Annotated in this window: 44 protein-coding genes (1 of these 44 cut by a window edge); 19 read left to right on the top strand and 25 right to left on the bottom strand. The window is 66.0% G+C overall.

Annotated features, from left to right (window positions below; all coding sequences use genetic code 11):
- Together CFB52_RS33935 and CFB52_RS33930 are read right to left on the bottom strand one after the other, a co-directional pair.
- A protein-coding gene (locus tag CFB52_RS33935; protein WP_099318580.1) for a sensor histidine kinase crosses the window boundary here: on the bottom strand, nt 1–1,380 show its 5' portion. Its footprint begins 963 nt before the window's first position; the window shows 1,380 of its 2,343 coding nt (coding positions 1–1,380); its start codon is at nt 1,378–1,380; its stop codon lies off the left edge, out of view.
- A complete protein-coding gene (locus CFB52_RS33930; protein ID WP_059583794.1) occupies nt 1,373–2,206 on the bottom strand; it encodes a response regulator in 834 nt (277 codons plus the stop codon). The genes CFB52_RS33935 and CFB52_RS33930 overlap by 8 nt, the downstream gene beginning before the upstream one ends.
- A 1,476-nt stretch (nt 2,207–3,682) precedes the next feature.
- On the opposite strand from CFB52_RS33930, the gene CFB52_RS33920 reads away from it, so the two are divergent.
- Both CFB52_RS33920 and CFB52_RS33915 read left to right on the top strand, forming a co-directional pair.
- The gene (locus CFB52_RS33920) at nt 3,683–7,921 is read left to right on the top strand and encodes a YadA-like family protein (RefSeq protein WP_099318579.1); all 4,239 of its coding nucleotides are present in this window, start codon (nt 3,683–3,685) and stop codon (nt 7,919–7,921) included.
- 124 nt (nt 7,922–8,045) lie between these two features.
- Complete coding sequence (locus tag CFB52_RS33915; RefSeq protein WP_099318578.1) at nt 8,046–8,708, top strand: OmpA family protein; 663 nt, start codon at nt 8,046–8,048, stop codon at nt 8,706–8,708.
- Nucleotides 8,709–8,922: 214 nt separating this feature from the next.
- Here the strand turns inward: CFB52_RS33915 and CFB52_RS33910 are convergent, their stop codons facing one another.
- Nucleotides 8,923–9,111, bottom strand: a complete 189-nt coding sequence (locus CFB52_RS33910) for a hypothetical protein (RefSeq protein WP_059583815.1) — start codon at nt 9,109–9,111, stop codon at nt 8,923–8,925.
- Between the two features lie 212 nt (nt 9,112–9,323).
- Here CFB52_RS33910 and CFB52_RS33905 point away from each other — a divergent pair, with 212 nt between their 5' ends.
- Entirely contained in the window at nt 9,324–9,539 is a 216-nt protein-coding gene (locus tag CFB52_RS33905) for a DUF3820 family protein (RefSeq protein WP_059583788.1), read from the top strand.
- A 54-nt stretch (nt 9,540–9,593) separates the two neighbouring features.
- Here the strand turns inward: CFB52_RS33905 and CFB52_RS33900 are convergent, their stop codons facing one another.
- Together CFB52_RS33900 and CFB52_RS33895 are read right to left on the bottom strand one after the other, a co-directional pair.
- Complete coding sequence (locus CFB52_RS33900; protein ID WP_059583787.1) at nt 9,594–10,064, bottom strand: MaoC family dehydratase; 471 nt, start codon at nt 10,062–10,064, stop codon at nt 9,594–9,596.
- A gap of 60 nt (nt 10,065–10,124) precedes the next feature.
- Nucleotides 10,125–11,216, bottom strand: coding sequence for a carboxymuconolactone decarboxylase family protein (locus CFB52_RS33895; RefSeq protein WP_099318617.1), 1,092 nt, complete (start codon nt 11,214–11,216; stop codon nt 10,125–10,127).
- A 245-nt stretch (nt 11,217–11,461) separates the two neighbouring features.
- Between CFB52_RS33895 and CFB52_RS33890 the strand changes: the two genes are divergently transcribed.
- The 5 genes from CFB52_RS33890 to CFB52_RS33870 all read left to right on the top strand — a co-directional run bounded on the left by CFB52_RS33890 (nt 11,462) and on the right by CFB52_RS33870 (nt 18,923).
- Nucleotides 11,462–12,220: an SDR family NAD(P)-dependent oxidoreductase gene (locus CFB52_RS33890; RefSeq protein WP_060010714.1), complete on the top strand. Its 759-nt coding sequence runs from the start codon at nt 11,462–11,464 to the stop codon at nt 12,218–12,220.
- A gap of 45 nt (nt 12,221–12,265) precedes the next feature.
- Nucleotides 12,266–13,543 carry a crotonyl-CoA carboxylase/reductase gene (ccrA, locus tag CFB52_RS33885; RefSeq protein WP_099318577.1) on the top strand — a complete coding sequence of 426 codons (1,278 nt, stop codon included), beginning with the start codon at nt 12,266–12,268 and terminating at the stop codon, nt 13,541–13,543.
- Nucleotides 13,544–13,575: 32 nt separating this feature from the next.
- Nucleotides 13,576–17,454: a type I polyketide synthase gene (locus CFB52_RS33880; RefSeq protein WP_099318576.1), complete on the top strand. Its 3,879-nt coding sequence runs from the start codon at nt 13,576–13,578 to the stop codon at nt 17,452–17,454.
- Between the two features lie 80 nt (nt 17,455–17,534).
- Complete coding sequence (locus CFB52_RS33875; RefSeq protein ID WP_060010709.1) at nt 17,535–17,864, top strand: acyl carrier protein; 330 nt, start codon at nt 17,535–17,537, stop codon at nt 17,862–17,864.
- A 66-nt stretch (nt 17,865–17,930) separates the two neighbouring features.
- Complete coding sequence (locus CFB52_RS33870) at nt 17,931–18,923, top strand: beta-ketoacyl-ACP synthase III (RefSeq protein WP_089466225.1); 993 nt, start codon at nt 17,931–17,933, stop codon at nt 18,921–18,923.
- Nucleotides 18,924–19,232: 309 nt separating this feature from the next.
- On the opposite strand, the gene CFB52_RS33865 is transcribed toward CFB52_RS33870, so the two are convergent.
- Complete coding sequence (locus CFB52_RS33865) at nt 19,233–20,069, bottom strand: EAL domain-containing protein (protein WP_257220857.1); 837 nt, start codon at nt 20,067–20,069, stop codon at nt 19,233–19,235.
- A 678-nt stretch (nt 20,070–20,747) separates the two neighbouring features.
- Here CFB52_RS33865 and CFB52_RS33860 point away from each other — a divergent pair.
- A complete protein-coding gene (locus tag CFB52_RS33860) occupies nt 20,748–22,847 on the top strand; it encodes a sensor histidine kinase KdpD (RefSeq protein ID WP_099318575.1) in 2,100 nt (699 codons plus the stop codon).
- Between the two features lie 25 nt (nt 22,848–22,872).
- Here the strand turns inward: CFB52_RS33860 and CFB52_RS33855 are convergent, their stop codons facing one another.
- From CFB52_RS33855 to CFB52_RS33840, 4 genes are all read right to left on the bottom strand, one after another.
- A complete protein-coding gene (locus CFB52_RS33855; protein WP_179231830.1) occupies nt 22,873–23,682 on the bottom strand; it encodes an NYN domain-containing protein in 810 nt (269 codons plus the stop codon).
- Between the two features lie 279 nt (nt 23,683–23,961).
- A complete protein-coding gene (locus CFB52_RS33850; protein ID WP_099318574.1) occupies nt 23,962–24,756 on the bottom strand; it encodes an OmpA family protein in 795 nt (264 codons plus the stop codon).
- Nucleotides 24,757–24,862: 106 nt separating this feature from the next.
- Complete coding sequence (locus CFB52_RS33845; RefSeq protein WP_099318616.1) at nt 24,863–29,107, bottom strand: YadA-like family protein; 4,245 nt, start codon at nt 29,105–29,107, stop codon at nt 24,863–24,865.
- 1,081 nt (nt 29,108–30,188) lie between these two features.
- A complete protein-coding gene (locus CFB52_RS33840) occupies nt 30,189–31,070 on the bottom strand; it encodes a response regulator transcription factor (protein ID WP_230971896.1) in 882 nt (293 codons plus the stop codon).
- A gap of 317 nt (nt 31,071–31,387) precedes the next feature.
- Here CFB52_RS33840 and uvrA point away from each other — a divergent pair, with 317 nt between their 5' ends.
- A complete protein-coding gene (gene uvrA / locus CFB52_RS33835; protein ID WP_099318573.1) occupies nt 31,388–37,297 on the top strand; it encodes an excinuclease ABC subunit UvrA in 5,910 nt (1,969 codons plus the stop codon).
- Nucleotides 37,298–37,378: 81 nt separating this feature from the next.
- On the opposite strand, the gene CFB52_RS33830 is transcribed toward uvrA, so the two are convergent.
- The 8 genes from CFB52_RS33830 to CFB52_RS33785 form a co-directional block, all read right to left on the bottom strand.
- Nucleotides 37,379–38,320, bottom strand: a complete 942-nt coding sequence (locus CFB52_RS33830; protein WP_059577419.1) for an amino acid ABC transporter substrate-binding protein — start codon at nt 38,318–38,320, stop codon at nt 37,379–37,381.
- 13 nt (nt 38,321–38,333) lie between these two features.
- Complete coding sequence (locus CFB52_RS33825) at nt 38,334–39,641, bottom strand: dicarboxylate/amino acid:cation symporter (RefSeq protein ID WP_099318572.1); 1,308 nt, start codon at nt 39,639–39,641, stop codon at nt 38,334–38,336.
- Nucleotides 39,642–40,054: 413 nt separating this feature from the next.
- Nucleotides 40,055–40,789: an ABC transporter substrate-binding protein gene (locus tag CFB52_RS33810; RefSeq protein ID WP_099318615.1), complete on the bottom strand. Its 735-nt coding sequence runs from the start codon at nt 40,787–40,789 to the stop codon at nt 40,055–40,057.
- 267 nt (nt 40,790–41,056) lie between these two features.
- Nucleotides 41,057–41,398 carry a hypothetical protein gene (locus CFB52_RS33805; protein ID WP_059637813.1) on the bottom strand — a complete coding sequence of 114 codons (342 nt, stop codon included), beginning with the start codon at nt 41,396–41,398 and terminating at the stop codon, nt 41,057–41,059.
- Nucleotides 41,399–41,444: 46 nt separating this feature from the next.
- Entirely contained in the window at nt 41,445–41,651 is a 207-nt protein-coding gene (locus tag CFB52_RS33800) for a hypothetical protein (RefSeq protein WP_099318571.1), read from the bottom strand.
- Nucleotides 41,652–41,660: 9 nt separating this feature from the next.
- On the bottom strand, nt 41,661–41,873 hold the full coding sequence (gene rpsU / locus CFB52_RS33795; RefSeq protein WP_059577430.1) for a 30S ribosomal protein S21: 213 nt from the start codon (nt 41,871–41,873) through the stop codon (nt 41,661–41,663).
- A 33-nt stretch (nt 41,874–41,906) separates the two neighbouring features.
- Nucleotides 41,907–42,116, bottom strand: a complete 210-nt coding sequence (locus tag CFB52_RS33790) for a hypothetical protein (RefSeq protein ID WP_059577999.1) — start codon at nt 42,114–42,116, stop codon at nt 41,907–41,909.
- 48 nt (nt 42,117–42,164) lie between these two features.
- Complete coding sequence (locus CFB52_RS33785; RefSeq protein WP_059578002.1) at nt 42,165–42,449, bottom strand: hypothetical protein; 285 nt, start codon at nt 42,447–42,449, stop codon at nt 42,165–42,167.
- Between the two features lie 174 nt (nt 42,450–42,623).
- Here CFB52_RS33785 and CFB52_RS34915 point away from each other — a divergent pair, with 174 nt between their 5' ends.
- On the top strand, nt 42,624–43,064 hold the full coding sequence (locus CFB52_RS34915; protein ID WP_180278301.1) for a hypothetical protein: 441 nt from the start codon (nt 42,624–42,626) through the stop codon (nt 43,062–43,064).
- Between the two features lie 48 nt (nt 43,065–43,112).
- Here the strand turns inward: CFB52_RS34915 and CFB52_RS33775 are convergent, their stop codons facing one another.
- Both CFB52_RS33775 and CFB52_RS33770 read right to left on the bottom strand, forming a co-directional pair.
- A complete protein-coding gene (locus CFB52_RS33775) occupies nt 43,113–43,316 on the bottom strand; it encodes a cold-shock protein (RefSeq protein WP_059637809.1) in 204 nt (67 codons plus the stop codon).
- 267 nt (nt 43,317–43,583) lie between these two features.
- Nucleotides 43,584–43,868: a hypothetical protein gene (locus tag CFB52_RS33770; RefSeq protein ID WP_059637806.1), complete on the bottom strand. Its 285-nt coding sequence runs from the start codon at nt 43,866–43,868 to the stop codon at nt 43,584–43,586.
- A gap of 341 nt (nt 43,869–44,209) precedes the next feature.
- Between CFB52_RS33770 and CFB52_RS33765 the strand changes: the two genes are divergently transcribed.
- The 3 genes from CFB52_RS33765 to CFB52_RS33755 are packed head-to-tail and all read left to right on the top strand — an operon-like array spanning nt 44,210 to nt 46,840.
- Entirely contained in the window at nt 44,210–45,172 is a 963-nt protein-coding gene (locus CFB52_RS33765; RefSeq protein ID WP_099318569.1) for a chromate resistance protein ChrB domain-containing protein, read from the top strand.
- Between the two features lie 19 nt (nt 45,173–45,191).
- Nucleotides 45,192–46,364, top strand: coding sequence for a chromate transporter (locus CFB52_RS33760; protein WP_099318568.1), 1,173 nt, complete (start codon nt 45,192–45,194; stop codon nt 46,362–46,364).
- A 14-nt stretch (nt 46,365–46,378) separates the two neighbouring features.
- The gene (locus tag CFB52_RS33755; RefSeq protein ID WP_099318567.1) at nt 46,379–46,840 is read left to right on the top strand and encodes a chromate resistance protein ChrB domain-containing protein; all 462 of its coding nucleotides are present in this window, start codon (nt 46,379–46,381) and stop codon (nt 46,838–46,840) included.
- Between the two features lie 319 nt (nt 46,841–47,159).
- On the opposite strand, the gene CFB52_RS33745 is transcribed toward CFB52_RS33755, so the two are convergent.
- The 3 genes from CFB52_RS33745 to CFB52_RS33735 all read right to left on the bottom strand — a co-directional run bounded on the left by CFB52_RS33745 (nt 47,160) and on the right by CFB52_RS33735 (nt 50,679).
- Nucleotides 47,160–48,317, bottom strand: a complete 1,158-nt coding sequence (locus CFB52_RS33745) for a DUF4382 domain-containing protein (protein ID WP_059637798.1) — start codon at nt 48,315–48,317, stop codon at nt 47,160–47,162.
- Between the two features lie 248 nt (nt 48,318–48,565).
- The gene (locus CFB52_RS33740; protein WP_060010747.1) at nt 48,566–49,462 is read right to left on the bottom strand and encodes an oxidoreductase; all 897 of its coding nucleotides are present in this window, start codon (nt 49,460–49,462) and stop codon (nt 48,566–48,568) included.
- 5 nt (nt 49,463–49,467) lie between these two features.
- Nucleotides 49,468–50,679: an MFS transporter gene (locus tag CFB52_RS33735; RefSeq protein WP_099318614.1), complete on the bottom strand. Its 1,212-nt coding sequence runs from the start codon at nt 50,677–50,679 to the stop codon at nt 49,468–49,470.
- Between the two features lie 138 nt (nt 50,680–50,817).
- On the opposite strand from CFB52_RS33735, the gene gcvA reads away from it, so the two are divergent.
- A complete protein-coding gene (gene gcvA / locus CFB52_RS33730; protein WP_059637796.1) occupies nt 50,818–51,750 on the top strand; it encodes a transcriptional regulator GcvA in 933 nt (310 codons plus the stop codon).
- A gap of 71 nt (nt 51,751–51,821) precedes the next feature.
- Here gcvA and CFB52_RS33725 read toward each other — a convergent pair whose 3' ends face one another.
- Entirely contained in the window at nt 51,822–52,988 is a 1,167-nt protein-coding gene (locus tag CFB52_RS33725; RefSeq protein WP_059578008.1) for a porin, read from the bottom strand.
- A 701-nt stretch (nt 52,989–53,689) separates the two neighbouring features.
- Nucleotides 53,690–54,154, bottom strand: coding sequence for a GNAT family N-acetyltransferase (locus CFB52_RS33715; RefSeq protein WP_099318565.1), 465 nt, complete (start codon nt 54,152–54,154; stop codon nt 53,690–53,692).
- Nucleotides 54,155–54,303: 149 nt separating this feature from the next.
- Between CFB52_RS33715 and CFB52_RS33710 the strand changes: the two genes are divergently transcribed.
- From CFB52_RS33710 to CFB52_RS33695, 4 genes are all read left to right on the top strand, one after another.
- Nucleotides 54,304–54,966 (top strand): GntR family transcriptional regulator, encoded by a 663-nt coding sequence (locus CFB52_RS33710; protein WP_059577463.1) that lies wholly within the window; start codon nt 54,304–54,306, stop codon nt 54,964–54,966.
- Nucleotides 54,950–56,188 (top strand): dicarboxylate/amino acid:cation symporter, encoded by a 1,239-nt coding sequence (locus CFB52_RS33705; RefSeq protein WP_060010667.1) that lies wholly within the window; start codon nt 54,950–54,952, stop codon nt 56,186–56,188. Before CFB52_RS33710 ends, CFB52_RS33705 begins: the two co-directional genes overlap by 17 nt.
- Before the next feature lie 174 nt (nt 56,189–56,362).
- The gene (locus CFB52_RS33700; RefSeq protein ID WP_060010662.1) at nt 56,363–56,764 is read left to right on the top strand and encodes a hypothetical protein; all 402 of its coding nucleotides are present in this window, start codon (nt 56,363–56,365) and stop codon (nt 56,762–56,764) included.
- Nucleotides 56,765–57,213: 449 nt separating this feature from the next.
- The gene (locus CFB52_RS33695) at nt 57,214–57,663 is read left to right on the top strand and encodes a GNAT family N-acetyltransferase (RefSeq protein ID WP_180278300.1); all 450 of its coding nucleotides are present in this window, start codon (nt 57,214–57,216) and stop codon (nt 57,661–57,663) included.
- Nucleotides 57,664–57,671 lie beyond the last annotated feature (8 nt).

Raw genomic sequence — 57,671 nt, 5'->3', positions numbered from 1 at the left:
CGCGCGCAGGTCGTGGCTGACATAGCCGAGCGTCTCGATCTTCTGCTGCATGTGCGTCTGCGACTGCTGCAATGCATCGTTGAGCGCCACCGTGCGGCGCGCGACTTCGTCGCGCAGCCGGTCCTGCTCGGTGAGCTGCCAGTGCTCGAGCCGCTTGCGCGCCTCGGTGCGCTGCCGGCCCACGTGGTGGATCCACGCGGCCAGCACCAGCAGGTGCGTCGCGAGCCCGATGATCGCGATGACGGGGTTCGGAAAGACGTCGGACCGGATCCACGACAGCAGCGGCGGCAGCGCATCGCGGCCGTCGAGCATGCGGATCAGCATGTTGAACGTCGCGAACGCCACCGCGATCAACATCACGCGGGCCGTCGGCGTGCGCCGGATCACGAGCGTCAGCGCCAGGCTGATGTTCACGATCGCGAGCACGGTGTTCAGCCATAGGCAGAACCGGGCGAAGGTCGCCAGATCGCCGAACGCCGCGCCGGCGATCCCCGCGCATTCGAGCGCGAGAAACACCACGTACACCGCGCGCATCGGCATCCTCGCCTTCTCGCGATGCGCGACCATCAGGATGAACACGATGAAGCACGCGACCGACAGGTACACGAAGATCGTTTCGCCGCGCGTCGACCACTCGCGCGCGCCGGGCGACAGGGCCATCGCGAGATAGCCGCGATAAGCGGCCTCGAACAGCGCGGTGTTCAGCGTCAGCACGGCCAGCACGAGGAACACGCCGCTACGCGAGAAAAAGCCGATCAGCAGCGCACACCAGACGAGGGCGAGCAACCCGCCGAAGAAGCCGAAGTTCCACATCGACGCGTGCAATTCCTGCGCGGTCCACGCGTCGCGGGTGAACGCGACCGGCGCGAGCCGCATTTCCTTGCGCGACGTGATGCGGATCAGCACGGGGAGCCGTTCGCCCGCGCGCAGCGTGACGTCGAGGGTCGGGTAGCGCGACGGCGCGTCGCGCGCATCGCCGCGATCGGCCGGGAAGCTGCGCTCGAGCATCCATTGGCCGTGCGGCGCGACATAGAAGTCGGCCCGGTCGACGCGCGCATCGCGAATCGCGAGCACCAGCGGGCGCGTCTCGCTGTCGCGGTTGACCAGCGTCGCGCGCACCCACCATGCCGAGCGCGAAAACATCACGTTGAACGAGGGCGCGGTTGCCGTGGCCGCGTGGCGGCCCGGGTCGGCGAGCCGGGCGGCGACCGCGTCGACGGACAGCGCCGCGCCGGCGTCCTCGAAAACCGATACGGCTTCGAGTCCCGCGGCGTTCGGCGTCGTCGCGGCGCGGGCCGTCGCGCATGTGACGGCCAGCGCCGCAAGAAGCATGAGTACCGCGCGACATCCGGCCGTCCATGCCGCGTATTGCCTACGCATCGCCGTGGCGCCCCGCCGGTGCGGCCGGCGCGTCGACCGCGTGGCGCTGGCGCCGCCAGTCGGACGGCGTGATGCCGAAGCGCTCGCGGAACGCCGTCGCGAAATTGCCGGGCGTGGAAAAGCCGATTTCCTCGGCGATGTCGCCGATCCCCATCGACGTTTCCGCCAGGAAGTGCATCGCGGCGCGCAGGCGCGTGTCGCGCAGGTACTCGAATACGGTCTGGCCGAGATGGTCGCGGAATACGCGGGACAGCCGCTTCTCGTGCGTGCCCACCTGTTTCGCGAGATCCTCGAGCGCCGGCGGATGGCGCAGGTTGCGCAGCAGCACGTCGCTCGCCGCGCGCACGAGCGCCGCATCGGGGTTGTCGGGCAATTCGGGCAGGTGCGCGAACGGCTGGCTGCGTCGCACGCGCTTCAGGTGATTGCGAACCCGCGCGATTACTTCCGCCGGCTCGAACGGCTTGACGATGTAGTCGATCGCACCCGTTTCGAGCCCCGCGATCCGATCCTCGAGGTCGCCCGCGGCCGTCAGGATGATGACCGGAATGGATTGCGTGGACGGTGTGGACGCCAGCAGCCGGCTCGCGGCGAAACCGTCCATGCGCGGCATGCGCACGTCCATCAGAATCAGATCGGGCGCGATCGCTTGCGCGCGGTGATAGGCCTGCAGTCCGTCGAACGCGACGCTGATCCGGCACTGCGCGGTGCGCAGGATTTCGGTCAGGAGCCGCAGGTCGTTCGGCCGATCGTCGACGATGAGAATATGCGCGCCAGCGAGATCCGGCGTGATGCGAGGCGATGCCGGACTGGGCAGGCGGGATGGCATGGTTGCGAACGCGTGGGAAGGAGTGGCCTGTCAGGTCGGGGGGGCAGTGCTATCTGCACGATTGTTGCAAAAAATTATATGCCGACGGCAACCTCGATTGTGAGGATTCCGTGCGGCGCGTGTGGGCTTGTCGCACGGGCGTAGTGGCGGCAGCGCGGTGGTGTTGTCCGCCCTAGACAAAACGGAGCGGAAAAATGTGCCGAACCGATTTCGCCGGTTTCGGACTTTATTTCCGATTTAATGATTTGAAGAGCCGGGGTGGCCCGGACGATGAATTCGTGCGTGAGATATCGAAATTCGCTGTATCGGTGTAAATCGAATCCGCTCGTTTCTCGTCATCCCGGTTAAGTTTTCGTTGATATCGGGTCGATATTCCTGCTTCTGGAAAATCGCGTTTCCTGAAGATCTGTATGAATGTAAATGGCGTCCGCTCCGGAAAAGGGTTTTTCCGCTGCGGAAAAGGTTTGTTTGGACGAATGCCTGCACACTAGCCCCGGTGCGGCTGGAATCGGTTCTTTCGCCGCTTCGGGTCGCCGTGAGGATTGCTGTCGCCGTCGCTCTCGGGGCAGCCGACATTCGATGGCGAATTGAATGATGGCATTCCCGGATGTTGGGAAGCCGGTAACAAAAGAATAACGGGCACGAGGGTAATGAAACGTCATGATTCGCGAGATTTTTCGACATACAGGACGAATCGAGAAATGACGGGTTGGGCTGGGTGCAAGGCGTCGAGCGAGAAGAAAATCGTCAAGTAAATTCGATCGATTAATTCGATGCCGGGGCCGTGCGGTGAGTAGCCGGCTTTTCTGGATTTCCCGGAAAAGCCGGTCGCCCGCCGGACGGAAAAGGGGTGAGCGACTTCGTGCGAGCCGCCGGGCGCTGTATCGATCCCGGGGCCGCGCGCGGCGCTCTTCGAATCAGGCGGATACGAAAAACATGAATACGACAAGCATGGCAGGTCAGCGCGCCGGGTCGATCGATCCGGTGCGGGCTGTCAGCGTCGGCGATCCGGCGGCGCGTGCGTCAGATCCGGGGACTGCATGGCGCCTTTCACCGCCTGAATGACATATGACGGGCCGCCCGCGACGCGGGCCGGCATCCGTTCGTCCAGCGTCCGAGCGACGCTTTTCCAATGAGATTCGAAGTCGCCCTTCGGCGGGTGCGGCGGTGTGCGCGCGCGCGGATTCGCGGTGCGTCGTGCGCCGTGTCGCCGCCGGGCGGGCGATGTCGACTTCCGTGAATCGATAACCGGCGATCGCCATCGCGCATCGTGCCGAACGGGCATGCGCGGCGGTCGGTCGCGCACTCGCGATATGGGGCGAGCGTGTCAGGCAACGCTGTTCGTAGTTTTGATTAGTGATACGAAGTGAGAAGCGAGGCGTCGCGAGACAGGCGCAAGCGGAGCAGGTCCGCGCCGCGCCTGGCGCCGCGTTCGCTGTTGTGTCATCCAGCACATGAGAACCGAGGGAACACAAGATGAACAAGTCGTTCAAGTCGATCTGGAACGAAGCACTGGGCGCCTGGGTTGCGGCGTCGGAGCTCGATCGTGCGCGCGGCAAGCGGGTCGCGTCGTCGAGAAGCGCGTCCGTGCATGCGGCAGACGCGGGCATCGCGACGAAGCCGGCGCTCTCGCCCAGACGGCTCGTCGTGATGATGACGGCCGCGTATCTCGGGCTGTTCCAGGCCGGTGCGCATGCGCAATATTCGGCGGGTGGCGGCTCCGCGACCGGGGGCGCCAGTTCGACGGCGATCGGCAACGGTTCCGTGGCGTCGCAGGTGAATGCGACCTCTTACGGCAATCTGTCGACGGCGGCTGGCCTGTCGTCCACGGCGATCGGCCCCGGCGCGCATGCAATGGCCGATGGCGGGACGGCCATCGGCATCAATTCGCAGGTGACCGGCTTCAACGGCGTGGCGCTGGGCGTGCAGTCGATTGGCAGCGGCACTTTTTCAGTTGCCGTCGGCAATCTCTCGAGCGCGACCCAAAACGGCGCGGTGGCGATGGGCAGCGGCGCGGCTGCGACCGGCGCTTCGGCCATCGGGCTCGGCAACAACGCGCTGGCGTCCGGCCAGTATGCGGCCGCGCTCGGTCTCGGCGCGAGTGCGGTGGGCGCTCAAAGCGTCTCGCTCGGCTATGCGTCGAACGCAACCGATACGGGCTCGGTCGCGCTCGGCAATCAGTCGACGAGTTCGGGAGCGGCCGGCGTCGCGGTGGGCAGCGGCGCGCTGGCTTCCGGTAATTCCGGCGTCGCGATGGGCGTCAACAGCGGCGCGAAGGGCACGTCGTCGATCGCGATCGGCTGGGGCGGCACCGCGGGTGTGCCCGGCTCGGGCACGCAGTCGCTCGGCGCCAATTCGATCGCGATGGGCTCGAATACGACGGCCAGCGCCAACAATGCGCTTGCGTTCGGCGTGAACACAGTCGGATCGGGCGTCAGTTCGGTCGCGATCGGCATTCAATCGAGCGCGACGCAGCAGTTCGGCCTGGCGTTGGGCAATCTCGCGCTCGCCGCCGGCGCAGGGGGCACGGCCCTGGGCTCCAGCGCGACGGCATCGCAGACCAACGCGTTCGCGGCAGGCACCTCCAGCAAGGCGACCGCCACCAATGCGATCGCGCTGGGCACGCAGGCCACGTCCGCCGCCACGAACACGGTCGCCCTGGGGGCCGCGTCTTCGGCGATCGACGACGGCAGTGTTGCCATCGGCGCTTCGTCGATCGCCGGCAACAACACCGGCACGCCGACCTATCGTGCCACGGCGGTCGGTACCGGCAGCCAGGCGACAGGTCAGTTCTCGTCCGCATTCGGTGCGACCGCGGTCGCGACCGGTACTGCCGCCGTGGCGATCGGCGACGCCGCCAATGCGTCGGCCACCAACGCGATTGCCATGGGCAGCAGCGCCGCCGCCGATTCCGGCAACGCCGTCGCGATCGGCACGGGCGCCACCGCGACGGGCGGCACCGCGGTTTCCATCGGCGCGGGCAACACTGCGGTCGGCAACGGTGCGGTAGCGATCGGCGATCCGAGTTACGCCAGCGGCACCGGTGCTTTCACGGGTGGGGCGAACAACATCGCCAATAGCGACGGCACCGCATCTGCGACGGTCACCAATCAAGCCAATGGCGCGGTGGCGATCGGCAACAACAACAAGGCGATCGGTCAGGGCAGCGTCGCATTGGGCAACGGTTCGACGGCGGGTGCGGCGGGGATGGCCGGCAATATCGCGTTGGGTGACGGCGCGACGGCGGCGACCCGCGCCGGCGACGTCGCGCTCGGCTCCGGGTCGGTGACGGCCGCGCCGAATCCGACGTCGACCGGCACCATCGGCGGCGTCACGTACACGTTCAACGGCGTCAATCCGACCAGCGTCGTCAGCGTCGGCGCGGCGGGCAGCGAGCGCCAGATCACCAACGTCGCGGCCGGGCGAATCAGTTCGTCGAGCACGGACGCGATCAACGGATCGCAACTCGCCGCGACGAACACCGCGCTCGATTCGCTGTCGACGTCGACGGCGTCGAGCATCACGTCGCTGTCCACGTCTACGTCCACCGGCATCGGTTCGTTGTCCACCGGGTTGAGCTCGACCATTAGCTCGGTGGCGTCGCTGTCCACGTCGACGTCGACGGGCATCAGTTCGCTGTCCACCGGCCTGAGCTCGACCAACAGCACGATCACGTCGCTGTCGACTTCGACCTCGACCGTCGTCGGCTCGCTGTCCACGGGCCTGAGCTCGACGAACAGCAACCTGACGTCGCTGTCGACTTCGACGTCGACCGTCGCCGGCTCGCTGTCCACCGGCTTGAGCTCGACCAACAGCACGATCACGTCGCTGTCGACTTCGACCTCGACCGTCGTCGGTTCGCTGTCCACCGGCCTGAGCTCGACGAACAGCAGCCTGACGTCGCTGTCCACGGCCACGTCGACCGGCATCGGCTCGCTGTCCACCAGCCTGAGCTCGATCACGAACAACAACACGAACCTCGGCAACAGCACGGCCGGTGCGATCGGCGGCGGCGCCACCTACGATCCGACCACCGGCACGATCTCGGCGCCGTCGTACGTGACGTACAACAGCGACGGTTCCACGACGATCAACAACAACGTCGGCTCGGCGATCGACAACATCAACGCGAACGGCATCAAGTACTTCCACGCGAATTCGACCGCGCCGGACAGCCAGGCGCTCGGCGTCGACAGCGTCGCGATCGGCCCGAACGCGATCTCGCGCGTGGACGGCAGCATCGCGCTCGGCTCGGGCTCGGTCGCCGACCGTGCGACGGCGCCGTCGTCCGGCATCATCCGCAACGGCAGCGCGTCGATCCCGTTCGACACGACCGACCAGACGCTGCTCGGCGCGGTATCGGTCGGCGACGCGACGAACAGGACCTACCGCCAGATCACCAACGTCGCCGACGGCACCGGCCAGCAGGATGCGGTAACGGTGCGGCAGTTGACCGGCGCGCTGCAATCGTTCGCGGTGACGGGCCAGAAGTACTTCCACGCGAATTCGACGGCGGGCGATTCGCTGGCCGTCGGCGCGGAATCGATCGCGGTCGGGCCGACGACGGTCGTCAACGGCGACAACGGCGTGGGTATCGGCAACGGTGCGATCGTCGACCAGACCGCGCCGGGCGGGGTCGCGATCGGCCAGGCGGCGAGTTCCGCGCAGGCCGACGCGATCGCGCTGGGCAGCGGCGCGACGGCGACCGGCGCGCAGTCGGTCGCGCAGGGCGCGAATGCGGTGGCGGTCAGCGTGGGCAGCGTCGCGCTCGGCTCGGGTGCGCGCGGCAGCGCGACCGATGCGCTCGCGCTCGGCGCCGGCGCATCGGCGACGTTCGCGAACAGCGTCGCGCTCGGCGCCGGTTCGCTGACCACGGTCGGCGCGCTGACGAACTACGTCGCGTACGGGCTGAGCAGTCCGCAGTCGTCGGCCGGCGAAGTAAACATCGGCAATCGCCAGATCACCGGGCTCGCGGCCGGCAAGAACGGCACCGACGCGGTGAACGTGTCGCAGCTCGATTCGGTGGCGAACCAGTTGACGACGCTGATCGACCAGCGCACGTCCAACCTCGGCGGGCAGTACACGACGAACCCGACCGGCGGCAACGTGCCGCCGGGGGCGAGCGGCTCGAATTCGTCGGCGGGCGGCTCGGGCGCGGTCGCGTCGGGCTCCAACAGCACGGCGGTCGGCAACGGTTCGACGGCGTCGGGCAACGGCTCGACGGCGATCGGCGTCGGCTCGACCGCGTCGGGCAACAACTCGACGGCGATCGGCACGGGCAGCAACGACGGCGGGCGCTCGAACGTGGTCGCGGTCGGCTCGGCGGATTCGGCGCGGCAGGTCGTGAACGTCGCGGCGGGCACGCAGGGCACCGATGCGGTGAACGTGAACCAGTTGAACGCGGTATCGAACCAGTTCACGCAGTCGCTGAACACGGTCAACAACCAGCTCACGCAGATGCAGCAGCAGATCCAGCAGACCGATTCGATGGCCCGCGAGGGGATCGCCGCGACCGCCGCGATGGCGTCGATCCCGCACATGGACCGCGATTCGAACTTCGCGATGGGGGTCGGCACGGCGACGTTCCAGGGCCAGAAGGCCATGGCGGTCGGTGTGCAGGCGCGCGTCACGGAGAACCTGAAGGCGACGCTGAACGGCGGCTTCGCCGGCAGCCAGCGCGTGGTCGGCGCGGGCATGCTGTACCAGTGGAAGTGATCGCGCGCGGCGGTTCGTTCCGGCACGCGTTGCCGGAGCGGGCCGCGCCGAACGCAAACACGCGCGGATGCGTCGCGACATCGCGCCGCACGCGCCGTGCTCATCGCATTCTCGGAGTCATCAAGTGAAAAACATCCATCTTGCCCTGCTGGCGTCCGTCGTTTCCCTCGCGGCCTGTTCGAGTGCGTCGGGGCCGACGTACAACGCGTACGAACTGCAGCCGCGAAACGGCATCCGGACGTTCCAGGTCGACTGCCACGGCATCCTGTCGAGCGCGAAGACCTGCATGAAGGTCGCGACGCGCATGTGCGGCAACGAGGCCGTGCGCCTGGTCGACACCACCACGCCGTACCGCGACGGCGCCGATGCGCATTCGATCGTGTTCCAGTGCGGCGCGGCGCCCGCGTCGGCCGCCGCGGCCGTTACGCCGGCGCCCGTGCCGGCCGAAAAAGTGAGCCTGACTGGCGATGCATACTTCGCGACCGACTCGGCCGTGCTGACGCCTGCCGCCACCGCCGCGCTCGACACGCTGCTGAGCCGGCAGAGCGACAAGCATTTCGCGCGCGTGGAAGTGGACGGCTATACCGACGCGACCGGCTCGGATGCGCACAATCAGGCGCTGTCGAAGCGCCGGGCGGATGCCGTCGCCGGCTATCTGCGCGAGCACGGGCTGAAGGCCGATGCGTTTGCCGCGGTCGGCCACGGGGAGGCGAACCCGGCGGCATCGAACGATACCGCCGAAGGACGCGCGCGCAATCGTCGCGTGGAAATCTCGCTGCAGAAGTAGGACGCTGCAAGCCGGTTGCCGCAAGCGTGGCCGTCGAAGCCGGACGGCTCGCTTGCGGCAATGATGCTCGGCGTGGACGACGAGTGGCGCGAACCGCCCGTCCGCGGCGTGCGAACGCCGGGTCCGTCGCATCGACGCCGCCGACGCGCGGCGACGCGCGGCGACGGGCGTCCGGCACGCGGATCGCCCTGCGCACCGGGCCGCGGATCGGCGCTCAGTGCCTGATCATGCAGACGGCCACGATCTCGTACCCGGGGTCGGCATGCGCGCTCGCGGCTTTCTCCGCTTCGTCGTACGAACCGAAGGAGGCCGCGTCTTCGATGGCCGGCGCCATGCCGATATCGCCGTCCTCGGCGGTGCAGAGGAACTGCTCGCCGGTCTTCACGACATAGATGGACATCATGATTCCCTCCATGGTTTGCAGGGGGAAGTTCCAGTCTAGCAGGCGCGAAGCAAGCCGGCGGCCGACGTGAATCCCGATTGTCAATCGGGGCCGGTTGGTCGATTCATCCCGCCGCGAAGGGTCGGATTCGCGGCCGTGAGCCGGCTCGGCCCGGCGCGCGCGCAGCCGGGCCGTGACGCGCGCGGCTGCGCAAAGCCGTGCACAATACGCGCATGCGCACCCCAGATCTTGAATCCCTCGTCGCCGTCACCATGCCCTTCGGAAAATACAAAGGGCGACTCCTTGCCGACCTGCCCGGGCCTTACCTCAACTGGCTGGCGCGTGAAGGCTTCCCGCGCGGCGAAATCGGCCGGCAGCTCGCGCTGATGCACGAGATCGACCATAACGGCCTGAGGCACCTGCTCGAGCCGCTGCGCAAACCCGCGTAGCGCGACCGCGGGTCGCACGCCCGACAACGCCGGCAGTCGCGCTTCGGGCGGCCGTCAAACCGCCTGATCCTGCACGGTCGCCGCTTCTTTCCGGCGCGCCGCCGCATTCGTGGGCATCACCACCGCCGTGCCCTCCACGACGACGAGGCCGTCGACTTCGCAGCGCGTTTCCAGCACGACCCGACGCCGGCTCGCGAGAATCTCCTTGACCGTCACCGTCGCGCAGACCGTTTCGCCCAGCTTGACCGGGCGGCGGAATTGCAGATCCTGCGACAGATAGATCGAGCCGGGCCCTGGCAGATGCGTCGCGATCGCCGCCGATATCACGGAGGCAGACAACATGCCGTGCGCGATGCGGCCGCCGAAAAAAGTTCGCTGCGCATAGGCCTCGTCGAGATGCACGGGGTTCCGGTCGCCGGTCGCGTTCGCGAACAGCAGCACGTCGTGCTCGGAAAGGGTTTTCGAAAAGCACGCGTTCATGCCGGGCATGAGATCCTCGAGATCGTATCCGCCTTCGTCGTTCATCGTCGTTTCCTGTGTCGTTCGTGCCGCATGGTGTGGGAGAGAGGTGGAACGCGGTCGTCTTCATGCCTGCACGTCGTCGTGCTCGCGCGCCGCATGCGGAGCCGCCGAGGCGAACGAACGGCTCGCCTCGGCGAGCGCCCATTGCACGGCCAGCACGCCGGCATGAGGCAACGCGGCGACGATGGCCTCGACGATCTCGGGTCGCGATGCGCCCGACCGGCGTGCGTCGCGGATGTGCGCGGCGAGCGCGTCGGCGTCGGCATTGCGCGCGAGGCAGGTCAGGCACGCGATTGCCGTCAGGTGGCGTGCCTTCACGTGCTCGACCGGCTCATCGCCCGATGCCGCGCTGGCCAGCCGATCGATGCCACGCTCGATCGCGGACGACATGTCCACAAAGCCGCCTGCCGCGTCCGACCGATACAGGTCGCGTTGCAGCGCATGCCGCTCGGCCGGTGCATCGGCCTGGATTCCCGCCGAGTCGTCCGGCGCCCCATTGAGCGCACTGAACGCATCGAACGCGTCGAGCACGATGCGCGACACGGGCAGTACGAGCGGCCAGCCGATGTAGCCGGTCAGTTGAATCAATACCTCCGTCAGTTCGCCGCGCGTCCAGCCAGCGTGCAGGCAGTCGTTCACGTGTACGCGAACCGCATCGTGCCGGTTTTCGCGTGCGATGACGATGGCAAGCGCGGCGAGCCGGCGCTCTTTCGGCGTCAGCGCATCGAACGGCCGTTGCCGGCGCTCAAGCAACGTGGCGATCGTCGCTTCGGGATCCTCGAAAAAATCGACGTCGACGTCGATATCGATGGCACGTTCGCGCAACAACCCGGCGATGTGGCGTATCGCGGCCGCGGCCACCGGCACGCCTGCGTAATGGAGCGTCTCGAACGCCGTGTCGAGCACCGCGTGCGGCGTCCAGCCGGTATTCAACATGCCGCCCGCATGGTATTTCAGTGCGCCATCCGCATTGCCCATCGTCGCGAGTACCGCGACCGTCACGAGTTCCCGGTGCTTCAGCGAGAGGTTGGGGCGGGCGATGATGTCGGCATATGCGCCCTCGACGAGCAATCGCTTGAAATCGGGGTCGAGACGGTCGAGTGCCGCGCTCAGCCCGACGAAGCCTTCGTCGCCGATCGCGTGTATGACGGACATGCCGAGTTCATGCCGGGAGATCGTATTCGTACGCATGGAAGGCCGATGGTTGAACGCGGAGTGTCGTGACGTCAGCGATGATATTCGTCCGTTCGACAATCAAATTTGAACTTTTTTCACTTTTCATCGGCGCACGCTTTTCGCCGTCTAGAATCCATCCGGTCAAGAACCGACGATTCATTTTCGATCTGAAAAATCGGGATGGTGATGACGGGGCCTGCATATCAATGCGACTGGAGAATACGATGCTGAAGCTTCATGAAAAAGTCGCCCTCGTGACCGGGGGAAGTTCGGGTATCGGCCGGACCACGGCGTTGTTGTTTGCCAGGGAGGGCGCACGGGTCGCGATCGCGTCGCGCCGCATCGACGAAGGTCTGGCCGTTGTCGAGGAGATCCGCCGCGCGGGCGGCGAAGCGCTGTTCGTGAAGACCGATGTATCGAGCGCGGAGGATTGCGCGCGGATGGTCGCGCAGACCGTGCACGAATTCGGCAGGCTCGATATTGCGTTCAACAACGCCGGCGTGGAGGCATTCGGCAAAGCCGTGGCCGATACCGACGAGGCGAGCTGGGATTACGTGATGAATATCAATCTGAAAGGGATGTTCCTTTCGATGAAATACGAAATTCCCGAAATGCTGAAAGCGGGCAGCGGTGCGATCGTCAATATGTCGTCCACTTATGGCCTCGTGGCGTCTGCATTCGGCGGCTGCAGTTATCACGCGTCGAAGGCCGGGATTCTCGGGCTGACGAAAGCGGCCGCGCTCGAATACGCGAAGCAGAATATCCGTGTCAATGCGATCTGCCCGGCGTTCGTGGCGACGGCGATGGTGGAGAAGTTTCTCGATGAAACCGGCATGACCGACCAGATCAAGGCGTTTCATCCGGTCGGCCGGCTGGGCACCGAACAGGAAATCGCCGAGGCGGTCACGTTCCTCGCGAGCGACGCGTCTTCGTTCATGACCGGTACCGCACTGTCGGTGGACGGCGGGATGGCCGCGGCCTAGCACGAGTGCAACTTTTCCCGGATCAACTCTTTCACGAGTATTGTTATGGATACCAAAACGATCGATTTCGCTGTCGAAACGAGAAGGAACCCGCCGGAGCTGTTCGACATCGGCAGCGCGATTCCGCTGGGCGTCGTGCCGAGGAAAATGCACGCGTGGACGATTCGTCGCGAGAACCACGGGGAGCCGCAGCACGCGTTCACGAACGAAATCGTCGACGTGCCGTCGCTCGGCCCGGACGACGTGCTGATTCTCGTGATGGCGGCCGGCGTCAACTACAACGGCGTGTGGGCGGCGCTCGGCCAGCCGTTCTCGGTGCTGGACCTGCATGACGATCCGTATCACATCACGGGCTCGGATGCGGCCGGCATCGTATGGGCCGTCGGCTCGAACGTGAAGAAATGGAAGGTCGGCGACGAGGTGGTCGCACACTGCTCGCAGGTCGATGGCGACGACGAGGAATGCAACGGCGGCGATCCGATGCTGTCCCCGTCGCAGCGGATCTGGGGTTATGAAACGTCGCATGGCTCGTTCGCGCAGTTCGCGCGCGTGCAGTCGACGCAGTTGATGCCGCGCCCGAAGCACCTCACGTGGGCCGCCAGCGCCTGCTATACGCTCACGCTCGCGACCGCATACCGGATGCTGTTCGGCCACAAGCCGCACGTGCTTTCCGCCGGGCAATCGGTGCTCGTGTGGGGCGCGGCGGGCGGGCTCGGAACGATGGCGATCCAGCTCGCGGCGCTCGCGGGCGCGCGCCCCGTCGCCGTGGTCTCCGACGCGTCGAAGGCCGAATTCGTCAAACGGCTCGGCGCGGTGGGCGTGATCAACCGTTCGGATTTCTCGTGCTGGGGCGCGCCGCCGCCCGTCGATGCGAAGGTCGAGTACGCGGCCTACGTCGATGAAGTCAAGCGCTTCGGAAAGGCGATCTGGGGTGCGCTCGGCGAAAAGCGCGACGTCGACATGGTGTTCGAGCACCCGGGCCGCAATACGTTCGCCCCGTCCTGCTACGTCGTGAAGCGCGGCGGCATGGTCGTGTTCTGTGCGGCGACGAGCGGCTACGACCTGACCTGCGATGCGCGCTACGTGTGGATGCGCCAGAAACGCATTCAGGGCAGCCACTTCGCCAACCTCAAGGAAGCGTCGCAGGCGAACCGGCTCGTGATGAGCGGCAAGATCGACCCGTGCCTGTCGGAAGTGTTTCCGTGGAGCCGCCTGCCGGACGCGCACGCGAAGATCCGCGAGAACCGGCACCTGCCCGGCAACATGGCCGTGCTCGTCCAGGCGAGCAGCAGCGACGATCTCGCCGCGGCGAGCCGCCACTAGGCCGGATGAACGCTTTCCGCCGCGAGGACGGTATGAACCAGTCAAACACGCAAGCGCAGCGCGTCGCCATCATCGGCATGTCGTGCCGGTTCCCCGGCGGCGCGTCCTGTGCGTCGAGCTATTGGACGCTGCTGAATTCCGGGCGCACGGCGATCCGCGAAACGCCGCGCGAACGCTTCGATATCGACGCGTACTACTCGCCGGATACCGACGAGCCCGGCACCACGTATTCGCGCGTGGCCGGCTATGTCGACGATCCGTTCCGCTTCGACCGCAAGCTGTTCCGGACCTCGGCGGCCGAGGCGATGGAGATGGATCCGCAGCAGCGCTGGATGCTCGAACTCGCATGGGCGGCGCTCGAGAACGCGGGCATCGCGCCGGGCCGGCTGCGCGGCAGGAACGTCGGGGTCTTCATGACGATCGGCGAGGCGGACTATGGCCGGCGCACCGTCTGGTCCGGCGATCCGTCGCGCATCACCACCTATTCGAAGCTCGGCAACCTGCGCGCGATGGCCCCCGGGCGCGTCGCGCACATACTCGGTTTGAGCGGGCCCGCGATCTTCGTCGATACGACCTGTTCGTCGTCGCTGGTCGCGATCCATCTTGCCGCGCAGAGCCTGCAGGCCGGCGAGTGCGACGTCGCGATCGCCGGCGGCGTGAACCTGATCCTCGGGCCGGAGGAAACGATCGGCATCGCGCGGCTCCAGGCGATGTCCGCCTCCGGGCAATGCCGTCCTTTCGACGCGAGCGCCGACGGCTATATTCGCGGCGAAGGCGGCGGCGTGATCGTGATGAAGCGGCACGACGACGCGCTCGCGCACGGCGATCGCATCGATGCGGTGCTGATCGGGTCGGCCGTCAACAGCGACGGCGCGAGCAACGGTCTCACCGCGCCCAACGGCGCGGCGCAGGAAGCCGTCATTCGCCGGGCAATGATGCGCGCCGGCGTTCGGCCGGACGCAGTCGCCTACGTGGAAGCGCATGGCACGGGCACGGCGCTCGGCGATCCGATCGAGCTTTCCGCGTTGCGTAACGTCTATACACGCGCCGTCGCACGCGACAAGCCGATCCTCGTGGGCTCCGTGAAGTCCCAGCTCGGGCATCTGGAGGGCGCCGCGGGCATGGCCGGCTTCATCAAGGCGATGCTGATCCTGCGGCACCGCCACGTACCCGCGCAGGTGAACTTCGAGACGCCGAACCCGCGCTTTCACTGGGAAGGCGCGCAACTCGCCGTTCCACGCGAGGGTACGCCGCTCGACGAAGGCGAGACGCTGGTCGGCGTGAGCGGTTTCGGCATCACCGGGACCAACGTCCACCTGATTCTGTCCGCGCCGGCGCCCGTGCCGGACACCGGTGCGCCGATCGACCGCGAACGCGTATTGACGCTTTCCGGGCGCTCGCCGGACGCACGGCGGCGTGTCGCGTCGGCATGGCGGGCCTGGCTCGCGGGCACGTCCGTGCCGCTGCGCGATGCGTGTCATACGTCGAACGTGCGACGCGATCATTTCGATCATCGCGTCGCGCTGGTCGGCACGACGAAAGCGGATTTCATCGACGCGCTCGACGCGTTTCTCGCGGACAATCCGTCCGGCAACTGGCATGCGGGCGAGCCGCCGCGCAAGCCCCGCGTCGCGTTTCTCGTGCCAGGGCAAGGGGCGTGGCAGCCGGGCGTCGGCGGAAACCTCTACCACGGCAACGGCCTGTTCCGCAAACACGCGGACGCGTGTCTGCGCCTGCTGGGTAGCGAAACGGCCCGCGACGTGCTCGATGCGATCGTCGGCCGTGGCGCTCAAACCGTGCGCCATCATCCGGGGCAACTGGCTCACTTCGTCGTGTGCTACGCACTTTCACGTACCTGGATGGAGCTCGGCGTGCAGCCGGATCTGCTGATCGGGCATTCGCTCGGCGAGCACGTGGCCGCCGTGATCGGCGGCGTGATGTCGCTCGGCGACGGTCTCAAGGCGGTGGAGGCGCGCGGCCGACTGTTCGATACCGCGACGCCGGCCGGCGCGATGCTCGCGGTGGCCGCCGCGGCCGACGAACTCGCCGCGCGGTTCGCGTTCGGCGAGGATCTGTTCGTCGCCGGCATCAACGGGCCGGGGCAGACCGTCGTCAGCGGCACGCCGGAAGCGGTGGCGCGCGTGCACGACGCGATGGTCGCGGCGGGCAAGCGTGTGTCGCTGCTCAAGACCTACGGCACGCCGGGCCATTCGCCGATGTTACGTTCGATGCGCGAAGCGTTCCGGCGCGCGCTCGAACCGCTGACGTTCGCGCCGCCGTCGATTCCGATCGTCTCCACCCTCACGGGCGCCGTCGCGACCGATGCGATCGCCGGCGTCGAGCACTGGCTCGATCTCGTCGAGCAGCCGGTGCGTTTTCATGACGCGTTGCTGGCGGTGTCGGACGGCAAGACGCTCTTCGTCGAAGTGGGGCCCGGCGCGGCGCTCGCCAAGCTCGCGCGCGCCGCCGCCGGCGGCGACTGGACGTGCGCGATCGCGTCGCTCGCCGACGGCCCGGAAGGCGATGAGGAAACCGAATCGACAGGCTTCGCCCACGGCTGCGCACGCCTTTACGGCGAAGGGCAGAAGATCGCGTGGCACAAGCTGTACGGCAATGCGCCGCGGCCTGCCGAAGCGCCGGGCTACGCGTTCGACACCGAGCGTTTCGAGCTGCCGTTTCCCGATCTCGCCGAAGCGGCGCATGGTGCGGTGCGCCAACGAAGCGATGGCGCATCGAATGCGGAAGCCCGGCCGCCGCGCTCGATCGAGGTGGATCGCGCCGACGTGGCACCGGCGGGCGCGGCGCAGATGCTCGCGACGTTGCGCACGATCGCGGCAGCGGTCGCGCCGGATACCGTCGTGCTCGACGATGGGCTGTCGCTCGTCGGCCAGGGGCTCGACTCGCTGGCGTTGACGGAGCTGCGGGTGCGGTTGCATCAGCGGCTCGGCAAGATGCCGCCGATCGCCATGCTGGCGCGCGGCGCGTCGCTCCAGACGCTGGCCGCGTGGTTCGGCACGACGAACGGTGACGCGTCCGTTCGCGAAGTCGTGGCGGCCGATCCCCGGCAACCGGCCGAAACGGGCGGCGACGTCGGCCTGGTCGTGACGCTGCGCGACGGGGCCGGGCCGCTCGTTGCGCTCGTGCATCCGGTCGGCGGAAACGTGCTGTGTTATCAGGAACTGGCCGCGGCATGGCCGGGCGACCCGACGGTCGTCGCGATCCGTCATCCGTACGCGGATCAGGGCCACGCGCCCGCGTATCTTTCGATCGCGCAACTGGCGTCGCGCTACTGCGCGGCGCTGCTCGCGACGCACGGCAGGCAGCCCGACCTGCTCGGCGGCTGGTCGTTCGGCGGGATCGTCGCGCACGAAATGGCCGCGCAGTGGGAGTCGGAGGGCGGGAGCGCGCCGCCGTTGATGATCGTCGACAGCCCGCTCCACGACGGCGAATTCGCCACGCGGTTGCGCGCACTGGCCGCTGATCTCGCGCCGGATGACGGTATGCAGGCAGTCGAGCGATGGCTGGCCGACCCGCGTTTCGATGCGATGCTCGATCAGGACTTCTATCTCGCCGACGTGCGCCGCCGCGCCCAGCCTGAGATGTTCGACCACATCGCGCGGCTGCATGCCGCGAGCGCGGTGGCACTCGCCTGTCACCAGCCGCGGCAGGTGCAAACGCACATCGGATACGCGCTCGCCGCGCGCGACAAGCGCGGGATGTCGAGCGTGCTGGCGGAGCAGCAATTGCGCCGTTTCGGGCGCGGCGGCATCACGGTCGACGTGTTCGACGACGACCACAACTCCATCGTGCGTGCACCTTCCGTGCGGCGTCTCGCGCACTTTCTCGGCGGACGCGCTGCCGATGCACCGCACGCCGATCCGGAACCGCTGATGCGCGCGACACCCGCATAGGCGCTGCCTTTCCGTTTCCCGGGCGCGGCGTCGCCGCCGCGCCTTCACCGTCCTCAATCCGACTTCAAGGAATCGATGCCATGAACGATCAACTTCAAGCTGCAGCCGTCAACGGGCCGACGGTCACCGCGGAAACCATTCTTGCGTGGATCCAGGAGTGGACCGAAGCGAACAACCTGAAGGTGCCGACCGATCTCGAACAGACCTTCGCCGACGCCGGCTTCGACTCGATGCATTCCGTCGAACTCGCGTTCTTCCTCGAAGAGCGGCTCAACATCAAGATCGACGATACGGTCCTTTACGACTATCCGACCTTCAATGCGCTGGCCGAGCATCTCGTCTCGCTGCAACCGCAGGGCACGAGCGCCGCCGCGGAGCCGGGCCAGGACGCGGGCGTCGGAAGCTGGTAACGCCAGGGCGCCGGTTCGAGACATCGGGCGGCCGGCGCGTCATCGACTTTGATCGGAGTACCGAAGATGGTGGAAATCAATCGCGTGGACCACTGGATGTCGCGCGTCGTCGGCTGCGGTTCCGCGTTGCCCGAGCACCGCATGACGAATCATGACATCGCACTGAAGGTCGACACCACGGACGAGTGGATCACGCAGCGCACCGGCATCAAGGAGCGCAGGATCGCGGCGCCCGGCGAGAACACGTCCGATCTCGCGATCGGCGCGGCCCGGGCCGCGCTGAGTCACGCAGGGATCGCCGCGGCCGACGTCGATCTCATCGTGCTCGCGACCTGCACGCCCGATCGCACGATGCCCGCGACGGCCGTCCGCGTTCAGGAAGCGATCGGCATGCCGCGCGGCGCCGCGTTCGACGTGCAGGCCGTCTGTTCGGGCTTCGTGTTCGCGCTCTCGGTCGCCGACAACATGATCCGGCTCGGGCAGGCGCGCACCGCGCTGGTGATCGGCGCGGAAACGATGTCGCGTATCGTGGACTGGCAGGACCGCAATAGCTGCGTGCTGTTCGGCGACGGCGCGGGCGCGCTGGTGCTGCGCGGCGAACGGCGCGAAGGCGACAGGCCGCGCGGTGTGCTGTCCACGCATCTGCATTCGGATGGGCGGTACTGGGACAAGATTCACACGGACGGCGGGGTATCGTCGACGCAAAGCGCCGGCAAGATGCATCTGGAGGGCCGCGACGTATTTCTGCATGCGGTCGTCAATCTCGCCGACGCGTCGCAGGAAGCGCTCGATGCGCACGGGCTGACCCGGGACGACGTCGACTGGATCGTTCCGCATCAGGCAAACCAGCGCATCGTGCAAACCGTCGGCACGAAGTTGAATCTGCCGATGGAGAAGGTCGTGCTCACCGTCGGCAAACACGGCAACACGTCGGCGGCGTCGATTCCGCTCGCGCTCGGCGAAGCCGTATCCGACGGACGCATCAAGGAGAACGATCTCGTCCTGACGCCTGCAATGGGCTCGGGCTTCACGTGGGGCTCGGCGTTGATTCGCTGGTAATTCACGGGCGAGGCACCGGCGCACGTCGGTGCCCGACGGATCGGCATTTTCCCGGAATGTGGGAGCCCTGTGGAAATGCTCGTGAAAGTGACAAAAGTTCACTTTGAGCGCTCGGGCCGCCGTTCTATGCTGGCTGCACGTCGCACACGGCGGCGTGAACAAACAGCCCGATCGGAGCGTAGATGGCACCCGATATTCCGGATGAATCCTGGGATGCGGCGGCGTCCGGCATGCCGACCCGACGCATGAAGCACGCGGCCTCGCGCCTGAAGCACGGATGGCGCCTACTCGCCTACGGCGCGCGCGGGGCTACGACAGGATCCGCGCATGGCAATCGGCGATGAACGTCTGGACCGCCGCTTCGCGCAGCGGCTCGCCGAGATAGAAACCCTGGCCGTCGACGTCCGGCAGCGTGCTGGCCCATTCGAACTGCGCGGCGGTTTCGATGCCCGTCATCACGATGTGCTTGCCATGGCTTTGCGCGATGTGCACCAGGGTCTCAACGACCCGCATGGATTCGTTGTTTTGCAGGACATCGCGGATCAGCGAGCGATCGAACTTGACGATATCCACCGGCAACTGTTGCAACAGCGTCAGCGAATTGAAGCCTGCACCGAAGTCGTCCAATGCGACGCGCACGCCGATTGCCTGCGTCGCATGGATGGCCTCCACCAGCCAGTCGAGCCGGGCAGGCGGAACGACGTCGGTCAGCTCGATTTCGACGCGAGCCGGCTCGAGCCCGAGCGACGTCAGCAGTGCGGAAAGCTGCGCCGGAAAATCCGCGTGCCCCAGCTCCGACGGAGACAGATTGATCGCGAGAGACAGCTTGCCGTAACCGGCCGCCTTCCACTGCGCCAGCATGTGCGCCGCTCTTCGGGTGAGCAGTTCGGTGAAGCGCGTGGCCAGACATGAATCCTCGATCAGGCTGATGAACGACGCGGGCTCCAGGATGCCGCGCGCCGGATGGCGCCAGCGCATCAGACATTCGAAACCGGCCAGACGGATTCCCTGGAGCGCGAACTTGGGTTGCAGGAGGAAAAAGAACTCGCCCTGACGAAGTCCGCGTTCGGCATCGTCGAGCGGATCGTTTGATGCAAAGGGGAAATTCATGAATGTCCGGGTACGCCGATTAAATGTCGGCAGCATGTTGCTGATCGATCGATTCTATTGAGTGGAATGCAAAATTTCAACTCATGGAAAATAAACAAATGTAAATTTGTTTATTGTTTTGTATATTGTGGCTCGATTTTTGAGAATGAGATTCATGGGAATCGTATTGTGATATCTGGACTGCATATTGAAAGCTGAATTGATTTCGTTTTGTGTGATGATTCGGATTTTAATGCACCGATTTTTTTGGGTGGAGCGAGCGGTGCGCGTGCTTTGGATGAGGGATGATGTCGCCTGGAAGTGATGGTTTGTTATGGAAAGTATCGGGATTGATCTTGAATTAAATGTTAATTTAATTGCAATTAAATTGGATGGTTAATTCCGGTGAAAATTGAAGTATAATTGACGCATATTAAATTACGGATCGCTGCTTGGAGGTCGTTTGGCCGGGTACGTCCGAGCGCGTATGTACAGGGCGGGCGATCGGCACGTGAAGGGGGGTGACCGGCTGCTGCGTCTCCGGTCAATGCTGCTTGAAGTGGGGTGCGGTGTTTGACGCAGGCATGTCAGATGCCGATCAATGCGATATCGATGGAGCATCATCTGATCGACATGTTCGGAAGATTTTTGGGGCTGGGGCGGCGCCGTTCATGTGATGAAGGCAGGCAGATGGCCGGGAGCGTGTCCTCGTATTGCGCCACGGAGTGGATACGCGTGACGTTTGCGCTGGTGCTGGTCTGTGCGGTGCTCACGGCGACACATGCGCTGCAACGCGTCGACCGCGCGTGGTTCGGGTTCGTGTCACGGTCGGCCCACGGCGGGCCCGTCAAGCCGCTGGCGATGATCGTGGTCGACGAACGTACGACCGCGCGTCTGGGCAACTGGCCGTTCAGCATCGAAACCCGTGAGCGGATGATGGAGCGGCTTGCCGGAAGCGGCGTCGCAGTCGTCAGTATCGACCTGACCGGCTTGCGGGACGTCGCGCGCGCACGTGCCGGGCACCGCGGTGGCGAGGCGGCAAGTCGCGGCGGCGCACGAACGGAGGCCGGGAGCGGCAACCTCGGCAATTCCGGCAACGCCGATCAAGCCTGCGCGCGCGACGCTGCGTTTCACTGGAACGGACCTTGCGAGCGCTACTCGTACGTCAACGTGCTGGACGGCGCGGTGCCGTCGAACCGGCTGAGCGGCCGCGCGGTCCTGATTCGCGCGGCTGCCGACCTCGGGCATGGCCGGCCCGGCGTGTCGTCGGCCGGCGTGCGGCCGATCGGAGACGATGCCGCGGCAATCGTTGCATCGCCTGCGCCGGCCGCGGCGGCACCGCTTCAACAGGCCGGTCTTGCGTGGGCGCTGCTGTTCAACGAGGCCGTCGTGTGCGTGATCTGTGCGTTGCTCTACCGGTTCGGTCCTGGTGCCGGCCTCGTTGCATCGTTCGTCGTCGCAGGAGCGGTTGCTGCGATCGCGTATGCCGTGTTCATGGTCGGCGGCGAGGCGCTGCCGCCCGCCACCGGCATGCTGATGTGCGTGCTCGCCTGCGTGCTGGTGTTCTGGCGGCGTACCGAAGTGTTGCTGCGCTTCATCGGTCTCCTCGGCGACCGCATGGCGACCGACCCGTTGCTGCATGCGGAGTCGGCGAGCGTCGTGCGACACGTCGACCCGGTTCGGCGGCAACTGGACAGGACTGCGAATCTGGATGCGCGAGTACGTCGCTATCGTGCGCTCATCGACGCATGGGTCGACAGTCTGCCGGAAGCGACGCTGATTGCGTCGGCCGACGGTGTCGTGCTGCTGGCGAACCGGCGGATCGCCGCGTGGTGCGCGGAGCCCGACGAGCATCCGGATGCCGGGCGGGCGCCGGTGGGCCGGCCGGTTTCGGACGTGCTGTTTCAGATCACCGCATCGCATCGGGCGAATGAATTCGTCGCGCAGGCGTTGACGTCGCTCGATCACTGGCCTGACGGCGACGCGCTGTCGGCACAGACGAAATCGCAGCTCGACCAGGGAATCGAGATCGCCAATGCACGGTGCGGTCGTTCGCTGCTGATCAAGTGCGCACCGATCCGCCCGTCCGTCTATGGCGAGCGCGCGCTGGTCTTTCATGTCGCGGACGTCTCGTCCGTGCGGATGGCCGAGCGGCAGCGGGACATGGCGCTGCGATTCCTGTCGCACGACATGCGGTCGCCGCAGGCGTCGATTCTCGCGCTCGTTTCGCAGATCCGGCGGGATCCGTCGCGGTACACGCCGCAGCGCTTCGCCGAACTGGTATCACAGTATGCGACGCGCGCGCTGACCCTCTCCGACGATTTCCTCTTTCTTGCCAGGGCCGAGAATCTGCCGCCGAAGCTGGCCGCGGTCGATCCCGCACTGGTGCTCGGCGATGCCGTCGACGATCTGCTGCCGCAGGCGAGTGCGAAATCGACGATCGTCAACCTGACGGCGGAGCCCGGGCTCAGTACGATCGCCGATGTGCAATTGCTGCGGCGGGCATTCGTCAATCTGATCGGCAACGCGATCAAGTTCGGTCGCGAAGCCTCCACGGTCGACGTGGAGTTGTCGGCCACGGATCGGCACGTGAAGATCGCCGTGACCGATTACGGAACCGGCATATCCGAGCGCGACCAGGAAAAGCTGTTTCGCGAATTCACGCAACTGGACGGCGGCGCGTCGATGTCCGGGCATGGTTTGGGCCTGGCATTCGTCAAGACGGTCGTCGATTCGCTCGGCGGAAAGCTGCAGGTCCGCTCGAAGCTGGGGGAAGGGACGACCTTCCTCATGTTCCTGTCGAAGCACGATCACGACGCGGCGCTCGGGCGCTGATCGGGCTGCCGCGATGCCTTGATGGCTAGGCGCTGGAAACGACCTGAATCCGGCGCGCCTCAGGGGCGCCCGTGTGTTTCGCGGGCATCGCGAGGTCGAATTCGAGAATCGTGCTTCGAGACGGCAACCGCGCGACGATCGACGGATCCTGCAAACTGCTGCCGCGAAAGTAGGCGGGGCTCGTCTCGGCCGCCGCGAGCAGCGGCGTATCGGGCAACGCGGCCCAGAACGCGATGAAGCCATATCCGTCGTCCGGCTCGAACCGGTTGCACACGCCGCGCACGCGTGAGCCGACCTGGCCCCAGGCAGGCGAGCCGGAGGCCGCATCGCGAACCGGCAGCAGGCCCGGCACCAGATAGCCGCTGATGAACTGGTCGGCCGCATCGCGTAATTCGAGCGGCACGTTGTCGAACCCGAGGACTTCGACCCGGCATCCCTTCTTCTGCAACGCTCGTACGACTTCGACGAAATCACCGTCGCTGGTGGCGACGAGCACGGTGTCGAGCCGGTCCGATTCGGACAGCGCGTCGATGGCCATGCCCAGATCCGAATTCGATTTGACGGTTTCGGTGCCGTCCTCGTCGGCGATGTGTCTGAGCGGCTTGACCGTGACGCGGAATCCCTTGTCGCGCAGTGCCGCCTGATAGCCCTTGATCCGCGCGTCGTAATCGGCGGAGCGTGCCGCGCGGCGTGCGTCGAAACTCAGATACGCGTGCAGCCGCTGAATCGTGGCGCCGGCCCGACCGGCGAGCGCGCGCAGCACGTCGTATCGCATCAGATGGCCGCCATTCGCGTCGATGCTGCTGCCATCCACATACACCCCGACCCTTCTCATCGTCGTCATCCGGATTGCTGGTAGCTGGTCGCTCAGGCGTTCGAATCAAGCGCCGTCGTGCCGCGTCGCGCGCTTTCCGCACGGGTAGGGCGCAGCGCGGGCGCTCGGTCGTTCCGGCCCGGCGCCGATACGGCGGCAAACGCGATGCCGCCGGCGATGCCGGCAAGCCCGAGGCGCGCGTTACCGCCCACAGGGGCGCGATGCCGGTTTGCCGGTCGTTCGATGGTGGCGCCCGCCACGCGGGCGAAGCGTGAATGACGCCACCGGCGTCGCGGCCGGTCAGTCGCGGCCGCTGACCGCGATCGAGACCCGGCGATCGGGCTGCAGGCACGCGATCACGGCGCGGCTCTGGCCGGGCGGGCAATGCGCGACGGGCTCGCGCGATCCCACGCCGTCCGCCTCGATGACGTTTCCGTCCAGGCCATGCGCGATCAGATAGCGGCGGACCGTTTGCGCCCGCGCGCGCGACAGCGGGTCGTTCACCGCGGGGGTGCCGATCCGGTCGGTGTGCCCGACGACGACGATCCGCGTGATCGTCTTGTGGCGCTTGATTCGCTCGACCGCATCGTCGAGCTGCGCCTTGCCGCCCGGCTGCATCGATTCGAGGCTCGATTGGCCGAACGCGAACAGCGCGTCGCTTTGCAGCGTGAATTGCTCGATCGGTGCGGCCGGCGACTCTGCCGCGGCCGCCGGCGCGGCGGATTGCGTGCGCACGAAGTCCGCGCATGCGGGGTCGCGCCAGTACGTATTGCTCACCTTCATGTGCTCGTCGTAGCGCACCTGGTACTGGCACGAGACGACTTCGTTGCCGCGGCGGAAGTCGAACAGGTAGTTCCACACGTGGCTGCCGACGAACCACTCGTTGAAGTGAGGAGGACCGAGCAGGTCGAACATCTGGTCCTTGTTGAGGCCGGGCCCGACGTTACGCAGGTTGGCCACGTTCACGAACGTGCCGCCCTTCGGGCTGGCGGATTGCGGATCCGGGAAGCGGGGCGGCCCGTCGGCCGCACAGCCTGCCAGGGATGCAACGGAAAGCACACTGACGGACAGCGCAAGTGCCCATTGGATTTTCATGATCAGTCTCTCATCGTATAAGGAGCCGCGTATCCGGCGCCGCGGCAACGATCGATCGTTGCGCGCGGCCGCCGCGTGTCGCTGCAGGACAGCCGTTTTTCCGCCGTCACCACTGGTAACCCGCGCCGATCACGGCGCCGTAGTCGTTGCGCGTGTTGGTCGTGATGGCGGCCTTATAGATCCAGTGATTGTTCTCGGAGATCGTCGAGATGCCGATCGCCTGCCCCGACTGGCTGCGATAGACGCTGCCGGCGATCGCCACCATGCTCTTGCCGGGGCCGGACGGTTGCGGCAGGCCCGCGACGGCCATCGCACTGGCGGTGCCGCCGTCCGCGTCGCGTCGCAGCGACTGGATCTTCGCGTCGGTGTACGCGTTTGCGTTGCCCACTGCGGCATTCAGTTGCTGGACATTGACGCCATCGGTGGGCGCGGTGCCGGCGGCGACGTTCGTGAGTTGCCGCGTCGAAGTCGCCGTGCCGATCGACACGACGTTGTTGCGCCCGCCGTCGTTGCTGCCCGAGCCGATCGCCACGGAGCCGTTGCCGGACGACGTCGCGCCCGAGCCGATCGTCGTCGAGCCGGTGCCCGATGCGGTCGAGCCGTTGCCGACCGCCGTGCTGTTCGAGCCGGACGCCACCGCGCCGTTGCCGCCTGCCGACGAGTTCGAGCCCGTCGATGCGGGCGGCGTCGACGAGCCCGGTGTCGACGGGAAGCCGCCGTTACCGTTGGTACTGCTGATGTTCTGGATCAGCGTCGTCAGGTTCTGGTTGACGGCCTCGAGCTGGCTGACGTTGACCGCGTCGGTGCCGGCCGAGCCGGCGGCGAGACCGGTGATCTTGCGGTTGCCGACGTTGATTTCGCCGGCAGACGACTGCGGGCTGCTCAAGCCGTACGCAATGTAGTTCGACTGCGCGCCGACGGTCGTGACCGAGCCGGCGCCGAGCGCGATGCTGTTCGCGAAGCTCGCGCTGGCGCCCGAGCCCAACGCGATGGCGTCGGCTGCGCTGCTGTTCGCGCCGGAGCCGATCGCGATGCCGCCCGACGTGCCGGCAACGGCGTTCGCGCCTTGTGCGATCGATTGCGGCCCCGTCGCATTCGCGCCGCTGCCCAGCGCGATGGCATCGGCCTGCCCCGAGTTCGCGGCCTGACCGATGGCCACGCCGCCGGGCGCCGTCTGCTGCACGATCGCACCGTTGCCGATCCCGACGCCGTTGTCTCCATTGACGACGGTGGTCGGCCCCACCGCGATCGATTCGGCGCCTACCGCGAGCGAATCGGCGGCGGTCGAGTTGGCATGGAAGTACATCGTCGGCGTGACGGCGAACGATTGCAGGGCCCCGGTCAACTGCCGGACCGTGACCGCATCGTGCGCGTCGGTCCCGTCGGCGACGTTGATCAGTTGCCGGTACGTGTTGCCCGATGCACTGCCGAACGACACGGCGCCCAGCAGGGTTGCGTCGGACGTATTGAACGGTACGGTGTGGCTGCCGGCCGGGATCGTGCCGCTGCCGGCCGCGATGGCGCGATCCGATACGGCGCCCGAGCCGATCGCGGCCCCGCCGGCTATCGAAACGGCCGTCTGCGCACCGAGCGCCACGCCGCTCGCCGCGCTCGATTGCGCGCCGGTGCCGGCGGCCAGGCTGCCGGCCGCGCTCGCGACTGCCTGAGGGCCGACGGCAATGCTGTCCGTCCCGGTCGCCTGACTGTCGGCCAGCGTCGAGTTCGCGTGGAAGTATTTGATGCCGGCGCCATTGTTGATGTTCGAGATGGCCGTCGTGTTGGCCGTCACCTGCTCGTTGGTCGCGAACAATTGCGAACCGTTGACCGCATCGGTGCTGGTGCCGCTCAACTGGCCGGCCGCGACGTTCTGGATCTGGCGTTCCGCGCCAGGTGCGCCGACGCTCACGACGCCGGCGGGGGCCGCGCCCGCGAAGTTGTAGGTCACGCCGCCGATGACCGCGCTCGAGGTTGGGGTGGCCGCGGTGGTGGTCGCGTTCGCACCGAGCGCGACAGAATTCGCGACCGTCGCTTGCGCGTTTCCGCCGATCGCGACGGCATCGGCGCCGGTCGCCGACGAATCGGGCGCAGTCGAATTCGCGTGGAAGTACTTGATGCCCGCGCCGTTGTTGATGTTCGATATCGCGGTCGTGTTTGCCGTTACTTGCTGGTTGGTCGCGAACAACTGCGACCCGTTGACCGCGTCGGTGCTGGCGCCGCTCAACTGGCCGGCCGCAACGTTCTGGATCTGGCGCTCCGCGCCCGGCGCACCGACGCTCACGACGCCGGCCGGTGCCGCGCCCGCGAAGTTGTAGGTCACGCCGCCAATGACCGCGCTCGAAGTCGGCGTGGCGGCGACCGTCGCTGAATTCGCGCCGAGCGCGACGCTGTTGGCCACGCTCGCAGTCGCACCCGAGCCGAGCGCGACGCCACCGGTGGCAGCGGCCTGGACGTTGGCCGCATCGCCGATCGCGATCGCGCCCGCGACATTGGCCTGCGACGCGTTGCCGAGCGCGACGGAACCCTGCCCGGTCGCGACGTTCGTATTGCCCAGCGCGACCGCGCCATTGCCGTTCGCAGTGTTGTTGGCGCCCATGGCCACGGCGCCGTTGCCGGTAGCCGTGTTCGGATCGCCGATCGCCACCGCGCCGTTGCCGTTCGCGGTTTGGCCTTCGCCGAGTGCGATCGCACCGGTGCCGCCGGTCACCTGCGAGTTGTGACCGCCGGCGATCGAACCCGCGCCCGCGGCTGCGGCCACCGTGCTGGTGTCGCCGAATGCGACCGTCGAGCCGGCCAGCGCTTGCGAGCCGGTGCCGATCGCGACGCCGCCGTATGCCGATACCCCGGCATTCACGCCAAGCGCCACCGAGTTGTCGGCGCCTGCGGTAGCACCCGCGCCGAGCGCGACGCCGGAAATGCCGGATGCGGTCGCCAGGTTGCCGAGGGCGATGCCGAACAGGGTGGACGCCGTGGCGGTGTTGCCGATGGCGATCGAGCTCGTGCCGCTCGCCGTCGCCTGGCTGCCGAATGCCTGCGCGTAGGTATTGCTGGCGAGCGCGTTGTAGCCGATGGACACGGCCTGCGCGCCCGTCGCCTGCGTGCCGGAACCGGGGACGCCCGCCGTGCCGCCCGGGCCGAGCGCGACCGCGTTGACACCCGACGCCCCGCTGTTGACGCCGATCGCGACGCCGGACGCGCCGCTGACCGATGCGCCGGAACCCAGTGCGATGCCGGCGTCGGCGGTGTTGGTGGTGATCGACTTGAAGCCCGCGGCGATCGAGTAGCTGCCGGCCGCGGTCGCGAGCGTCGCCAGCGCGGTCGAGTGGTCGCCCGATGCGGTACCGCCGGCGCCGAGCGTCGTCGCGGAATTGTTGGAGGCAACCGACGCGTTGCCGAGGGAAATCGATGAAACGCCGGACGCCGCTGCATTCAATCCACCGGACAGCGCGTTGTCTGCGCTCGACCGTGCACCCGCACCCAACGCCGTGCTGCCGATTCCGGATGCCGTGGAGAAATCGCCGAGCGCACTGGCGTTCTCGGCGGTCGCGGCGGCAGAGGCGCCGAACGAGGAAGCGTTGGTGCCGGTCGCGAGTGCCTGATGGCCGATCGCGCTCGCACCGATTCCGCTGGCTGTCGTGTTGCCGCCGATGGCAGTCGAACTGCTACTGGAGGCTGTGGCGGCTTGCCCGAAAGCGCTGGCGCCGGTGTCGCTCGCGACGGCGCTCGAGCCGATCGCCGTCGCCGCGGTGTTGGTTGCAGACGCCAAGACGCCCAAGGCAACAGAGTTTGCAGCGGTTGCCAATGAATTGGGGCCGACCGCAGTTGACGTGATGCCCAACGCAAGGGCTGCGGGACCGAGAGCGGTGCTGGTTTGCCCGGACGCAGTCGCGTTCACGCCGATCGAGAGCGCATTCCCTCCGGTAGCGAGTGCATTTGCTCCCATCGAGATTGCGCCGGCGGCGGACGAATGGGCATTCGTGCCCAGCGCTACTGCATTCAGTCCGGAGGTAGATGCTTGGCTGCCGATGGCAATTCCAAGTCCACCGCTTGCGGTTGCGGCTACGCCGCCGGCGCCTGAGATCGCGACATCTCCGGTCCCCGTGGCACTGCCGTTGCCAGCGGAATACTGGGCGTGTGCGATCTGGTAAGACGCGCCGAGGCAAACCGGGATCGCCAAGCCGAGAAGGATTCGAATGGTCCGTTGCTGTCCGATCACCGAGTGTGATCCCGCCAGCCGGTCGTCGCACGAGACGTCCGAGCCGGAGTCGCCCTTGCCGCGCGCCTTGCCGAGCTCCGATGCTGCGACGAACGTGCCGCGAGACTTGCTCCATATGACCTTGTACACTCTATTCATCTTGATCACCCCTATGAAGGAATAAATCTTTATCGGATACGATTGGGTAGTGGTGCTAAATGCCTTGTGACAATAAAATTTGCGTCATGGGCGGTTGATCGAGATCTTGCGCTGTCCATGGAGGACGATGCGAGGTGTCGTCCATGGCGCTGCAAGCGGGTCTTGAGCGGGAGCGTCGCTCGGCGACTTCGACGGCGCACGGCCGTCGAAATATCGGAATGGAATGATCGGGTGCGACCACGACAGTGTGTCGGGTCTCGAATGGGATTGGGGCGGGGCGGGTAAGTCGATCGCGTGACAACGCCGCGCGGTCGCGGTGATCACCGATCGCTTCATGAGGTTTTCCATTTCTGTATCTCGGCATGAAAAAATCGTGCTCGACGGCAGGCCGCCGTTACTGTAAATGGGATAGTCGGAACAACTGCCAATTCAATATGCGATCTTGATTTTTGGACGAGTAAATTCGTCTTCGAGAATAGTTATGGTCGGGTACTTTGCGATGACTTTTATAGATTGGTGAATGCCGATTTCCGTGCGGAGAATCGATCATTTTAAAAATGATATAAACGTATTTAATTGCATGATCCTTGTGATGCTAGATATTAGGGGAGAACATTCGAATCAGAAAGCAAACATTTGTCACGCATTGAATGATTGTTAACGTGTGACGACGCTGCCATCATTGCGATGGATCGGATGGGGCGCACGTAGACGGTTCGGGCTGACTTGCGCCACGCGTCGGTGTCAAAACGTCGAGAGGCATCGGAGATCCGATGGTCAGGTGTTCCGAAATGAATAGGAGTTCAAAGCGAACGCGGGGCGGTCATTACGTCGGCGTGCGGCGCAAGGGAATCCGGCGCGTCGGCCGGCGCATATCAGGCGCCGTGCGGATGCGGTTCGTCGTGGTGCAGAATGCGACGATCAGTATCGGCAATGCCGTTGCGGCGCCCGCGCGAGATTCGAGATTGCCATTGCCGCGGAAGCCCGCCTTGTTGCGTGACGAAGCGCCGGCGCATGTCGTCGGCGCATGCCGGGAGCCGCGCCTGCTGCCCGAGACACGGCTACCTACCTGCAACGAAACTCACGCGCGGCTTTCCATCAGCATGCCTACGTCGCGACGAACGTCGGTGGAAGCTTCGGCGGCGGGCTTGATCTGATCGAGTCGATAACCGAGCGTATAGATGGCGGAAAGGCGCAAGCCGTTCTCGATCCCGAGTTTCAGTTTCTGCCGAATCCGGTAGATATGCGTATCGAGCGAACGCGACTCCGTTCCCAGTTCCCGCCCCCACGCCGTGGTCGCCAGCAACTCGCGCGACATGATCTTGCCGAGATTGTGAAACAGGCACGCGACGAGTTGAAATTCCTTCGTCGTCAATTCGATCTTGGTATCGCGAAGCCGGACCGCGCGCTCCACCGGGTCCAGCACGTACGCGCCCGCCCGGATCGGCTCGTCGCGCTTCACGTTGCGCGCAACGCGGCGCAACAGCGCGTTGACCCGCGCGGCGAGCTCCTCGGCGCGGAACGGCTTGCTCAGATAGTCGTCGGCGCCGGCCTCCAGCGCCCTGACGACATCGAGTTCCTCGACGCGGCTGGTGAGGAACAGCACGCCGTATTCGACATCCGCACGTGTCCGGATCCAGTTCAGGACTTCGATGCCGGTCAGGCTGGGCAAGTGCCAGTCGAGCACGACGGCGTCGACGGATTCGGACCGCAGGTAGCGCAGCGCCTGCTCTCCATCGACGACGACCTTGATCGTGTGGCAATAAGGGGAAAGTGCGCTTTGCACTTCCTCCGCCTGAACGGGATCGTCCTCCACAACCAATATGCGCATTCGTGCCCCCGGGTATCGTGATCGGCCTGCTCGACTGAAACGGAAAACATGGCTGTGCGAGCAGGCAAACGTTTGCTTTTTGATGCAATTGAAACAAACGGTTAAGGAATATAAATCATCGGTAATGAGCAAGATTGTGACATTTTGTGAATTCGTCGTATGAATGACGCGGCCAGTAAAAAGAGACGGAACCCATCTTTTTCGAAGGAATTTTTTACTTGCCCGGGGAGCGCGCCGATAAATGGAATCGCGATTTCGGGCCATCGGCGCGCGCGGTGTCGTGGCCAGGCGGCGGTCGTGCGGATGGCAGCAGCCGTCAATGGAAAACTGTATGAATGTACAGTATAGTATCCGTCGAACTCGACCGGCGCGGGCATCGCCCGTGCGACATCCGCCGCGGCGCGGCGGCACAGTGAATTCCGGCTAACTCATCCAGACGGGCAGGCAAATTGTCATCCAGCAATCTGATCCGCATTCGCGGAGCACGTCAGCACAACCTCAAGAATCTCGATCTCGACCTGCGCACCGGCGAAATGACGGTCGTCACCGGCCCGTCCGGCTCCGGCAAGTCGAGTCTCGTGTTCGACACGCTGTACGCGGAAGGCCAGCGGCGCTACGTCGAGACCTTCAGTGCCTACGCGCGGCAGTTCCTCGACCGGATGGATCGCCCGCAGGTCGAGCGCGTCGACGGCGTGCCGCCCGCGATCGCGATCGACCAGACCAACCCGGTCCGCAGTTCGCGCTCGACCGTCGGCACGATGACCGAGCTGAACGACCACCTGAAGCTGCTGTACGCGCGCGCGGCCGAGCTGTTCGACCGCAAGACCGCGCGGCAGGTGCGGCACGACACGCCGGAGACGATCTACGCGGAGCTCGTCGCGCGCACGCAGGCCGACGATCCGCGCGTGGTCGTCACGTTCCCGGTCGAATTGCCGGAAGCGGTGTCCGACGAGGAAATCGCGCAGTGGCTGTCGGCGAGCGGCTACACGCGCGTGCAGGCGCAGCGCGAAGTCGCGTCGCCCACCGGGCCGCGCAAGATGCTCGACGTGGTGGCCGACCGCTTCCGCGTGCAGCAGGCCGACAAGGTGCGGGTGGTCGAGGCGATCGAGGCGTCGCTGAAGCGCGGCGGCGGCCGCGTGAACGTGTACGTGCTGGCGGCGGACGCGGAAAACGCGACGGCCGAGCCGCAAGTATGGCGCTTCTCCACCGGGCTCCACGATCCCGATAGCGACCTGCGTTACGCGGAGCCGCAAGCGGCGCTGTTTTCGTTCAACTCGGCATACGGCGCGTGCGAAACCTGCCGCGGCTTCGGCCGCGTGATCGGCGTCGATCTCGGGCTCGTGATTCCCGATGCGCGCAAGACGTTGCGCGGCGGCGCGATCAAGCCGATGCAGACGCCCGCGTGGAAAGAGTGCCAGGACGACCTGATGCGCTATGCGGCGAAAGCCGGCATCCGGCGCGACGTGCCGTGGTCCGAGCTGACGGACGCCGAGCGCGACTGGGTCGTCAACGGCTCGCCGGACTGGAACGGCAAGTGGCAGAGCCAGTGGTACGGCGTGAAGCGCTTCTTCGGCTACCTCGAATCGAAAGCGTACAAGATGCACATCCGCGTGCTGCTGTCGAAATACCGCAGCTATACGCCGTGCGACGTGTGCGGCGGCGCGCGCCTGAAGACGGAATCGCTGCAATGGCGGCTCGGCTCGAAGGAGAATGCCGACGGCGTGCTCGCGCCGGCCGACCGCTTCATGCCGCGCGGCGTCGAATGGAGCCGCGCGCAGCTCGAAGCGCTGCCCGGCCTGACGGTGCACGATCTGATGCTGCTGCCGATCGAGCGCATCCGGCGCTTCTTCGACGAAATCGTGCTGCCGAGCGCGCTGCTCGACGACGCATTGAAGCTGCTGCTCGCCGAAGTGCGCACGCGCCTGAAATACCTGTGCGACGTCGGGCTCGGCTACCTGACGCTCGACCGGCAGAGCCGCACGCTGTCGGGCGGCGAGGTGCAGCGGATCAATCTGACCACCGCGCTCGGCACGTCGCTCACGAAAACCCTGTTCGTGCTCGACGAGCCGAGCATCGGGCTGCATCCGCGCGATCTCACGCGGATCGTCGAGGCGATGCAGCGGTTGCGCGACGCGGGCAACACGCTGGTCGTCGTCGAGCACGATCCGTCGGTGATGCTCGCGGCCGATCGATTGATCGACATGGGGCCGGGCCCGGGCGAGCGCGGCGGCACGATCGTGTACGACGGCACGCCGTCCGACATCCGTTCCGCGCACACGCTGACGGGCGAGTATCTCGGTGGCCGCAAGCAGGTCGCGCATGCGTCGAACTGGGCGCGCCGCGCGGTCGACGCGAACACGCCGCGCATCGTGCTCGAAGGCGCGACCGAGCACAACCTGCGCGACGTCACGGTCGAAATTCCGCTGCAGCGGCTCGTGTGCGTGACGGGTGTGTCCGGCTCCGGCAAATCCACGCTGCTGCAGGACGTGCTGTATCCGGCGATGGCGCGGCACCACGGCAAGGCGACCGAATCGCCGGGTGCGTACCGCAGCCTGACGGGCGCCGACCAGGTCGGCGACGTCGTGTTCGTCGACCAGTCGCCGATCGGCAAGACCACGCGCTCGAACCCGGCGAGCTACGTCGGCGCGTTCGACGAAATCCGCAAGCTGTTCGCGAAGGCGCCGCTCGCGTTGCAGCGCGGCTACGGCGCGGGCACGTTCAGCTTCAACTCGGGCGACGGCCGTTGCCCGACCTGCGGCGGCTCGGGTTTCGAGCACATCGAGATGCAGTTCCTGAGCGACGTCTACCTGCGCTGCCCGGATTGCGACGGCAGCCGCTACCGTGCCGAAATCCTCGAAGTGCGAATCGAGCGCGACGGCCGCGCGCTGAACATCGCCGACGTGCTCGACCTGACCGTCAGCGAAGCGGCCGCGTTCTTCGCGACCGATGCCGAGGTGCTGCGCGTGCTGCAGCCGATCGTCGACGTCGGCCTCGAATACGTGAAGCTCGGCCAGCCGGTGCCGACGCTGTCGGGCGGCGAGGCGCAGCGCCTGAAGCTCGCCGGCTTCCTCGCCGAGTCGGCGGCGGCGGCGGGCGGGCGGCGGGTCGCGACGGAAGAGGCGCGCATCGCACGCGCGAAACTGTTCATGTTCGACGAGCCGACCACCGGGCTGCACTTCGACGACATCGCGAAACTGATGCAGGCATTCGGCAAGCTGCTCGCGGCCGGCCATTCGCTGATCGTGATCGAGCACAACCTCGACGTGATCCGCGCGGCCGACTGGCTGATCGATCTCGGCCCGGAAGGCGGCGACGGCGGCGGCCTCGTGCTGTGCGCGGGCACGCCGGACGACGTGAAGGCCTGCGCCGAATCGCATACCGGCGTGGCGCTGCTGCAGTACGACCGCGCGATGGATGTCGGCGCGGTGCATACCGGCGCGGTGCATGCCGACGAAGGCAAGCCGTTGCAGGCCGTGCTGAACGCGGCGCGCGCGCGCCGGGCGATCGAAGGCGAGGACGTCGTGCGCATCGTCAATGCGCGCGAGCACAACCTGAAGGCGCTCGACGTCGACATCCCGCACGGCAAGTTCAACGTGATCACCGGCGTGTCGGGTTCCGGCAAGTCGACGCTCGCGTTCGACATCCTGTTCCACGAGGGCCAGCGTCGCTACCTCGAATCGCTGAACGCGTATGCGCGCTCGATCGTGCAGCCGGCCGGCCGCCCCGAGGTCGACGCCGTGTACGGCATTCCGCCGACCGTCGCGATCGAGCAGCGGCTGTCGCGCGGCGGGCGCAAGAGCACGGTCGCGACCACGTCCGAGGTGTGGCATTTCCTGCGGCTGCTGTACGTGAAGCTCGGGCTGCAGCACTGCATCCATGACGGCACGCCGGTCACGTCGCAATCCGTCGAATCGATCGCCGCGCAACTGCTGCGCGACCATCGCGGCGAACACGTCGGGTTGCTCGCGCCGCTCGTCGTCAATCGCAAGGGCGTGTATACGGATCTCGCGAAGTGGGCGAAGGCGCGCGGCAGCACGCATCTGCGCGTCGACGGCGAGTTCGTCACGGTCGACCCGTGGCCGAAGCTCGACCGCTTCCGCGAGCACACGATCGAATTGCCGGTGGCCGATATGGTCGTGTCGCCGGACAACGAAGCCGAGTTGCGGCGCAGGCTCGACGAGACGCTCGAGCTCGGCAAGGGCGTGATGCACCTGCTCGCGCCGCTCGACGGGCTGCACGATGCGATGCGCAACGATCGTTCGACCGCCCGGGTCGGCGCGGTCAAGGTGCTGTCGGTCAAGCGTGCGTGCCCGGTATGCGGCACGAGCTATCCGGAGCTCGACCCGCGGATGTTCTCGTACAACAGCAAGCACGGCTGGTGCACGACCTGCGTCGGCACCGGCGTCACGCTCACGCGCGAACAGCGCGCCGCATACGACGACACGGTGCTCGCCGGCGACGATCGCGGCCGCGAGCAAACCTTGCCGTCGGACGAGCAGGAACCGGAAGGCGTCGGCAACGAGCCGTGCCCCGATTGCCACGGCACGCGGCTGAATCCGTCCGCGCGCGCGGTCACGTTCGACGCGCATCCGATCGTCGAGGTCGCGCAATGGACGGTGTCGGACACGCGCCGCTGGATCGACGCGCTGGAACTCACGGGGCGCGATGCGCAGATCGCGCGCGACATCGTCAGCGAGATCGGCAGCCGCCTCGCGTTTCTCGAGGAAGTCGGGCTCGGCTACTTGAGCCTCGATCGGGCGGCGCCGAGCCTGTCGGGCGGCGAAGCGCAGCGCATCCGGCTCGCCGCGCAGCTCGGCAGCAACCTGCAGGGCGTCTGCTACGTGCTCGACGAGCCGACGATCGGCCTGCATCCGCGCGACAACCAGATCCTGCTCGACGCATTGCGCAAGCTCGGCGACAAGGGCAATACGCTGGTCGTCGTCGAGCATGACGAAGACACGATCCGCCGCGCGGATCACATCATCGACGTCGGCCCGGGCGCGGGCAAGCGCGGCGGCACGCTGGTCGCCGAGGGCGCGGTCGCCGATCTGGCCGCGCAGCCGGATTCGGTCACGGGCCGATTGCTCGCGCAGCCGATGACGCACCCGCTGCAGCCGCGCCGCGGCGTGAGCCTGCCGGGCAAGAAGGGCGGCGACGCCGTGCCGGAAGCCTGGCTGACCGTGCATGGCGCGACGCTGCACAACCTGCGCGACGTCACGGTCGGCATTCCGCTCGCGCGGCTCGTCGCAGTGACGGGCGTCAGCGGCTCGGGCAAGTCGACGCTCGCGCGCGACGTGCTGATGACGAACCTGCTGGACGCGGTCGGCCGCTCGGTGCTGTCGTCGCCGGCCACGCGGCGTGCGCGCAAGGCGGCGCAACAGGACGCACCGGCCACGAACCGCCGTTCGAGCGTGCTCGCGCGCAGCGCACCGCGGCCGTCGCTGAACGTCACGCATGCATGGCAGGGCTGCGAGTCGCTGAGCGGCTGGGAGCAGATCGATCGCGTGCTCGAGGTCGACCAGACGCCGATCGGCAAGACGCCGCGCTCGTGCCCGGCCACCTATATCGGCGTGTGGGACACGATCCGCAAGCTGTTCGCCGATACGCTCGAAGCGCGCGCACGCGGCTATACGGCGTCGCGTTTCTCGTTCAACACCGGCGACGGGCGCTGCCCGGCCTGCGAAGGGCAAGGCGTGCGCACGATCGGCATGAGCTTCCTGCCCGACGTGAAGGTGCCGTGCGACGTGTGCCACGGGCAGCGCTTCAATCCGGAAACGCTCGCCGTCACGTGGCGCGGCCGGAACATCGGCGACGTGTTGACGATGGAGATCGACGAGGCGGTCGAATTCTTCGCGCCGATCTCGAACATCGCGCATCCGCTGCAGTTGATGAAGGACGTCGGGCTCGGCTACCTGACGCTCGGTCAGCCGTCGCCGACGCTGTCCGGCGGCGAGGCGCAGCGCATCAAGCTCGTCACCGAGCTGACGAAGGTGCGCGACGACATCACGCGGCGCGGCCAGAAGGCGCCGCACACGCTGTACGTGCTCGACGAGCCGACGGTCGGCCTGCACATGGCCGACGTCGCGAAGCTGATTCGCGTGCTGCACCGGCTCGTCGATGCGGGGCATAGCGTCGTCGTGATCGAGCACGATCTCGACGTGATCGCGGAAGCCGACTGGATCATCGATCTCGGGCCGGAAGGCGGCGTGGGCGGCGGCACGATCGTCGCGGCGGCACCGCCGGAAGCGCTCGCGAAGGTGAGTGCGAGCCATACGGGGCGGGCATTGAAGCCCGTACTGGCGCGAACGGCATCGCCCGACGGCGAAACCGAGCGGCAGGGTGAAGCGCGCGTCGGTTGAATGCGGTGCTTGTCGCAAGCGGCCCCGGTGTCAGGCGAGACACCGGGGCCGCTTGCCCATGCGCCCGGCTCGCCGCCGCGCTCATTCGCCCTTGATGCCGATCGTCTCGATGATGGTTTCCAGTTGCGGGCTCATCGGCAGGTTGAGACTCAGGCCCGACGGAAGCGGGCGCAGGAACCAGCGCTTGTACTGGCGTGCGATCTCGCCGTCGGCGGCCAGTTCCACGAAGGTGTTCTTCACGACCTGCGCGAGCTGCGGATCGTCCTTGCGGAACATGATGCCGTACGGGTCGTACGACAGGTAATCGCCCACCACGTCGTACTGGCCGCCCTTGCCCGCATTCTCGGCAATCAGGCCGTACAGCAGCACGTCGTCCGTCGCGAACGCGTCGGCGCCGCCGTTCGCGACGAGCGCGAAGCCTTGCGCATGGTCCGGTACCACCTGCAGCTGGATCCCGAGCCTGAACCGCTGGTCCAGGTCGCGCAACGCTTTCTCGTTGGTCGTGCCGGCCGTCACCGCGACTTTCTTGCCCGCGAGATCGCGGAACGAGCGGATCGGCGCGCCGCGCTTCACCATCACCTTCGTGCCGGCCACGAAGATAATCGGCGAGAACGCCACGCGCTTCTGGCGCTCGAGGTTGCTCGTCGTGGAGCCGCATTCGAGATCGACCTGGCCGTTGACCACCGCGTCGATGCGGTTGTCCGACGTGACGGGCACCCAGCGGATCGTCAGGCTCTTGTTGACCGCATCCTCGATCGACGACACGAGCGCCTTGCACAGCTCGATCGAATAGCCGATCGGCTGGCGGCGCGCATTCAGGTACGAGAACGGTATCGACGCGTCGCGATAGCCGAGCGCGATCGTGCCGGTGCCGCGCACCTTCGCGAGCGTACCGGTCAGTTGCGCCGGCGCGAACGGCTCGACGCGCGGCGGCGGGGAGGGCAGATCGTCCGCGCGCGCGGACGCGCTGGCGGCGAGCAGGCTCGCGAGCGCGAGCGCAAGCCGGAATCGCTGCATCTTCATCGGCGGGCCTCCGTCAGACTTCCGTCGGATGTGCGATCGTCGCTTCCTGTTCCGCTTCGATGCGCGCCGCGTTGGCCTCGGCTTCCGCCTCCGACATCAGTTGTCCTTCCCATTTCGCGACTACCGCGCTCGCGATCGAGTTGCCGACCGCGTTCGTGGCCGAGCGGCCCATGTCGAGGAACGTGTCGACGCCGAGGATCAGCAGTAGCCCGGCTTCCGGCAGCCCGAACTGGTGCAGCGTCGCGGCGATCACGACGAGCGACGCGCGCGGCACGCCGGCCATTCCCTTCGACGTGAGCATCAGCACGAGCAGCATCGTGATCTGCGTGCCGAGCGACAGATGGACGTTGTACGCCTGCGCGATGAACAGCGACGCGAACGTGCAGTACATCATCGAGCCGTCGAGGTTGAACGAATAACCCATCGGCATCACGAAGCTCGAGATCTTGCGCTTCACGCCGAAGCGGTCGAGCGCATCGAGGATCTTCGGATACGCGGCTTCGGAGCTCGCCGTCGCGAACGACAGCATGAACGCTTCCTTGATCAGCACCAGCAGCTTGAACACGCGCGGGCCGAGAAACAGCAACCCGGCGCAGACGAGCAATGCCCAGAGCAGGAACAGGCTCAGATAGAAATCGCCCATGAACACCGCGAACTTCAGCAGCACCGACAGCCCGTTCACCGCGACGGTCGCGGCCATCGCGGCCAATACGGCGAGCGGCGCGAGCTTCATCACGTAGCCGGTGATTTTCAGCATCACGTGCGACAGTTGATCGATCGCGGCCACGAGGATCTTGCCGCGTTCGCCGAGCGCGGCGAGCGCCACGCCGAAGAACATCGAGAACACGACGATCTGCAGGATTTCGTTGTTCGCCATCGCCTCGGCGATCGACTTCGGCACCATGTGGCCGACGAAATCCTTCAACGTGAACTTGGAGGTCGCGAGGTTCGCCGATGCGCCGATGTCCGGCAGCGGCAGGCCGAGGTTGTCGCCGGGCCGCAGCAGGTTCGCCATCAGCAGCCCGAGCAGCAGCGAGACCAGCGACGCGGTGATGAACCAGCCGAACGCTTTCGCGAACACGCGCCCGACCGAGGCCGCGTCGCCCATGTGCGCGATGCCGACGACCAGCGTCGAGAACACCAGCGGCCCGATCACCATCTTGATCAGCCGCAGGAACACGTCGGAGACGAGCGAGATGTAGCCGGCGATTTCGGTCGCGGCCTTTTTGTCGGGAAAGCTCGTGAAGACCATGTAGCCGATTGCGATGCCTGCCAGCATCGCGATCAGGATCCAGACGGCTGCAGCATTCTTTTTTCGCATCGAGAGCCTCCCATGCACCGGTTTCGCAATCGGGGATGGAAGGACGATACAGGACCAGAATGACGATGAACAGTGCAACCGGGTCCGGGTTTGCGCTAGCGCGGGGACGAGGCCGATCGGGCTCGGCGATTGCGCCGGTGGCGCTTCGTGCCCGAAGCCGGCGCGATCCGCAACGGGTTGGTGCGGAGCAGCACATTGCCCCATTCGGCGGTCGCGGGGTCGCGACGTCCGGCGCCGCTTCGCCATTTGCGCGTGTCCTGTGCCCGGCGATGCTGCGTTGCCGCGATTCCGTACGCGTCATGCGCGCGAGGACCGAGCCGGCGCGTGCTGAAATCGCATGCCCGAGCCGCGAGCCGGACGGCCTCGGCGGTCAACGGGTGGGCGCGTTCGGCATGTCGCTGCGCGGCTGTCGATCAGCCAGCCGGCGCGACCGATGCGCCCGTGATGCCGTGCCGGCGCAGCGAATCGGCGACGAAGCCCGACGCCTTCATCTCCTCGACGAACGCGTTCAGCACCGCGGCCGCCGCGTCGCCGCGGCTCTTCGGCACGCCCATCGCCTGCCGGATCACCATGAAGCGCTCGTCGAGCAGGCGCAGGCCCGGCGTTTTCGCGGCGTCTGCTTCGAGCTGCTGCTTCACGCCGGCCGCCACTTCGAGCTTTTGCTCGACGAACGTCGACACGACCGCTTGCGACGTCGGCGCGCGCACGATCCGCGCGGCTTTCAGTTCGCGGGTGAGGAACAGGTCGTACGCGCTGCCGTTGCCGACGGCCACGCGGTTGTGCGGCTGGTCGACGTCCGCATGGGTGCGGATCGGCGACGCGTCGGGCACGAGATAGAAACCTTCGATCAGCACGTACGGTGCGGTGAACGCGACGGTTTCGCCGCGCAGCGGATCGATCGCGAAGAAGCCGAAATCGGCGCGCTCATCGGTCAGCGCCTGCACCGATTTGCCGGCGGCGTCGAACACCACGAGTTCCAGGTCGGCCGACAGGCGCTCGGCGAATGCACGGGCGAGGTCGATCGAGACGCCGAACGGTTCGCCCGTTGCCGGGTCGCGGTTCGCGAGGATCGGGTTGCCGAGGTTGATCGATGCGCGGAGCTTGCCGGTGGGAGTGAAGGCGGAGACGACAGCAGGAGCGATGGACATGAGCGGACTCGCGGGAGGCTTGGGGTCGGTCGGGTGACGGGTGCGCGACAGCGCGTCGATGCCGAGCTTATCATCGGGACGCCCGATGTAGCATGCCGCGGGCGTGGCCGCGTCGAAACGCCGAGCCGGCACGCGACTTTTTTAATCGGTCGCGCCCCGATATGTCGGCACGAACGCGAACCGCGTTCGCATGTCACTGACGCATCGACCCCTGCCTGTCGGTCGCCGTTGCCGGATTGCATGTCGCCCCGTTAACGGGGATCAAGGTCAGACATGCTCGCGAAGGTAACGGATGCACGCCATTCGCAGGCCCGCCCGGTCCGTCGAGGCGTCCGGAGAAGCGGGCGTCGGCGCCGGTTCGGCATGCGCGAGCCGTTGCGCGAGTGCGGCGCTGTCGGCCGGGCCGGCCGATTTCGCGATCTGAAGCGAAGCGTGGCCTATCCAGACGCGATCGCGCCACTCGCATTTCGCACGATGGATGACCAGCCACGCTTGCAGCGATTCGGCGAGCTGGAACGGCGAAAGCCACGCGCGCGTCTGCCTGCGGGTGACGAGTTGCATGACAACGAGGAAGTAGAGCAGATCGACGTACTGGGTCCGGCCGCGCATGGTCCTTTTTGTGGTTGTCGGTGCTGGCGAGTGCGCCGGTGTCGGATTACTGCTGAACGCTGAGCGCCTTCTCGATCGCGGCAATCAGCTTGAACGCATCGCTACGCCCGATCAGAAGCCCGCGGCTGGTGTACTCGCACCCGAATGCATAGAAGCTCGGCAGCAGTGTCACCATGTCGTTCTGCTGATCGAAGTCGACTTCGCATTTCGTCAGCGGGAAGAACGGAGGCGCCTCGGCCGGCATGTTGTACACGATGTCCTCCTAGTACATTTTTCGGGGCGGCAACATGCGCTTGGCCCGCAGGCGCTGCCTGGCAACGGCGCTGGCCTTCTTCCGCTTGCGCTCCGTCGTGGGCTTCTCGTAGCCGGTGCGGGCGCGCAATTCGCGAATCAGCCCGGTTTTCTCGATGCCGCGCCGGAATCGCCGCAGCGCGACATCGATCGGTTCGTTGAGCTTCAGCGTAATTGTCGTCATGTAGATCCTGTCGGGAAAGGCTGGAACGGAAAGCTAGCCGAGCCGCGTCATGACGGCGCTGGCTATCTCGTCGGATTCGAATTCCGAATATCCTGCTCCGATCGAGAGCGCACGTACCGCCATGAACATGTGCAGCTCGGGTTGGTGGCACATCGCTGAATCGGCGATTCTGGCGGGAACGACGGTGTCGATCCGGGTGACTTCATGCCGTTCGATCAAGCCGAGCAGTTCGTCGATGATCATTTCGTCCTCCAAAATACCGAAAAATTGCGTTGTGCCGACGAGCGCGCGTCAGCGCGCGCTGGAAAAGAAGCCCTGTTTGTCCCGATTGTCGTCGATGATGTTCTCGGCAAAGCGCACCGACGCACGACGTGCGTCGCCGGCATTGTCGAATGGGGAGATGTCGTGCAATCGGAAGGTCTGGCTCTGCGTCAGCGTATCGGTGGTGCCGCGCAGGCAAATCTTGACGGCCGCGTCGAACCCGGCGTCGTAGTTGTGCGGGCAGCCATGCGGCGCGGCCACGTGAGGGTAAATCAGCGGATAAATCTCGAATCCACGATAGACGTGCATGCTCATGACGAACTCCTGGCGTTCGGCCACGGCGAGTCGCATGGGCGAACACGTTCGGCCAGTATTCCCATTGCAGGGCGGGCCGGTGGGTGAAGGGGACAACGTTGCAGCGCGAAGGAGGGGCGATGCAGCAAGCGGGTGGGTGGAGGGGCGAACGTCGGAGGGCGGCCGATCGTTCGGATGAGCCCATCATACGCGCATCCTTCGTCGAACGTCCAACTTATTCCGGGTTGGCGCACGCACTTCGTCGAGGACGTCGCCCGGTTTCAGGCGGGTTATTGCGGAGCAGGCGGGCGTTTCTTCGCGCGCGATTTCGTGACCGCAGGCGGTTTGGGCGGCACCCAGTTCAATGCGGTGCCCAGCTTCGGCAAAGTGATGGCCTGGCTGGCACGCGCAGGCGCCTTGTTGCGGCGAGGCTGGTTTCGGGTCATGCGGGTTCTCCTGCTGCACCGCTTGCGCGGTTCGGTGAGCATGACGTGCGCCGCTTGCGCGCGTGCGGTCGGCCGTGCGGCGCGAGTGAGGGCCGGTGTCGGCATACGCACCGGCCGACGGCCGGATGCGAAGCGGGTGGCCGTGCCCGCGCCGAGTCGCGTTACCTGCGACGGAGGGCGCGGCACGTGAAGCGGCAGCGATGTGCCGCTTCACGAACAGGGGCTGACGGTTCAGCGATTACAGCGGGGTGATGTTCGACGCCTGCAGGCCTTTGGGGCCCGTCTTCGTTTCGAAGCTGACCTTCTGGCCTTCCGCGAGGGTCTTGAAGCCATCGCCGCGGATCTCCGAGAAGTGGGCGAACAGATCGTCGCTGCCGTTGTCGGGGGTGATGAAGCCGAAGCCCTTGCTGTCGTTGAACCACTTGACGGTACCGGTATCCATGTTGGATCTCCTGAAAATGAACGAGCGCATATGCCTCGTATGGACGAGGAAAAGGAATCAAGGAGGGAGAGGACAACGAATACCGCAGGCTGCGGTCGATGATGAGCAGCAATCGCGCTTCTTGAATACTTCCGCGGCCGACAGTACGCGTCGGCACGAAGCGTGTCAAGCGCTATCGGCAGGGGCGGAACGCGTGACGCCTGGGTCGCGATCGGTCCCTTGCCGGCACGCCTGTCGCCCGTGCGATACCCCGTCCCGGCGACGACGTCAGAGGGTCGTCAGCAAATGCAACTGACGTTCGGTCTCGTTTCCCGCGACCAACGAAAAGAACCCGGTCTCGCGACGCTCGACTATCGTGAGCCCCTCGCTGTCGGAGAAGACGTTCCAGGCGATGCCGTCGACATGTGCGATCGCTCCGCGCGTTCGCGCGAATGCCAGCAAGAGCCGACTCGCCTGGCGGCGGAGCACCTGACGATCCGAATTCAGCACATAAGGGGGGCAGCCCGCACGCAGGACGAGATAGTGAGGAATGACGCTGGGATCAATTTTCATGGGGCGGTTTCATGTGCGGGCCTGCGTTTGCCGTTCAGTTGCAGTCTGCGCGGTGTCGGGGAAAAGCGTTCGATCGCTCGACGGCAGCCTGCCGTCGCGTGCTTTCAGTTTATGCGCAGAACCGCCCGATTCGCAGGATATCGTCACGATGTGCCGCGGCGTCGACCGCATATCGGGCCCGCATCGGGTTGCGCGGCTGGCGACGAGGCGGCCCGGGCGCGTTTGACGGTCGTTGTTTTTGCCTTCCTGTTCCACGCGTCGAGCATGGCTGCCTGCCGTCGAAATGGTGTAGCGATATCTACCGAATTGCAGTGTTCGTGACGGCCACTTATGCTGCCGTCATGAATGCCGTCCCGACTTCCTGGCTCCTGTTGATCGTCAGTCTGCCGACCTCCGGCGCGACTGCCCGCATGCGCATCTGGCGTACCGTCAAGGCGCTCGGCTGTGGTGCACTGCGGGACGGCGCCTATCTGTTGCCTGCGCATGCCGAGCAGGCGGCGCAACTGCGTGAGCTCGCCGACGAGGCGCGCAACGGCGAAGGGCAGGCGTGGTTGCTGGATGTCCGGGCGGACGATCCTGCCGACGAAGACGCGTACCAGTCGCTGTTCGATCGCGCGGGCGATTACGCAGGCTGGCTCGCCGAGCTTTCGGCGGCCCGCAGCACGCTGCCCGATCTGGCGGTCGCCGAGCTCAACCGCCTGCAACGCCGCCATGCTCGCAACTACGAGGCGATTCGAAGCATCGATTTCTTTCCCGGCGAAACTTCGCTGCGCGCGCAGGCGCAATGGCGGGATTTCACCGCCGCGGTCGAAGCGTTGCGCTCGCCCGGCGAGCCGCATGCCGCGCAGCGCGGCATTCCGCGTCGCGACCGTGCGCAGTATCAGGGCAGGTTGTGGGCGACGCGCCGTCACCTGTGGGTCGATCGCGTCGCCAGCGCGTGGCTGATTCAGCGTTTCATCGATCCGCATGCACGCTTCGTGTGGCTGGACAATCTCGCCGATTGCCCGGCCGACGCGCTCGGCTTCGACTTCGACGGCGCGCCGTTCACGCATGTGGGCGATCGCGTGTCGTTCGAGGTGCTGGTCGCCAGCTTCGGGCTGGGCGACAACGACGGACTCGCCCGGCTGGGCGCCATGGTGCATGCGCTGGATGTGGGCGGCGCCACCGTGCCGGAAGCCGGCGGATTCGAGGCCATTCTCGCCGGCGCCCGAAAGCGCGTCGCCGACGATGACGCATTGCTGACGGAGATCGGCACCGTACTCGATTCGTTGTACGTGCATTTCCGCGGCAACCGCCAACCCTGACCATGCTGCTCGCGCCAACATGAATACACACCGGGACCGCCCGGCCTATACGCTGTGGCAAATGATCGGGTACTTCGCGCGGCTCGGCGCGACGGGGTTCGGCGGGCCGGTCGCGCTCGCGGGCTACATGCATCGGGATCTCGTGGATACGCGCCGATGGATCGCGGACGCGGACTACAAGGAAGGCCTGGCGCTCGCGCAACTCGCCCCCGGCCCGCTCGCCGCGCAACTGGCGATCTATCTCGGCTACGTGCATTACCGCATCGTCGGCGCCACGATGGTCGGGATCGCGTTCGTGCTGCCGTCGTTTGTGATGGTGGTGCTGCTCGGCTACGCGTACACGCGATTCGGCGGCCTGACGTGGATGCAGTCGGTGTTCTACGGCGTTGGCGCGGCGGTGATCGGCATCATCGCGATCAGCGCGCGCAAGCTGACCGCGAAAAGCATCGGCCGCGACACGCTGCTGTGGGCGATCTATCTCGCGCTGGTGGCCGTGACCGTGATCACCGAATCGGAAGTGGCGTGGCTGTTTCTCGCGGCGGGCGTGCTCGTCTGGCTCACGCGTGCGCCGCCCCGGTGGTTACGCCAGCGGCGCGTCGATGCGGTCGTGGCGTGGCCCGTTTCCGCCACGGGCGCATGGCTCGGTATCGTCGACTGGCCGCAGCTCGTGCAACTGGCCGCCTTCTTCGCGAAGGCCGGCGCGTTCGTGTTCGGCTCGGGGCTCGCGATCGTGCCGTTCCTTTATGGGGGCGTGGTCACCGAGCACCATTGGCTCAGCGAGAAGCAGTTTGTCGACGCCGTGGCGGTCGCGATGATCACGCCGGGCCCGGTCGTCATCACGGTCGGCTTCATCGGCTATCTGGTGGCGGGGTTGCCCGGCGCGTGCGTGGCGGCGGCCGGTACGTTCCTGCCGTGCTATCTGTTCACGGTGTTGCCGGCCCCGTACTTCAAGAAATACGGCAGGCTGCCGGCGATCCTGGCGTTCGTCGACGGCGTGACGGCCGCGGCCGTCGGCGCGATCACGGGGTCGGTGATCGTGCTGGCCCGACGCTCGATCGTCGACGTGCCGACCGCATTGGTGGCGCTCGCGACGATCGTGCTGCTGGTCAGGTTCAAGAAGCTGTCGGAGCCGATGGTCGTCGGCGGAGCCGCCGTGATGGGCCTGATCGTGTATCCGCTGTTGCATCACTGATCGTGGAGGCCGCCATGCAATGGATTACTCGCCAACGTCCGAAAATCGACCGGGTAGCGTGTCCTTGGCTCATTGCCCGTTTTATCGACGAGACGCCCGAATTTCTCTATGTTGCGCCGGGCGACGTGCTGCGCATCGCCGGCGAGAGCGGCGCGATCCCGTACGACATTCCCGGCGTTGAATTGACGCACGTCGGCGAGCAATGCAGCTTCGACGCGTTTCTCGGCAAGTACGGCCTGACCGACGATCAGGCGTTGCGGCACATGGCCCGCATCATCCGCGGCGCGGATACGTCGCGGCTCGACCTGACGCCGCAGTCGAGCGGGCTTCATGCGATTTCGCTCGGACTGTCGGACATGTTTCCCGACGATCACGCGATGCTGGAACACGGTCTCGTCATGTACGACGCGCTGTATGCGTGGTGCAGGCATTGTCAGGCCGAAGGCCATGCGTGGCCGCCGAAGCTGGCGGAGTGACGCGGCGGGGAACGGGGATTCGTCGAGCCCTCGGGCGTGGGCGCCGGCTCGCTCGCGCGATGGATGAAAAAAAGCCCGCGGCTGCCGCGGGCTTTACATCAACAATTGCCTTTCTTGGCCTGTCCCGGCGGACAGAATCCATTCCCCGGCCCGCCTTGCGGCGCGACCACGACCGGTGCGCCAGGAACATAGGCGACGCACCCGCCGAGCGCGCCCACCATGCTCGCCGCTGCGAGCAACGCGATCATCCCTTTTTTCACTTCGTTCTCCCGTTGGAAGGAAAGGGCCGTTCGGCCCTTTCGATGATGCCGTCAGCGCGTCAGAAACTGAAGTTGACGTTGGACTGACTGGTCGTTGCGTTGACGTTTGCCGATTGGGTCGCCCCCGATGCCGCGTCGGCCTCGATCGTGTATTGGCCTGCGGCGGCCGGCGCCGCGGCCAGCGCGACCGGCAGCGACCCCGAGTAGGTGCCGACGATCGGCGCGGCCGTGGGCACGGACAGCGAATAGGCGCCGGTGTCCATGTTCGCGTTGATCGACGTGATCTCGTACGCGTTCGCATCGATCGTCTGCAGCGCGCGCACGAAGGCGTTCGCGCTGGCCGTGACCGTACCGCTGACGGTGCTCATCGTCGACGCAGGCAGCGTGATCGGTGCGCTCGACGCCGACACCGCCGTGGTCGTGTTCACCACCACCGGCACCGAGCGGACGATACCCGACGCGAAGTTGTTCTTCACGATCACGACGTCGTAGTTGCCCTGCGTCGAGCTCTGGATCAGCGGCGACAGCACGAACTTCCCGGAACTGTCGGCCACCGTGCCGCGAACGACCTTGCCGCCCTGTTCGGCATAGACGGTCGAGCCGGCTTCGGCCGATGCGACGTAACCGGAGATCGCGCCGCTCACGACGGTCGGGATCGCGGTGACGACCGGCTTCAGCGCATACGAGCCGTTGCCGCGCTGGACGATCGACTTGCATGCATTGAAGTCGAGCACGAGATCGACGAGCGTGTTGGGCTGGACCGTGAACGGCTGGATGATCTTGTAGCCGCTTTGCGTCGCGCTGGGCGTGGCGAGCGCCTGTTCCGAGCCGCCGGTCGGGACGACCGAGTTCGCGAGGTTGTTGCCTTGATTCTGCGCGAGCACCAGCCGGACTTGCTGATACTGGCCGGCGGGCAGCGCGGTCTGGCCCAGATCGGCGAGCACGCCGTTGGTCAGCGACAGCAGGTCGATCTTCTGCGGCGTCGCGAGGGAAACGGTCGACCAGCCGGCATCGTTGTCGGAGGCATTCGCGTTGGCGTTGACCCGGACCTGCGAGACGGTGACGTACACATGGTCGAAGCCGCAGGAAGGCGCGTCCGTCATCGCGACGTGCAGCGTACCGGTTTGCGTGCCGCCGCCGTCGTCGCCGCCGCCGCAACCAGCGAGTACGAACGGCACGAAGGCGGCGCACAGGGCGCTCTTGATGATGGTGTTCATATGTCACCCCCAGATGGGATCGTTATTGTGGGTGACGGAAGAATAGCCGGACGGCAACTCACTATCTGGGCATCTTTGAAACGAACGGTAACTTTTTGTTCGGCCGGTCAATTTTTACCGGAATTGACCTCGCATCGGCGCGCGCCGGGCGGGTGGCGACGGCGATTGATTCGTACGGAGCGGCAGCAAGCATCTTTTGTCAGACGTTAGCGCTGCCTTTGGCGCAGAGTATTTGTGGCGGTCCGGCATCAGCCCGGCCCGTCGCTCGCGGCCGCGAGCAGCGGCACGACCAGATCGCTGATCGGCGTCGGAATGCCGTGCGTTCGTCCGTATCGCTGCACGACGCCATTGCGGCAGTCCCATTCGAGCGGGCGGTTGCCCTGCCGGTCGGCCAGAATGGACGTTCCCAAATCGGGCGGAAAGCCGTGGAATCCATCGATGATCTCCTGCGGCACTTCATCGCCCAGCTTCGCGCCCTCCGCACGCGCGACCGCGAGACATTCCCGCAGGTAGGCGAGCGACAGTTCGGTGATGTCGCTTCGCGAGAACATGCCGGCGCGGCGACCGGTCAGCACCATGAGCCCCGCCACCGCGTTCTGCAAAAGCTTTCGCCACGCGAGCGAGACGAAATCCTCCGCCACCTCGGGCGAGCAGCGCGTGCCGCGCAACGCCGAGGCCACCACGTTGCCGGCCGGCGTATCGGGCAGGGTGAGCCGGGGCCTGCCGCGCAGCCACACCGACTCGCCCGATTCGCGTTGCGCGGGAAACCAAACGACCGATGGCACGACCGCGGCGCCGGCCGCATACGGTGCGAACGCGGCCTGTTGCTCGACGCCGTTTTGCAGCACGCAGACGACGGTATTCGCGTCGCATAGCGCGGAGACCCAGGGCGCCGCGCTCGCTATCTGCGTCGACTTGACCGCAATGAACACGAGATCGAACCGGCCCTCGATCGCTTGCGGATCGGTCAGCACGGGCCCGGGCACGACGATTTCGCCGCCGTCGAAGCGCAACTTCAATTGCGCGTGCGCCGAGCGGCCGCAGATCACCGGCGTGCGGCCGGCTTCATGAAGGGCCGCGGCGACGGTCGTTCCGATTGCGCCCGGACCGACGAGGGCGACGGTCGGGTAGTCAGGTTTCGTCATGGTGTTCATCCTGTCGAGTCGTCCGCCAGATGCGGGCGCAGCGCGAGGGCGAGCGGAAAAATCGCGAGGGCCGTCAACGCGGTCGCATAGGTGGCGCCGTGCACGCCGATCCAGTCGCCCAGGAAGCCGTAGAGCACGGGCGACAGCGCGCCCGACGCGATCGTCCCGGTATAGAAGATCGCGAACGCGCGCTCGGTGCGTTCGGGCGCGGACATCTCCGGCACGGTTCCGTACAGCACCGACGAAGTGCCGTTGAGCATCATACCCAGAATGGGCAGCAGCACCATGGTCGGCGCCAACGGGAGAGACATCACCGCGATGATGCACGCCGCTGTCCCGCCCTCCGTGAGCAGCACCGTCCTGACCATGCCCATGCGCGCGCCGAGCCAGCCGCACATGAATTTGCCGGCCGCGCCGCCGATGAAAACGAGCGCAAGGGCCGTGCCCAGCAGTTGCGGCGAGACGCCCTTGGCCTTGAGCAGGAACGGCAGAAAGGTAAGCAGTCCCATGCGTACGGCCGTATCGAGCACGCCGATCGAAAACAGCGCGGAGAATCCGCTTCGCCCGGTGCCGCTGCGTTGAGTGGACGCCTGGCCTTTGACCGTCATGTTGGCGGCGGCGCGTGGCACGGCCGGAAACCAGAGCGCGATGACGGCGGCCACGACACCGCCCAATCCGGCGACGATCCATAGCGCATGACGCCACGGCATCATCGTCACGAGCAGCGAAATGGCGGCCGGCAGCGCGGATTTCCCCAGATCGCCGGAAAAGTTGTAGATGCTCAGCGGGCCTCTCGCGTCGCGCCCATAGACGCGAGAGACGGCGCCCGACGCGATCGGATGCTGCGTGCTGGAGCCGCCGCCCGAAATCGCGAGCGCGACGCCCAAGCCGAGCAGGCCGCCCGACATGCCCGCGATCGCATAGCCGAGCGCGGCGAGCAGCGTGCCGATTGCGAGGGTCGAGCGGCTGCCCAGGCGTTGCGCGAGGCGCCCGGCCGACAATTGCAGCGTCGCCATCGTGCCGGCATAGACGCCGCGCAGGATGGCGAGGGCCGCGAAGTCGAGCCCGAATTCCGACTGCCACACGGGAAGCAGCGCGTAGATCATGTCCGTATAGCCGTCGTGCATGGCATGCGCAATGCACGATAGCCACAGCACGCGCCGTCGGGGTGGCGCAGTCTCCTGCATCACGGGAGGGGAAAAAACCGGCAGGCGCATCGTCATTCGCTCCGTGCGAGCGGGGGAGGGGAGCCGCTTGTGGCATCGCTTTCACGCTCGATGCGTCGATTTTATGGCCGACGCGACAGCCATTTCAATTGAGCTAAAATCGCGTCAGTTGGGAGAAAAAGTCACGTCATGAACGAAAGCCGGGATGCCGCGAAGCCCCGGGGCGAGTTGCCCCCGCTCAATGCGCTGCGCGCCTTCGATGCGGTCGCGCGGCACGGCAGCTTCGCGGCTGCCGCGGCGGAACTGCACGTGACCCACTGGGCCGTGGGCAAGCAGATCAGGTTGCTGGAGGACTGGTTCGGGCTGCCGCTGTTCGACCGTCGTCCGCGCGGCGTCGTGCTGACCGACGAAGGGGCCGCGTTGCTGAACGACGTCAGCCACGCGTTCGAGCGCCTCGGTACCGCGGTGGGGCGGCTGCGCCACAACCCGTTCACGCACCGGATATCAGGCGTCGTGCGGGTGAACGTGCCGATGAGCTTCGCGCTTTGCTGGCTGCTGCCGCGGCTCGCCGATTTTCATTCGCGGTACCCCGACATCGACGTGAGGGTGTCGACGACGTCGCGCAAGCTGCGCTATGTCGCCGACGCGTTCGATATCGGTGTCCGCTCCGGTCCCGAGCAGGGCGCGGGCGTCGTGTCGCGCTCGTTGATGCCTGATTTGCGCGTGCCGGCCTGCAATCCCGCCTTGCTGCGGCAGCACCCGATCCAGAGCGTGGCCGACCTGCGCCATCACGTCCTGCTGCATTCGGCCACGACACGCTCCGCGTGGTCGCACTGGTTGAAGGAAGCGGGCGCTTCCGATCTGCGAGCCGCACGCCATGTCGAATTCGATCACGTGAATCTTCAGTTGGGCGCGGCCATCGAGGGGCTCGGCGTGGCGCTGGCCTCGCTGCCGCTGATCGGCCGCGATCTCGCCGAGGGGCGCCTCGTGTGTCCCATCGCGGCGCCGGTATGGCGTGCCGACGACTACATGCTGGTGACGAACGCCGATCGCGCCGACGATGCCGCCGTGTCCGCGTTCGAGGAATGGATGGAGCGCATGGCGAGTCAGGAGGGCGGCTAGGTCCGCCGGTCAGGCCGGGCGGCACGACGCCGGGGTCGTGCCGCCACTGCGCCGGTGTTGCCGGTCGGCGATCAGAAGCCGTGGAACATGCCGATGTTGACCTGAACCTGGTTGCCGCCCGACGAGGTGTTGCCGAAGTCGGCGGCCGAGGCCTGCGCGCCCTTCGCATGCACGTAGGCGCCCATCGCGTACAGCGCGGTACTCTTCGACAGCGAGTACGTTGCCCCCAGCGACACCTGGTTGATCGAGGCCATCGTGCGACCTTCGGCGGCTTGCGCGGGCGTGGCCGCGGAACCGTAGACATACGTGTAGCCGGTCGCGAGCGACAGCGCCGGCGTGACCCGGTACTGCAGCAGCGCGCCGAGCACGTTGAAGTGGATCGACGGCTGGCCATCGTTGCCCTTGTACTGGGCGTTCGAGTAGCGCAGGCCAGCCGTGTACGGCCCCACCTCGTATTGCGCGGCGACTTGCGCGATGCCCGCGCTCTTGAACGCATTGCCACCGTTGTAGCCCGAACTCGGGTAGCCCAGCGCGCCGCCGAAACTCGGTTGTGCCGTTGCGTTCAGCCAGCCGTTCTCGCCCTGGTTGACCGCACGAAAGTAGCCGCCGGCGACCGTCAGGCCGCCTTGCGCGTAGGTCGCGGCCGCCGACCACGACTGACCCGAGCCCGTTGCGCCGGCCACGCCGCCGAACGAGTACGCGGCTTCGGCCTGGAAGCCGTGGATGATCGGCGAAATGTACTTCACCGCGTTGTTCTGGTTCGTCGTGTTGTCGTTGTTGTCGACGTCGCCCGGGGTCGAGAAGGTCGACGCCGAAATGGCGTCGCCCGTCAGGACCTGGACCATTTCCGTCACGGCGTCGAGCTGGCGCCCCAAGCGCAAGGCGCCGTACTGATTGGACGCGAGGCCCACGTAAGCCTGGCGGTTGAACAGCGAACGCGTGTTACCGATGGGCCCCTGGCCGCCTATGCCGCCCGTCCCAATACTGAAACCGTTCTCGATCTTGAATACCGCCTGGAGGCCGCCGCCGAGATCCTCCTGCCCCCTGAGGCCCCACTTGTTCGAACCGGCGGCACCGCCATCGAGGCCGTACCTGCTGTGGCCATTGATGTTCGACGTGTAGCCGATACCGGCATCGAGCATGCCATACAGGGTGACCGACGACTGTGCCATTGCTGCCGACGATGCTGCGAAGGCGGCAACGGCGATAACGCTGATGTTGATCTTCTTGTTTTTCATCTGCATTTCACTGTGAGGAGAAGTTTCGGGACGGATTGAAACGGCTTGTGTCGCATTCGAATGCAGATGACGACGCACGGCCTGTGCGTCGTTCCGGTCGCGCCGGCCGGCGTCGTATATTCGCTCGGTCCGATCGGCATGCCACATTCGACCATTTCGTTATCCTTACAATTTGATGCGGGGAACGCGACGCTGCTCGACCTATCCTGCACCCCCGATCAGAACGATCGCGGCGCCCCAACCTGAACGAAAGCGACTTCCTTGCTTTCGTTGCCGCTCCAGCTATCCTGTGTCGTCGCGCTTTGCAGGCGGAAAGACCATATCAGGAACATAAATTCCCGTCAAAATTAGTTTGATATAAGTTAATCTCGTTTGATAACGTCGCGCCTTACGGAGTTTCCCTGATAGGAACCGGGGTCCACGGAGGTGTATCGAGGTGCGCGCCGTCGCGCCGCCGAATGTCGACAACGGCAAGCGAAGGCGGAGAACGGAGGTGAACGCGATATTCGGTTGCGGGCCGCCACGACGATCAGCCATCAGGAAGGAAAGTACCGGTCGCCAGGGTCATTCTGGATAACCGTTCCATTTTCTCCGCGATTGCAATAATCGAAATGGAGAAGGCGATCGTTGAATATCTGTCCGGGCCGGCCGGCGCCGGACACTGACGCCGACCGAGATCGAACGTCAGCCGCGGACGAAACTCAGCGCTCGATCCGGCGCTGCATTAGATAAAATTTCATGTCGTCGCGCCCGCGCATTGAAATCGGAATCGGATCGCGATCGAAGCCGAGGATTTCATAGAACCGATATGCCGATTCGCGCGCCGTGCACCAGAGCAGAATGCCGCGTTGTTCGCGCACATGGCGAATGGACAGATTGACCAGCAGGCGTCCGAATCCCAGGCCGCGTACCGACGGATGGACGGCCATGCCGCGCAGGCGCCACGCGTCGGCGTCCGAAATGCCGGCGTGTCCTTCCTTGCAAACCGATGCGACGGCGACGATGGCGTCGTGGTCGCGAACGGCAAAGTGCATGGTAGTGGGGGCGAGGTCGCCATGCAGGGCGCTTCCCTCCTCGTCTCCCGCCATCAGGATTGCGGCTCTGAGGGGATAGGTTTCTTCCGCACGGACGGCACAGATGGTAAAGCGCACATCTTGTGAAATCATATAATTATCGGCTCTCTTCGTGACGCGGATTTTCTTCCGTTTCTCTTTCGGTATACCCACTCGCAAAATTAGCAGTTGCCGTGCGTTATGAGTAAGGGTAATTTCCTATCCGCGACTTCTTTTCAATCATACGCTAACTGCGATCACAGATGACGTCGAAAGTCTCGACAGATGCAGAGCTCGCCTACGACGAGATCCGATCGAGGATCTTTGACGGCCGGCTTGCGCCTGGACAGAAAGTATCTCATCGAGGCCTGTCGGATGAACTGGGTTTCGGCCAAATGCCGGTGCGCAGCGCATTGCATTTGCTCGAGTCCGAAGGGCTGGTCGTCGTCATCGAAAAGAGCGGCACCTATGTCGCTTCGCCAACGACGAGCGATCTCCGCGAAATTTTTGAAATGCGGCTGGCGCTGGAGAGTACCGCGGCGTTTCTTGCAGCGAGGTCGGGCGCAACGGCAGGGCTGCGCGAGGCCGCGGTAAAAATGCAGGAACTGGTTGAGCGGGACGTCTCGGACATCATGCTCGAACAACGTATCGGCTGGGTGTTTCATCAAGAGTTGTTCGCTGCCGCACGGAACGTCCGGATCTCGTCGGCGTATGGTCTGTTGCGGGCCCAGACCCTGGCCCTGAACGAACTCCCGCGCGGCGACGCCGAAACCGTTCGGCGCGGCACGATCGAGCACCTGCACATCTTTCACGCAATCGAAGCGAACGACGGCGAGCTTGCGCGTCAGCATATGTGGAATCACATCGTCGACGGTACGCCGGCACGGATCAAACTGTTAAAGGCACGGCATGAACACGAAAAATAAAGGGCTTTCCCTCCCGATGCAGATGCTTGGCGGACTCGTCCTGGGCGCCGCGTGCGGCGTGTTTGCGCCGGGCTTTGCCGCGAAGCTCGGCTTTCTGAGCGCGATGTTCGGCCACGCGATCAAGATGGTCGTCATGCCGCTGATCTTCCTGTCGGTCACGGTCGGGGTCTTTCGGGCCGGCAGACTTCGCGAGCGGCTCGGAAAGGTCGCCCTGTCCAGTATCGGCTTCTTCGTATTGATGACGGGCCTGGCCGCGTCGCTCGGCCTGCTGCTCAACCTTGCATTTCGACCGGGCCTCGGTGCGAGCATGACGCAATCCGGATCGATGCCCGCGGCGCTCGCGTCGAGCATCGACTGGACGAAATTTCTCGTCGATCTGATTCCCGCAAACATCGTCGCTGCGCTCGCGGCGGGAAATTCGCTGCCGGTGCTCGTCTTCGGCGTCATTTTCGGTGCGGCATTGGCGGCGGCCCCCGAGCGCGCCGAGCCTGCGATCGCCGTGTTCGAGGCGCTGCTGTCGGGACTGTTCAAGATGGTCCAGTGGGTGATCGCATGGTCGCCGCTCGCGATCTTCGCCGCGATCGCGCAGTTGTTGTCAGCCAAGGGCTTTGCGGGCGCGCACTCGCTTATCGAGCTTCTGGGCGTCGCCTATCTCGGCATGGCGATTCTCGCGGTTGTACTCACGGCCGTCATTCGCGTCGCCGGTCAGTCGCCTCTGGCCGTGCTCAGGAAGGTGAGGGAACCGCTGATCCTCGGCTTCACGACGCGCTCTTCCGAAATTACCTACCCGCTGCATCTGAAGAAACTCGTTGAACTGGGCGTTCCGTACGGCGTGGCGTCGACGATCTTGCCTCTCGCCTATATTTTCAACCGCGACGGCGCGGTGCTCTACACGGCTCTTGCGGTCGGCTATCTGGCCGACGCCTATCACCTTGCGTGGTCCTGGCCGCTCGCGATCACGATTCTGATCTTGACGATCATCACCATCGACGGCGCAGCCAACGTGCCGTCCGGGGCGATCGTCGCCATCACCATCGTTCTGACGTCGATCGGGTTGCCGGCCGATGCGGTGCTGCTGCTCCTGGGCGTCGACGCGTTTTTCGACATGGGGAGAACCGCCCTCAACGTCTACGGGAGCACGGCGGCAGCCGCTGTTGCGGTGAGACTTTCCGGTTCCGACAGTATCGCCGCCGAACCCGTCACGGGTCAGGCGAGCGTGTAGGCGCTTCGGAAGCGACGGACGCCGCGCGTGGCGATGTTGAGCCCCGCCGATTACCAGGCGCTGGCGCACGTCCGTTCGAGCATTCAGGCAGGGCGAAGGGAACAGGTTGGATGGACGTGCGTTCCGATCAAGCTTCAGTGGGTGGAACGACGTATTTTTTGCCGGAGAAACAGGATGATTGGTTCAGAGTCCGCTGATTTTTTCATGCTGCGCCTGGGTACGCCGCATCCATCGTGGATGTTCACCGATGACAGCAACATGCTTGGCATCGGCGATTGCGACGGGGTGATGAGCGCCATGTTCGAGCTGGATCGCAACCAGGTCGCACGGATCAGAAAACTGGGCCGATCGGTGGAGAGGATTCGGTGCACGTGCGAGCGCGCTGGCCGGGAGCTGCACTTTTATCTCCATGGCAGGCAGGTATCCCAAGGCGTATGGGTCGGGGTCGCGTCGGCCGATCCCGACTATCTTCCGACCGACGAGATGATCGCCACATGGGAAGTACCGACGCCCGACGATGCGTTCAGGTTCGCGGGCGTGAGCGCAAACCGGGACGCATCGGTTAGCCCGGCCTGAACTGCGATCACAGATTATTGCGCGGGTTCGAGCGGGCAACGCTCCGATCGGCCTGATCGATCTCTTGACCTGCCCGCCCGTCACACCGCGCGCGCCGTTCAATGCATGTGGTTCTGGCACACACCAACCTCGGATCGCCAGGACCTTTTTGCTGGCCGGTTCACCGGCCAGCGCTTTTTATTCCATTGAGCCGATTGCATCGGTTCGTTTGCTTCGCGCTCACCGACCAGAGGGTGACGTGCCGCGCCGAAGCCCGCGTCGAACGAGGACGCCCAGGCTCGGTTGGCCTCGTTCGTCGGTGAAGCGCGAGATATCGGCGAAGGATTTCCGGCCACGCGAGCGCGACGCATCGAGGCGCCCGGGCGACGTCGTGCGTCCTCGATGCCCGGGTGGCGCGGCGCCGCCAGACCGGGCGCTTGCTTCTCCGTGCATCCCGCCAGCCAATGACAATGTCCCTGACCTTCGTCCCCGTCACGCACGCCGACGCCGACACGCTCGTCGCGATCCGCATCGCCGCGATGCGCGACAGCCTCGAGCGCATCGGCCGTTTCGATCCGCAGCGTGCGCGCGACCGGTTTCTCGCGTCGTTCGACCCCGCGCAATGCCGTTTCATCGAAGCCGGCCATTCGCGTGCGGGCTTCTACACGCTTCGCCCGATGGCGGACCACTGGTTGCTCGACCACCTGTACATCCTGCCCGCGCATCAGCGCAAGGGTATCGGCGCCGCCGTGCTGCGCCGGATCCTCGCCGAAGCCGACGAACACCGGATGCCCGTTCGCGTCGGCGCATTGCGCGGCAGCGATTCGAACCGCTTCTACGAACGGCACGGTTTCGTGCGAACCGCCGAAGCGCGATGGGACATCTACTACCGGCGCGAACCGGGCACGCCGACGACGTAGCGTCCGCG

Source organism: Burkholderia sp. AU18528 (assembly GCF_002223215.2).
Lineage (GTDB): Bacteria > Pseudomonadota > Gammaproteobacteria > Burkholderiales > Burkholderiaceae > Burkholderia > Burkholderia semiarida.
This window is presented reverse-complemented; position numbering and strand designations above follow the sequence as displayed.

Bases quoted from the DNA above. Each gene is read 5' to 3' on its own strand.
- CFB52_RS33850 (WP_099318574.1), bottom strand. From the start codon at position 24,756: ATGAAAATCCAATGGGCACTTGCGCTGTCCGTCAGTGTGCTTTCCGTT.
- CFB52_RS33865 (WP_257220857.1), bottom strand. From the start codon at position 20,069: ATGCTGCCGACATTTAATCGGCGTACCCGGACATTCATGAATTTCCCC.
- CFB52_RS33760 (WP_099318568.1), top strand. From the start codon at position 45,192: ATGAATACACACCGGGACCGCCCGGCCTATACGCTGTGGCAAATGATC.
- CFB52_RS33920 (WP_099318579.1), top strand. From the start codon at position 3,683: ATGAACAAGTCGTTCAAGTCGATCTGGAACGAAGCACTGGGCGCCTGG.
- CFB52_RS33810 (WP_099318615.1), bottom strand. From the start codon at position 40,789: ATGTCCATCGCTCCTGCTGTCGTCTCCGCCTTCACTCCCACCGGCAAG.
- CFB52_RS33890 (WP_060010714.1), top strand. From the start codon at position 11,462: ATGCTGAAGCTTCATGAAAAAGTCGCCCTCGTGACCGGGGGAAGTTCG.
- CFB52_RS34915 (WP_180278301.1), top strand. From the start codon at position 42,624: ATGAGCCCATCATACGCGCATCCTTCGTCGAACGTCCAACTTATTCCG.
- rpsU (WP_059577430.1), bottom strand. From the start codon at position 41,873: ATGACGACAATTACGCTGAAGCTCAACGAACCGATCGATGTCGCGCTG.
- CFB52_RS33900 (WP_059583787.1), bottom strand. From the start codon at position 10,064: ATGAACGACGAAGGCGGATACGATCTCGAGGATCTCATGCCCGGCATG.
- CFB52_RS33775 (WP_059637809.1), bottom strand. From the start codon at position 43,316: ATGGATACCGGTACCGTCAAGTGGTTCAACGACAGCAAGGGCTTCGGC.
- CFB52_RS33740 (WP_060010747.1), bottom strand. From the start codon at position 49,462: ATGACGAAACCTGACTACCCGACCGTCGCCCTCGTCGGTCCGGGCGCA.
- CFB52_RS33855 (WP_179231830.1), bottom strand. From the start codon at position 23,682: ATGAGAAGGGTCGGGGTGTATGTGGATGGCAGCAGCATCGACGCGAAT.
- CFB52_RS33830 (WP_059577419.1), bottom strand. From the start codon at position 38,320: ATGAAGATGCAGCGATTCCGGCTTGCGCTCGCGCTCGCGAGCCTGCTC.
- CFB52_RS33805 (WP_059637813.1), bottom strand. From the start codon at position 41,398: ATGCGCGGCCGGACCCAGTACGTCGATCTGCTCTACTTCCTCGTTGTC.
- CFB52_RS33895 (WP_099318617.1), bottom strand. From the start codon at position 11,216: ATGTCCGTCATACACGCGATCGGCGACGAAGGCTTCGTCGGGCTGAGC.
- CFB52_RS33765 (WP_099318569.1), top strand. From the start codon at position 44,210: ATGAATGCCGTCCCGACTTCCTGGCTCCTGTTGATCGTCAGTCTGCCG.
- ccrA (WP_099318577.1), top strand. From the start codon at position 12,266: ATGGATACCAAAACGATCGATTTCGCTGTCGAAACGAGAAGGAACCCG.
- CFB52_RS33755 (WP_099318567.1), top strand. From the start codon at position 46,379: ATGCAATGGATTACTCGCCAACGTCCGAAAATCGACCGGGTAGCGTGT.
- CFB52_RS33735 (WP_099318614.1), bottom strand. From the start codon at position 50,679: ATGCGCCTGCCGGTTTTTTCCCCTCCCGTGATGCAGGAGACTGCGCCA.
- CFB52_RS33880 (WP_099318576.1), top strand. From the start codon at position 13,576: ATGAACCAGTCAAACACGCAAGCGCAGCGCGTCGCCATCATCGGCATG.
- CFB52_RS33700 (WP_060010662.1), top strand. From the start codon at position 56,363: ATGATTGGTTCAGAGTCCGCTGATTTTTTCATGCTGCGCCTGGGTACG.
- CFB52_RS33770 (WP_059637806.1), bottom strand. From the start codon at position 43,868: ATGAAAATTGATCCCAGCGTCATTCCTCACTATCTCGTCCTGCGTGCG.
- CFB52_RS33825 (WP_099318572.1), bottom strand. From the start codon at position 39,641: ATGCGAAAAAAGAATGCTGCAGCCGTCTGGATCCTGATCGCGATGCTG.
- CFB52_RS33845 (WP_099318616.1), bottom strand. From the start codon at position 29,107: ATGAATAGAGTGTACAAGGTCATATGGAGCAAGTCTCGCGGCACGTTC.
- CFB52_RS33785 (WP_059578002.1), bottom strand. From the start codon at position 42,449: ATGAGCATGCACGTCTATCGTGGATTCGAGATTTATCCGCTGATTTAC.
- CFB52_RS33930 (WP_059583794.1), bottom strand. From the start codon at position 2,206: ATGCCATCCCGCCTGCCCAGTCCGGCATCGCCTCGCATCACGCCGGAT.
- CFB52_RS33710 (WP_059577463.1), top strand. From the start codon at position 54,304: ATGACGTCGAAAGTCTCGACAGATGCAGAGCTCGCCTACGACGAGATC.
- gcvA (WP_059637796.1), top strand. From the start codon at position 50,818: ATGAACGAAAGCCGGGATGCCGCGAAGCCCCGGGGCGAGTTGCCCCCG.
- CFB52_RS33745 (WP_059637798.1), bottom strand. From the start codon at position 48,317: ATGAACACCATCATCAAGAGCGCCCTGTGCGCCGCCTTCGTGCCGTTC.
- CFB52_RS33910 (WP_059583815.1), bottom strand. From the start codon at position 9,111: ATGATGTCCATCTATGTCGTGAAGACCGGCGAGCAGTTCCTCTGCACC.
- CFB52_RS33695 (WP_180278300.1), top strand. From the start codon at position 57,214: ATGTCCCTGACCTTCGTCCCCGTCACGCACGCCGACGCCGACACGCTC.
- CFB52_RS33705 (WP_060010667.1), top strand. From the start codon at position 54,950: ATGAACACGAAAAATAAAGGGCTTTCCCTCCCGATGCAGATGCTTGGC.
- CFB52_RS33790 (WP_059577999.1), bottom strand. From the start codon at position 42,116: ATGATCATCGACGAACTGCTCGGCTTGATCGAACGGCATGAAGTCACC.
- CFB52_RS33905 (WP_059583788.1), top strand. From the start codon at position 9,324: ATGCGCACCCCAGATCTTGAATCCCTCGTCGCCGTCACCATGCCCTTC.
- CFB52_RS33870 (WP_089466225.1), top strand. From the start codon at position 17,931: ATGGTGGAAATCAATCGCGTGGACCACTGGATGTCGCGCGTCGTCGGC.
- CFB52_RS33715 (WP_099318565.1), bottom strand. From the start codon at position 54,154: ATGATTTCACAAGATGTGCGCTTTACCATCTGTGCCGTCCGTGCGGAA.
- CFB52_RS33725 (WP_059578008.1), bottom strand. From the start codon at position 52,988: ATGAAAAACAAGAAGATCAACATCAGCGTTATCGCCGTTGCCGCCTTC.
- CFB52_RS33875 (WP_060010709.1), top strand. From the start codon at position 17,535: ATGAACGATCAACTTCAAGCTGCAGCCGTCAACGGGCCGACGGTCACC.